The organism is Oceanobacillus sp. CAU 1775, from assembly GCF_054482815.1.
Genome location: NZ_JBTLRO010000002.1, coordinates 1 through 57,671, shown reverse-complemented (window position 1 = coordinate 57,671; position 57,671 = coordinate 1). Strand labels below are relative to the sequence as shown.

Here is a 57,671-nt window from a genome sequence, read left to right as displayed (position 1 = left end):
ACCGAAAAATATTATCAATGATAACACTTATCCAACCAATATTTTATATTATCCTTGCTTGTTTTATTGTATTTATTTATATCAGTCTGCTCTGGCCAATGTTCCAATTAATAAATACTTTTTAAAGGAGAATCATGATGTTAAAAAATGAAAAAGGATTTACTTTAGTAGAAATGCTAGTCGTAATGCTGATTATTACTGTCTTGTTACTAATAATAATTCCTAACATATCCGATCAATCAAAAGCTGTGAATGATAAGGGCTGCAATGCATTAATTGCAATGGTTCAAGCACAAGCAGATGCATTCTATTTTGAAGAAGGAGCTCCACCTACAAGTATTGAGCAGCTTGAAAATAAAGGATTTATAACAAATGAGCAGACAAAATGCAATGACAAAACACAATTAAGTATTAGCAAGGGTATTGTACAAAAAAATGAAAACAACAATTAAACAAAACGGATTTACATTGATAGAAATGATAATGGTCCTAGGGATAATCTCTATGCTCATCCTTCTTGCTGCTCCAATTCAGACTTCTGTATTAAAAACACAAATAGAAAATAAATTCATTGATACATTTAAAGATGATGTACTTTTTATTCAAAATCAAGCAAGTGGGTATGAGCGAGGCACATTGTATATTCATTTTTATTCTGATCACTACATTGTAACTACTGGTGTACGTGATGCTGGTCACTATGCAAAGCGATATTATCCAGAAGGTTGGACGAATATTAACGCTTCTCAAGCGAGAATACAATTTAAAGAGAGTGGAACCATAATACGTCCGCGAACTGTTGTTATGTATTCAGAAAATGAACGAATTCATTTCACATTTCCATTAGGCAAAGGAAGATTCCATGTTGGGAGAGAAAAACGGGTTCACACTAATTGAAGTATTTATTGCTTCTAGTTTATTTTTGAGTACGGTACTAATTTTTATACCAATTATTAATAATATGCAGCATGAAAAGCAAATTCTTCATGATCGCAAAACAATTAGCCTCTATCTTCAAGAGGAATTACAATATTTTATATGGGAATCAGGATACAATTTACCAGAATCAAAAACAGCTTCAATTAATGGTAAATCCGCACAATTTTTATTTATACAGGAAAACGAATTCATTAAAGGATGTGTCAATTGGCAGAATGCAAAACAAAAAGCTGAAGAATTTTGCATCTATGCACTTGCTGTTCAATAAAAATGGTTTTACATTCATAACAACACTGTTTATGATTTCCATTCTTGCACTCACCCTTCCCTTTTTAAGTTATTCTTTACAAGCAGTTGGGAAAAGTTCTAATTATGACGAATTAGCTATTCATGAATTTTACAGGTTCTTACGTAATGAATTGATAGAATCTACATCAATAAATATTGCAGGTAACAATTTATACTTAACCCAAGAACTAGATGATGAAGGTGAAGTGAATGTTGCCGTAATTAGTCAATACGATAGTTTGATTAGAAGACAAGTAAATAATGTCGGTCATGAGGTACTATTATTTGATATTTCAAGCGTTACATTTAATGAGCATCCATATGGTTTAAATATTGTAATTGTGAGTAAGGATGGAAAAGCTTATGAGAAAACTTTTGCTTTCTACAATTAATGAGAAAGGATTTATACTCGTCCATGTATTGTTTGTTGTATCTTTACTCTTTATAATTATTTCGTCTAGCATTTCTGCCTATCGAAATGAAATTTATATAAACAATCGGCAAATCGAGCAAATTAAAGTGGAATCCCTTTTTCAAATTGCTCAAGAAAGCTATAAAAGGGATTTCCTTGTCAACAATGAATTTAAAGAAACCTACTATACATTTCCACAAGGCCGTGTTGAGATTACAATTTTGAATATCGAAACAGAGTATGCCAAATTAGCTTTCGAGATTTGGCTTGATGACAATCCGAGAGATTTTTTTTCATTAAGACATCTTTTCGTTTATAATTAACATATTTTAAGTAAAGTACTTCAAATATTGATAAATGTGTGACGATTAATGAATTCAAATATGAATACTTTTCAACAACGAAAGAATATTAACCTTTAATAATAGAATAACCAATATAATTAAGGTAATAACTATATGAAGGTTAAGGTGATTTAAATGGAGAACACGTTAAAAATTACCAATGTCATGAGTGACCCTACTCGCTTCGATATTTATCAACATTTAATTGAAAAGCGTGAATATGTTAATGTAAATCAAATCGCTAAACTTTTTGATATTCATCCGAACGTTGCTAGACTCCATCTTTCAAAACTTGAAGATATTAAGCTTGTAGCATCTGAATTAGTTAAAACTGGAAAAGGTGGAAGACCAGGAAGACAATATCGATTATCTGATAAAGTAGTTGAATTAAACTTCCCTGCTCGCGATTATAAAATACTTTCTTCCATCGCACTTGAATCTCTGATGGAATTAGGAGAGCCAGGCAAGCAAGCGTTGTACCAAACAGGCAAGAAATATGGTATAGAAGCAATAAATAATTACACCGAGAACCTTACTTCGAACACGCTTATGGAAGATAAAATTATTATGCTTGAAGATGCAGGCCGTATGTTAGGCATGTATCCAACATTCACTTACAATGAGGAAACAAATTCTATTTCCTTTTCTGTAAATAATTGTCCATTTAAAGAAGTTGCACATAAGAATCATGAAATGATATGTGACATGCATCATTCCTTCCTTAAAGGTATGTTTGAAGCTTTATTTACAGATATTGAACTGATAGAACAAAAAAATATGTTTCTTGATGACTGCAGTAATTGTGCTTATATCGCAAAACTTACAAATGTTTAATGTCAATCGTTTACAATAATGGTTTCGTCGTTTATAATAACTATGAAAGGTCAATAGAAGGAGGGGGAAAACATGGATCGCATGTTTCGTGTGCTTGCTTTTTGGACGGGTATTTTTGCAGTTATGTTCTACGTTGGCGATATGATGGTACCTGCAATACTTTCTCTAATCCAAACAGCATTTTTCCTTACACTTAGTTACTTGAGATTGTCTGAACGTATGTATATGTATTTATTCGGAGCCTACTTAGCTGTCTTTATGGTTGGATATACTTGGTATTCTGAATTTATACTTGTACCAGGATTCGGCTAAAACTCACAAAAAGCCATGCATTCAAATGCATGGCTTTTTATTATTCTAAATACGAATAAATGGATTATTAATTTTTTCAAAACCAATTGTTGTCCTTGGACCATGTCCTGGGTAAACGGTATAATCATCGTCGAGTGTATATAGTTTTTCTTTAATAGAATGCTCTAGTATGGAATAATCTCCACCTCGTAGATCTGTTCGGCCAATTCCTTGCCTAAATAGAACATCTCCACCAAAAATTTCCTTCGATTGATGAAAAACAAAACTTACACTTCCTGGAGAGTGTCCAGGTGTATGGATAACATCAAATGTAAAATCCCCTATTGTTAGCTCACCTATCTCAAAAGTCTTCTCTGCTGGATTAGTGACTATTTCGTTTCCAACTAATTTATGAGATCCATTTAAAGATGGGTCACCAAGCCACTCTTGCTCTTGTTCATGAATATAAGTATCTAATTGATATGTTGCTCGTAATGCTTCTAACCCGCCTATATGATCAAAATGCGCATGGGTTAAAAGAATTGCTTGAGGTTTCAAAGCATTATTCTCTAGGTAATTAATGATTTGCTCTGGATCTCCACCAGGATCAAGAACAAGCGTTTGTTCACCAATGGATAATATATAACAATTCGTACCAATAAAGCCAACTGATTTTTGTTCAACCTTCAAACTTTATTCCTCCCTTGTCTTCACTAAATTATTCTTGTTGAAAGTTTATGTTATATCTCGACAAATTCTTGTTTATACTATAAAATAGCTATAGAGTACTTACATAATAATATAAACAATCCTTTAGTTCCAGTTTATCATTCTAAAGGAAGGCTGTCATAAGGAGGGAAATCTTTCATGATGTATCATATTGTACTAGCAGTTCTTTTTCTATTAGTAGCAATCTTAGCTGTTATATCTGTAATTCGTCAGCTTAAATTTAAGAACCTATTCGCACTAGGATTCTCTGCTATCACGGCATTAGCTTTTGGTTTCTTTGCAATCGCAACACTAATTAGTGAACTATCTAGCTTATAATTAAAAAATTTAAAAGAAAAGGCAGTGGGATAATTTATCCTACTGCCTTTTTAAAATGCATTTAATTTTCTTCGTGTTCAAAGTTTATAAATCTAAACAAATCTCCATAGATTAAATCATCTGAGTAATTCAGTTCCATTTCAGCTTTTTCTTGAATTGGATCACAAGGAGAGTGCATCATATTCATACCTTCAGCATCTATCTCAGATGTTTCTTCACTTTCAATAAGTTCTCCAGTTTGAGCATCATAACAAAAGCCTAATGTAGAAATATAGTCGTCACTGACATAATCTCCATTTCTTAGTACGATATAACCTTTTCTTTCTTTTGCGAATACATCGTTACCAAAATAGATATCATTTTCAGCTTCAATACCTAAAAGACTTAGTATCGTTGGTTTCAAATCGATTTGACCCGTAACCATCGATTTGACCTCTCCCTTTCCATGACCTGGAATATGGATAAATAATGGTACCTTTTGCAGCTCAACTTGATCGAAAGGTGTTATTTCTTCTTTATCTAAATACATGCTCATTGCTCGGTTATGGTTAGCACTTATACCAATATGGTCACCCATAATGATAATAATCGAGTCTTCATAGATACCAGATTCTTTCAAGTGGTTAAAGAACTCTTCCATTGCTTCATCTGCATAACGAACAGCTGGGAAATAGTTATTCAATGTGCTTGAATTAGAATTATATGGTTGAATTGACTTATCAGCTTCATCTAATTCAAATGGGAAGTGATTAGTCAGCGTGATAAACTTAGCATAATACGGTGTATCCATTGCTTGTAAATATTTAATAGATTGCTCAAAATATGGTTTATCTTTCAAACCCCAACCAACTGAATTTTCTGGTGTGATTTCATAAGCGTCTTCGCTATAGAAGTGATCAATACCTAAACTATTATACATTCCATCTCTATTCCAGAAACTCTTATTATTTGCATGAAGAACAGAGCTATTATACCCTTCTTCTTTTAATATTTCAGGCAATGCATGGTATTTGTTTCCACCGTGTGTAAAGAATACAGCACCTCGAGATAATGGATATAATGAATTTTCTACAAGAAATTCTGAGTCAGAGGTATTTCCTTGACCCGTTTGCTCATAAAAGTTATCAAAATAATACGTATCTTCATCTTCAACCAACTTATTTAAGAATGGAGTGATCTCTTGTCCGTCTACTTCATTTCCGATTACAAAATCTTGAATGGATTCTGCATTAATAAAAATAACATTCTTACCTTCAGCAACTCCAAATAGATCTGATTTTTCATCTGTTAACTTTACGTTTTCTTCAATATAATCATTGATTTCTGGAATTTCATTACCATCAGCGAAAACCCGCTGTGATTCAGCTTTCGAGTGAACAACTAAATCATAAATATGATAATTAAAAATCCCTATATTCTTCACAAGATATTCTCGGTCGAATGCTCTCGTAAATAACTGTGGTCTCTCCATCTCAGCAAGAAAGAAGTTACCTGCAAGCAGTAATAACGACATTGCAAGTGCAAATACTTTTCCACGTTTTAAATAATTAACAGAAACTGTTTCTGCCTGCTTCTTACTTAAATACCAAATGATAGCAGCATCAACAAATAATAAAATGTCATAAGGTTTAATGAGAGTCAAAATACTAGAACCTAGATCTGCCATATTACTTCCCATAAATAACTGTGGGATTGTAATAAAGTCTGTGAATTGTCGATAAAAAACTAGGTTTGCAAAAATAATTACACTCATAAAGAGAGCGACATACCTAATGTACTTCATTTGTCTGGATTGTTTATTAAACCAAACGGATAGTGCAAATACTAGAAAAACAGATACAAATGGGTTAATAAATAATATTAACTCTTGCATAGTGTTTTCTAATTCAATATTAAACATGAAACGATAAACAATATAAGTTTTGAATCCAAATAATATACTTGCTAAAATATATAAAGGAATTTTCGTTTGTTTGATGTTCATTTTAAATCCTCCTACAACCTAAAAAACTGCTAAAATCTATTTCTAATTTTCCCCTTATTAAAGCATTGTAAACGTAAATTTACATTCTTCTTACACTATAAGACGTATAAGGACGGATAAAAGTTTCATTTCTACAAGAATATAATAGTTTTATAGTAAGTTTATATAGTACTAAATTTCAGATTAAATATCTAGTTTAAATATTTTCCTTTTTCTTCAGCATTCTTTTTTCTTTTGCTAAAATTAGTTTGCCCACCATATATACTTGGTTCGTTATAAATTCCATCCTATATAATTCATCTAATTCACTTTCCATTAAGACTAGATCCCCTATACGATCACCAGAATATATAAAAGTTCCATATCTTTTCAATAGCATGCGAATGTCATATACACTCTTCAATAAAATCACCACTCTTCATTATATCAAATATTGTATGATAAAGATATCTTGAATGGACTTAGATAATGAAAAATGGACACAACTACAATAAGCAATAGTTATGTCCATACCGATCAAGTTATTTAATTTCCTATTAAATCCTCATACAGTTCTTCAAACTTCTTGTCTGAAGTGTTCATTTGATAAGCTTTTGTAATTGCTTCTTTTGCAGAATCTAACTCGCCTTTCGACCGGTATAGCAATGCTAAATTATAATATGCTTCAGGCATTGGTTCTCCTACAGTTACACTTTTTTCTAAATCCGCTATCGCTTTATCTAATTCATTTAATTCTATATACGCATACGAGCGTTGAAATAAAAGGATGCCGTCCTCTTCTCCGTCAAGCGACAGTGCTTCGGTTGCAAGAGGGATTACTTCCAGATAATTTTCTTCTAAAATTAATTCTTGAATCTGTAATAAATAATAAGATTGGTTATTGGAATTTGCATAGACCCCAAAATAAGTAAACCCGATAAATAATACAATTGTTATAACTCCAGCTATAAACTGCTTAGTAATTTGTTTTGTTTTAGGTAAATTTACAATTGCAGAGGCAAAGAAACCAGCAATCAAACCACCTATATGAGCTGCCATATCAATTTCTTCAATCGTAAAACCAATAACTAGATTTATAGCAATGATAAATAAAATACTTGAACCCATCGTTTGTAGAAATAATCGTTTATGAATAATTCCAAAATATAACAGTGCGCCAAATAACCCAAATATCGCTCCAGATGCACCAGCACTAATACTAGTACTAAAAGCAAAGCTTGCTATTGATCCGCCAATGCCTGCAACAAAATAAATAAATAGAAAGCGGCTACTTCCATATATTTTTTCTACAACTATACCTAAATAAAAGATTGCAAGCATGTTCATCATGAGATGTAGAATTCCAATATGCAAAAACATTGAACTAATTAAACGCCACCATTCGCCGTCAGCGATAATTGCAACGTTATATTTGGCACCAAATTGAATTAACGTCTCAATAGAAGTACTTCCACCATTCATTTCCAATAAAAAGAAAATCAATACATTTATTACGATAAATATATAAGAAAATATTGGCTTGCCATAACTAAAAATATCTTTAATTTGTTCATTTTTGCTAGAAAGTTTCGTTTTAAAATCTACTTTCGCTTTATCTACAATGCCTTCCTTATATTCGGTTGACACGTCTAGGTTATAATCTATTGGTGAAGCTAATAAATCATTTTGGAATCGTTCGGTTTCCTCAGGGTAACTATTTTCATCTAAATAGTATACATGCATCATCATCGGATTCTTACCCTGTGACTTAATTGGCTGTTTTAACATTTCCCAAGTGTCTACCGGGGGGTGGCTCGTGAAGTATAGGTTATATACTTCGATTCGCTTACCAAACATTCGTTTAGCATTTAAAACCCTTTGGAATAAAAAAGATATATCTCGTTTTAAATGATTTTTCCAATCAAAACCCTTATGTATTAAACGTACGACTTTCGATGTACGATCCTCATATTTTTCTAACCATATTTCATCTGTTTTTCCATTTGCATAAATTAAATTATAGTGGTGCTTGTTTATTAACTCGTCTGCAAAAGTATATAATAAATATTGTTCATTTATATTCATATATCCACCACCCTCCCTTCTATTATATTAAAAGTTATAGAAAAATCCCATTAATCGAGTTTATAAAGTAAGATAATATAAAACAAAGCTCTTATCCAGAGATAAGAGCTTCATTCATTATTATTTAGTTTCACGGTGTAAAGTGTGTTTTTTAAGACGTGGACTATATTTTTTCATTTCAATACGCTCAGGATTTTCACGTTTATTCTTTGTAGTAATATAGTTACGGTCTCCTGTTTCTGTACAAGCCAATGTAATATTAACGCGCATGGTTTTCCCTCCAAACTATAAAAACTATCTTACAAATTAAATTAACATTTGTTTCTCAGACTTTATTTATAATACCAGAATTTTTAACAACTGGCAACAATACAAAGATAATTTTTAAAAGTTTTCACAAGACAGATTCTATGATATAAATAGAATGATACTTATTAAGGGAGGGAAAGAAATGCTTATTGCAGTAATTGCTATTTTAATAATTGGAATCGTCCTTTTTATTCTTTCTTATTTTATGAATGACAGAATTGAAGATTTGGAAAACCAATTAGAGCAATTCTCTATTACAACAGTGCAGGATACATATCAAATGAAGAAAAAGATTAAGATTCTTGAAGAAGAATTGGTTCCAGAACAAACTTCTCATTCTTCTATTTCAAAATCTATAAATGATTAAAATTCAAATATAATTTAAATAAAGGAGTATTTTATGAAACATTTTGTGCGGTCTTTTGCTGTTGGCTTGATTGCAGCTGGCTTAATCATGCTACTCGTCTTTTATATATTTGAGGATACGAATAGTGATGAATTAGCTTATTCAACAGATGAAATGATCTCTCTTATTGAAGATGAAGGTTTTCGAGTAATAACAGATAAAGAATACATAAGCTATACTGTTACAAGTGCACAACAAAGTAATGGTGAATCAAGCGAACAAGCTGATGAAAATGATTCTGAAGAAGAGAATAGCAATGATTCAAGTGAAGAAGCGGCAGATGAAACAGAAGAAACTGTTGAAGAAGAAGAAACAGAAGTAGAAGTAGAAGAAAACACTTCCTCAGTAGTTATTAACATCCCTTCTGGCATGCCGTCATTAGATATAAGCAGACTTTTAGAAAGTGAAAACTTAATTAGTGACGCAGAAGAATTTAATGATTATCTACAGCAAAATGATTATGCCTTACGTATTCAACTAGGTGAACATGAGCTATCAACGGATATGAGCTTTTATCAGATTGCAGAAGCATTAACAAACTAAAAAATTCCAGCATCCCTTTTAAATAAGGCTGCTGGAATTTTTTATGTTACATATTAGTTCATTTTGTAATTTTTACCTTTTACTAAATATAAAATACTTTCGCCGATATTTGTAATATGGTCTGCAAATCGTTCAATATAACGAGCACAGAAAGCAACCTGCATAATATATTGTATTCTGTCAGGATTGTTTGCAGTTTCACCTAACAACTCACTCACAATTGTTTTATAAAGCTTATCTACTTTGTCATCAGTTGATGCCAAGTTAGCTGCAATTGTGATATCTTGATAGTTAAAAGCTTGCATAGAGGATGACAACATTTCTTGTGTAACTTGGTTCATTTCTTTAAGACCTTCAGGGATAGTAGACATATTATCTCCTAACGAGATAGCAGACTTTGCTATGTTCTTCGCATTATCTCCCATTCTTTCAATGTCAGTAACAATTCTTAAAGTAATAATTACTTGTCTTAAATCTGTAGCTACAGGTTGTTGCTTGGCAATTAATAATACTGTTTTCTCATTTATATCTGCCTCTAATTGGTCAATAGCTTTGTCTTCCTGTAGTACTTCTTCTGCTAATGCAGTATTTTGAGTGAATAATGCCTCAATAGATTTATTTAGTGCCTTACCTGCTAAATTAGCCATTTTGATTGTTAGTTCTTTCAATTCCTCTAACTCAGCTTGGAACTGTTCACGAGTAGTCATTATAAATCTCCTCCATTTAATTAAAAATAAATTACTAGATACTGAATAAAAATACATAGCTAAATCAAGTATACCTTATCAATGTTAAAGCTTTGTAAACACCATGTATCAATAATATAAATTTCATGAAAGAATATTATTAAAAATCAGAGACAGCTTAAAATTATTCAGTTGTCTCTGATTCTTCCTCTTCATTATCATCTTCATTATTCATGTCAAAATACGCATCTAAAATTCTTTCGCTAATTCTGTTGGCCACATTTCCATCCTCTGTAGCATTTTCACCAAGCATAGGTACAACGACTGCAAACGCAACTTCTGGATCATCGAAAGGTGCATAACCAACCATCGAACGATTAATCGTGTTGTGTTTCACACCATCCAAGGAAATAGGGGGGTTCTCCGCTGTACCAGTTTTCCCAGCTGGTTTGTAATCTTTGCTCCCAAAGTAGCTATAGGCAGTACCGCGTTGTACTTGAAACGCCTGTCTGAATCCTTCTTGGACTCGTTCAATATATGAATCGCTCATTTCTATCCGATTTAAATACTCTGTATTTTTACTCTCATAAAGAGGTCCAACTTCAGTCATTGATGCAATCGGATCTCTAATTTCTTTTACTAAGCGAGGTTTTACACGGTATCCATCATTTGCAATTGTTGAAACGTATTGTGCAAGTTGCATTGCTGTATATCTGTCAAACTGTCCAATAGAGTAATGCATAAAGTTACCTGGACTAAATGGCGACGGGCCAATATATCCAACAGATTCAAATGGATAATCAATCCCTGTATTACCACCTAGACCAAATTGTCTAAAATAATTTCTCATTGTCTGCCATGCGTCTGTGCTAAATCTAGCAGCTTCACCATCAGGAAACGGATATTGGGTTTCTCCCCCCATACGTAAGGCAATATAATACATATACACGTTGGAAGATTCTTTTAAAGCTTTTATGTCATTAGCGGAGCCAATCGTTGAAGAAAATGACCGCATCGTTGGCGAACCTTTAATAGTTATTGGACTATCAAAGAATGTTTGACCAGGCGAAATGACCCCTGAATCTAATCCCGCTAAAACAGTTGCTCCTTTTATTACAGATCCTGGAACATGCGTATCTAGCAAAGTCTTTTGCGGATTGTGTGAAAAAGTACGGTCTTCTGAATTATACGTTTGTCCTGAAACAGCAAGAAGTTCCCCTGTTTTTGGGTTCATGACAACTGCCAATGCATCTTTCATTAAAGGATTATTATAGCGATCAATATTTATGGCATGCTCCAATTCTTCTTGAAGGATTTTATCAACTTCTTTTTGGAATTCCATATCAATTGTTAGAATCAGATCTTTACCTTTTTCCCCTTTTACAATAACTTCAGAATCAATCACAGCACCTGATTTTGTTGTAGTATATTCAATCTGTTCTTTTCTACCTCTTAGATACTCTTCATACTGTTTTTCTAAACCACTAATTCCAACACGGTCAGTCCTGCTGTAACCCCTTGTCAAATAGTAATCCAAATCTTCAGCTTGTATCCCTGCAGAATGACTCGTAATGTTACCAAGTAAGGATCTGAATGTTGATCCATAGGTATATTCCCTATCCCAGTCTGTTGTTGCATTTATCCCTTGCAAATCAGCAAGGTTTTCAGATACTAATGCATATTCTTCAGGTGTTACATTTTCATTTTTAACAATTTGGGGAGTTAGCGAATATGCTTTATCTAATTCTTTTTTAATTCGAATAACTTCTAAATCTTGTTTTGTAAAATTACTATCATCTACTTCATCGTCTGTAATTTTATTGAGTACTTCACGATAAATTTGTGCATTTGATAAATCTTTTTTCTCTTCATCTGTTAAGCGATCTGCGAATGTTGGTTCCTTATCTTTTTCTGCAACACCAACGTTTTTTTGAAGGTCCTTTAAGTAAAGATATTCCCTTTTATCAAAGTCAGTAACTTTATCTAATTCTTCTTCACTGTCCATTGCTATGAACTGTGCTAGCTTTTCAGCAACATCTAATCTATCTTGTGCTTGAACACCCTTAGGAGGTGTATAGGTTATTGAATAAAGTGCATTATTATCGACAACTACATTAAGATTTCTATCATATATTTTTCCCCTTGGAACTGGGATCTTTGTTCTATCTTGAACGGTACGATCAATCTCTTCTTGAAATGCTTCACCATTTAATATTTGAACAACACCAAGTTGTAAAATTAGCGTTGAAAAAAGTAAGAATACAACAAAAAATATAATATTTGTTCGAAAGGGTAGCTGCGCATTTTTTTTACTTTTATTTTTCTTTTTATCAACCATCTTAGGCACCCCTGTTTGCTTCATAATATACTTATCTATTTTAGCATATTTCATGTGTATTTGTTTTAAATAATAACAAAAATAAAAATCACGTAGATCATCTACGTGATTTTTATTTTTAAACTATTATTTTGCAGCGTTGTAATTTTTATTAACTTCTTCCCAATCTACAACATCCCAAAATGCTGAGATATAATCAGGACGTTTGTTTTGGAATTTTAAGTAATACGCATGCTCCCATACGTCAAGTCCAACTAGTGGATGCTTACCTTCCATTAGTGGTGAATCTTGGTTCGGAGTACTAGTTACTTCTAGTTCACCGTTATTGCTAACTAGCCATGCCCAACCTGATCCGAAGCGACCAGTAGCTGCTGCTGCAAATTCTTCTTTAAATTTGTCAAATGAACCAAATTTAGCATTGATTTTATCAGCTAACTCTCCTGTAGGCTCTCCTCCACCATTTGGAGATAGAATCTTCCAGAAGAAACTGTGGTTAGCGTGCCCCCCACCATTATTGCGTACTGCAGTACGAATATTTTCAGGAACCGCATCTAAATCACTAATTAAATCTTCAATTGATTTTTCTTGTAGGTCTGCATGCCCTTCAAGTGCTGCATTTAAATTTGTAACATACGTGTTGTGATGTCTCGTATGGTGGATATTCATTGTTTCTTTGTCGAAAGACTTTTCTAATGCATCGTAAGCGTAAGGTAACTCTGGTAATTCAAATTTTGCCATAATTAATCTTCCTCCCATAATCTTTTTTCATTCACTATTAGATTATCAAAGCTTCATGTTCCATGCAAATTTAAAGCTTACAGAATTATTAAGTAAAAAGAATAGCAAAATAAAAAAACAAGTACTAGACTTGTTTTAGAAGTGGCTCGGGACGGAATCGAACCGCCGACACACGGATTTTCAGTCCGTTGCTCTACCGACTGAGCTACCGAGCCGTATGTATTAAAAAAATGGAGGAGGTAGAGGGATTCGAACCCCCGCGCGGTTTGACCCGCCTGTTGGTTTTCAAGACCAATCCCTTCAGCCGGACTTGGGTATACCTCCGTATGAATATATGAAAATGGTGGACCCTGCAGGACTCGAACCTGCGACCGATCGGTTATGAGCCGATAGCTCTAACCAACTGAGCTAAGGGTCCTAAGTATATATGGGGCGACCGGTGGGGATCGAACCCACGTATGCCGGAGCCACAATCCGGTGCGTTAACCGCTTCGCCACGACCGCCATAAAGTATATTATTAGGATTTTATAACTTTGATAAGCATAGATACCAGAAGCTTTTGAAATTACAATAAAATTAATTCTCATCATACAAAAGCTTCTATATCTTATGCATTTCTTAATAGCGGCAGAGGGGATCGAACCCCCGACCTTTCGGGTATGAACCGAACGCTCTCGCCAGCTGAGCTACGCCGCCATGGCTCCACAGGTAGGATTCGAACCTACGACCGATCGGTTAACAGCCGATTGCTCTACCACTGAGCTACTGTGGAATAACACAAAATTTATAACAACAAGATATAATTTACCATGTAGTAACAATTATGTCAACATTATTTTGCAGATTGGCAAAAGTTTTTACCAAACGCAGTTTTTATTACTTTATAAACTATAAAATCAGTTGATGAAAATATATTATACTACATATTTTTGTAAAATGCATATAAAAGAGGAGGACTCCCTCCTCTTCCATACTTTATGATTCAGAAAGTATTTCTTCTGCAATATTTACTGCATGGTCACCAATTCTTTCTAAGTTACTTAATATATCGACAAATACAATACCTGAGGTGGCACTACAAAGACCTTCGTTCACACGTATGATGTGTTTTTTACGGAAGTTTCTTTCCATCTGATCGATTTGTTCTTCTTTTTTAACAACTTCTAATGCGGCCTCTTTATCACGATTTTCAAGAGATTCAATCGATTGCTTCACCGTTAATAATGTGAGATTAAACATATTATTAAGATCTTCCATTGCTTGTTCTGTCAAGTGGACTTTATTCGTAATTCTATATTCAACAAGTTCTAGAATATTTTCGAAATGATCTCCGATTCTTTCAATGTCTCGGACGCTGTCCATCAGGAATGAATGTTTATCTCTCTCTAGTTTCGTCATGGAATCTGCTGATATATCAACAAGATATTCCATTACCTCTCTATCCAAATTGTTAATTGCACCTTCAATTTGACGAGCTATTTCAGCATGTTTTGGATTGGAAGTACTAACAAACTTGAGCGTCTCATCTAATCCTTGGTAAGCAAAACCACCCATATGAACTACTTCTGCCTTCGCTTGTTCTAGAGCAAGTGTCGAAGATTGTCTAATTAAAATTGGATCTAAGTGTTTTGGCTTATATTCAATAACAGTATCTTCTCCAGGGATTAACTTAGTAACTAACCATGCTAATCCTCCGATAATTGGAAACTGAATAATTGTGTTTAACACATTAAATGAACCGTGAGCAAATGCAATAGTCATTTGTTCATTTAGGTTCAATTGAACTTGAAGCCATGTAATATAGGATGTAAATAATCCTAAAAAGAGTAGAAAAATAACTGTACCAACTAGATTGAAAATTACATGTGTCAACGCTGCTCTTTTAGCAGCTATAGATGCTCCTAATGAAGCAAGAATAGTTGTAATAGTTGTACCTATATTATCACCAAACAATACTGGTAATGCAGCTTTGAGTTCTATAGCACCTTCTGCATATAATCCCTGCAAAATACCAATAGTAGCTGTCGAACTTTGGACGATTAACGTAAAGACTGTTCCAATAACTACCCCGAGTATTGGTGTTTCACTCATGTTTACAGTTAATTCATGAAAAGCTTCTAATGACCGTAATGGCTTCATCCCGCTACTCATCAAATCTAATCCAAAAAATAATGCACCAAACCCAAAAAGTGCTTGTCCAATGGCAGTTATCCTTTGATTATTAAAAAAGAAAATCATAAAACTACCAAGAGCTAGGATAGGTAATGCATATTCACCAAGATCAATACCTATAATAAATGCTGTTACTGTAGTTCCAATATTAGCGCCCATTATGACCCCAATAGCCTGTCTCAAAGTCATAAAACCAGCACTCACTAGTCCAACAGTTAATACTGTAGTCCCTGAACTACTCTGAATAAGTATGGTAACAATAATTCCAGTAAGTACTCCTAGAAATGGATTACTTGTATATTTATCTAGAATTTCTCTTAACCTATCCCCAGCGGAACGTTGTAAGCCATCTCCCATAAATTTAATTCCTAATAGAAATATTCCTAATCCACCTAGGAATTCAAATATGAGTGTCTGCAAATCTAAGTCCAATTAGATTCATCCTTTCGATCAAAAAATACATACCCTACCTATTATTAATTTAATATAAAGGTTTTGTAAAGCCTTATATTAGAAATTTACATTAAATTAATATTCCTTTTGTTATTTTGTCGAAATTAGTAGCATTTATGCTAGGTTTTATAAACAGAATAGTTACTTAGGCCTAAATTGAGTGCGTTAAATAATTTTATCCAATTAAAAAAAGCTCGAGGAAATCTTCCTCAAAGCTTTTGTTTATTTTGCCTATCTTATTTCTTCAACGAGTATTTTTGTGCCATCTACTTGAACGACTTTTACTTTTGTATCCTTTGCAATCCATTTACCATCTGAAATTGCACTGTAATCTTTTCCATTAATTCTTACAGTACCAATTGGACGTAAATCATTAAGTGTGAGACCTTCTTGTTCTAGAAGAGCAGTATACCCTGTATTCATAGAATTATAGCCTGCTTCAGAACTCAATTGATACTTGAGAGCAATTTTTGTCCACATATCTCTTCTTTTAAATACCTTCAAGAAGAAGAATGAACAACCAACCCCAAGGATCACACCGACGATTGCAAATAACGCAGCTGATACACTTGGTGCAGCTATCCCCACTGCTGTTAGCATACTCACAAGCCCTATAGTGGCTAAGGTACCATCATTTATAATTTTACCGTCAATAATTATAAGTACTAAACCTACAAAATAAATAATAAGCATAAGTATTACAGAATCCGTTCCAGCATAAGCTCCAAAATAAACGGAGATAAAACCAATACCTAAAATCCCAAAGATTCCACGCATATTTACAAGTACTTCACCAATTAAAAACAGTGTAGCTAAAAAGGTAATAACAAAACCAATCCATTCATAATCAAATATTGCCATCGTAAATCCCCCTCTCCTAGTTTTACTACGAATTAGATAAGCATAATGTTTCAAATAAGGAGACAAAAAGATGTCTACACCAAAAAAAGTTTTCGGTTTTCTATTTATCTTACTGCTAATGCTAAGTATATTACATGATCTCTCAAAAGATACAATACAACCCGCTAAAACTTCTAACAAAATTACAGAAGAAATGAATATTTTAACGATAAAAGTAAAGCCTGGCGATACCGTTCTTTCCATAACGGAGGAAATAAACCATTTTAAAACGTTAGAAATAGTTAAAGTCATTGAAGATTTTAAATACCTAAATCCAGGAATCGATCACCAATTATTAGAACCTAATCAGTCCTATTACTTTCCATTATACATTGACTAGAGTTAAAACAATATAAAAAGGGCTAAAGTAGCCCCTTTTTTAAAATGGTATCATTATTAATCGAAAAATTAACGAAATTACCCCAACAACAATTGCACTATTTCCAAGCATCTGCACCCCTTTATTTCTTGAAACAAACCCGAGTATTATACCAGAAATCCCGAAGATCATTGGCATCATAAAAAATGAAGCAATAGATAACACTAAACCAATCCACCCATATGTGCTAATTACTTCTTTCTGGTTACTAATTTCTCTAGAAGATGTTGGCGTAAATTCCGCTGCATATTCTTCATCTCTACCAGGACGTCGCTGTTTTCGATCATTATCCGATTTTTTTATTTGAAGTTACCTCCTTATGGATATGATGCCTTTATAGTTTGTGGAATGTTTCCTTATATATGATGTTATTTACTGGTATCAATGGGAAACACCCTGCATAAACTAATGTGTCATGTTTTTTAAGGAGGGCAAAGATGTCATTTATATTAAAGGAGATAATTAAAAATAAATTAAGACAGCTTACAGTTGAAGAGCTGTTATCGTATGCACATCAATACAATTTTAGTATTACTGCTGGAGAAGCTAAAACGATATTAACTTATCTTCAAAATCAACAATTAGATGTTTTTTCTAAGCATGATATAGCTATTTTAAAAAATAAATTAGCAGAAGTTACTAATGAAGATACTGCTAACAAAGCAATGCAGCTTTTTAACCAAATCGTTTCATCTTATGGACTAGAATCATTATTTGATTAAAAAAAGCATACAACCATTTACTGCTATGGTTGTATGCTTTATTTTTATTCCATAATTAATTCTTTTAAGTTCGGCTGGAATTCTCCCTTTTTAATCATTTCAATTTCATGCTTATAAGGAGCTTTTTTATTCTTTTTATCTTCTCCAACAAAAGGTGTTTCTAAGATTTTAGGTACTTCTTTGAAAGTTGGATGATGAATAATATAGTTCAGTGAATCAAAGCCAATATGACCGAAACCAATGTTCTCGTGACGGTCTTTATGTGCTCCCATTGGATTTTTACTATCATTAACATGAACAACTTTAATACGGTCAACGCCGATTATTTTATCAAATTCATTTAACACACCATCAAAATCATTGACGATATCATAGCCAGCGTCATGAATATGACAAGTGTCCATACAAACAGATAATTTTTCATTTAATGTTACACCGTCAATAATTCTCGCTATTTCTTCAAAGTTACGACCAATTTCCGTACCTTTACCAGCCATTGTTTCAAGTGCAATTTGGACATCATTATCTTTAGATAGAACTTCATTTAATCCTTCTATAATTCTTTCGATCCCACTGTCTACACCTGATCCCACATGAGCACCTGGATGCAGAACGATTTGTTTCGCCCCAATTGCTCGCGTGCGGTCAATTTCACTCCGCAAGAAACTAACACCTAATTCAAACGTTGCTGGTTTTTGGGTATTACCAATATTAATAATGTATGGTGCATGCACAATAATATTTTCTATCCCATTTTCTTTCATATGCTCAGTTGCTAATTCAATATTCAGCTCTTCAATTGGCTTTCTTCTTGTATTTTGTGGAGCACCAGTGTAAATCATAAATGTATTCGCACCATAATTTACTGCTTCTTCACTAGATCCTAGTAGCATTTTTTTCCCACTCATTGAAACATGTGATCCAATCTTTAACAACGACAACACCTCTTCAATTATCTTCTACGTTTACTTTTATTTTTAAGTGCTAATTTTCTCTTTATGTTTTCTTGTTCTTGTTTCATTTTTTTCTTATAACCAGGTTTTACCTTTTTCACTTTACGAACTTGTTTCCATGCTTCTTTTTCAATGTTTGTAGTATTATCTTTTCTTAATTGTCTTGTATTCCATGCTTTAGATTCAACAAATTCATTATTTTTAATATCTACGTAAGAAATTGTTAGCCCTTTTTGTTCTAGCTTATCAATCAATTTCAAATCCGTCTCTTCGTACAAGCTAATCGCAGTACCTTCTCTACCTGCTCTTGCTGTTCTACCAACACGGTGAATATAGAATTCTTCCTCTTTAGGGAGGCTCGCATTAATTACATGACTTACCCCAGCAATATCAATCCCACGTGATGCTAAGTCAGTTGCAACGACATATTCATATTTTAGGTTTTGAATTTCTTTTAATACACGCTTTCGTTCCCGCGGTGATAAACCACCATGGATAATACCTGCATTAAGGTTAGCCTCTAATAATTCAGCAACCAATGTATCCGCCTCTTCTTTACCGTTTGTAAATATTAAGGCTAAATAGGGTTGGATACTTGTTGAAATTTCTTTAATAACTTCTGATCTTTTTCTGTGTTTTAAAGCAATAAAACGGTGATCCATCTTTTCTGGTGAGAAATGATCGTCTATTTTAATATAAAAAGGATTTTCTAAATATTTTTTAAAGAAATGTTTTAATCTTTCTGGGATAGTTGCTGAAAATACCAATAGTTGGATATCTCTTTTAGAACGGACAAGCAACTGATCGACATCATTAATAAAACCTAGATCCAGCATTAAATCTGCTTCATCAATAACAAATGATTTAGCAGAGTAAATAGATAAGGCTTCGGACTTGACCATATCCAAGATTCTACCTGGAGTACCAACAATAATGTGTGGGGTTGTTTTTAATTTACTCATCATTCGGTTTTTATCTGTTCCGCCAATTAGTAATTTTGAAGTCCATTCATCTTTTTTCCCAGCATACTCAATTATTTTTTTCACTTCATCGTATAATTGTGTTGCTAATTCTCTTGTAGGAGAAGTTATTACAAATTGAACTTCATTTTTTGATGTGTCTAGTTCATGAAATAAAGGCAAAAGAAATGCATGTGTTTTTCCTGAACCTGTTCTTGACTGACCAATGACGCTTTTTCCTTCAAGTACTTTTGGAATTACTTTTTCCTGTATCTCTGTTGGCTGTTTAAATCCCAACTTTTCTGTAACCAACTGAATTGTGGGATCCAATTTTAGTGATTTAAATTTATTATTTGTCATTACAGTACACCTTCTTTTCTACCAGGTTAAATTTATAAATATTGGAAAGGGTCTGTTACTTCGTCAGATATAATGATTTCAGCATCAAAACTTGCCAACTCTTCTTTTAAGATTCTTTGTAAAGATTCTTTCATAATTTCTTCTATATAGTGACCCGCGTCAATTACTGCTAGTCCTGATGCCTTAGCATTTTGTGCTGGGTGGAAACTTACATCACCAGTTATATACAAATCTGCACCACTATTCAATGCATCTTGAAAGTACTTCTCGCCGCTACCTCCTATGATAGCTATTTTTTTAACTTCTCGGGTTAAATCCCCGATAACTCGAACATTATCGATATTTAATCTCTGCTTTAATTGAGGAATATAGTCCTTTAAAGTTGTGGATGTTGAAATTTCTCCGATTCTACCTAGTCCCCACGACTTTCCGGAATTGGAGAGTTCAATTATATCATAAGCTGGCTCTTCGTATGGATGTGCTTCAATGGCAGCATTAACAACCTGTTGCAATTTTTGTTCTGTGACAATTACTTCAATTTTAACTTCCTTAACCCTTGTTGCTTGACCAACGTCTCCAATGAAAGGGTCAGCGTCGGCTTGTGGTGTAAAAGATGCTTCACCATCAACTGTAAAGGAGCAATGCGTGTAATCCCCTAGATTACCTGCACCAGCCAAACCTAGAACGTCTTTAATCTTCTCTTCATGATCTTCAGGTACAAAAACTGCATATTTATATAATTTTTCTTCTCCGAGTTTTACTAAAGGTTTGGTTTGTTTTAATTCAAGCTTATCTGCAAGCATATCATTTACTCCAGAAGAAACTACATCTAGATTTGTATGTGCAGCGTATACGGTGATATCATGTTGAATTAATTTTTTCAGAATTCTACCTTCAGGTGTATCGGTGTTAATTTGTTTTATAGGTTGGAATAATAATGGATGGTGAGCAATTATTAAGTTAACTTTTTTATCGATTGCTTCATCTACTACTGATTCTAATACATCGAGTGTTATCATTATTTTGTTTGCTTTCTGGTGCTTACTGCCAACTTGCAAACCAACATTGTCCCAACTATAAGCTTTAGACTTAGGCGCTAAGTTTTCAATTGCTTTAAAAACTACTGAATTAGTAGGAATATTATTCATTAGACAATTCCTCCTCGATCCACTTTAGTTCTCTGTTAAATTGTGAAATTTTCTCTAGATTTGGTTCATCCGCTTGCTTCATTTGTTCAATGATTTCAAGCAATTTCACTCTTTCTTGAGACCACTTTTCTTTAAATACTTTTGATTTATTCTTTAGTAAATAGGGTCCTAAGAAAAGTTGTTTCTCCTTATAATCTTTGTCATAAGGTGACTCGTCGTTACGATTAGCTACTAATATTTCATAAATATGCCCTTTTTCTTCAAGAATAAACTCATCTGTAAGTTGAAAGCCATTCGAGTCAAACCACTTTCTAACTCTTCTTGCATCAATATTGGGCTGGGCAATGATTTTATTTATATTTGTTAATTTTTCCTTACCTGTTTCTAATATTGTCGAAATCAGTGCTCCACCCATTCCAGCGATGACGAGTTCTTCTACCTCGTTGTTTTCTCTAATAGCTTCTAGTCCGTTCGCTAGTCTGACATCAATTCTCTTTTCAAGTCCATGTTTTTTAACTGTTTTCTTCGCGCTTTCATATGGACCAACATTCACTTCTCCAGCTATCCCATACGCAGCTTGATCTCTTAAACAAACATAGCATGGAAGATACGCATGATCCGAACCGATATCAATAAATTTCGCTCCAGGAGATAGTTGACTAGCAACGTGAATAAGACGTTCTGAAATCTTTAAACCATCTGCGTTCATTCTAAAAATACTCCTATCTAATAGGCTATCTTAAAGCTAAATGTTAATAATTTTACTCACTTAGAGTTAGGGAAAGTAAATTGAGCTTCGGAAATATACGAAGACTCCTGCGGGATAGAAGGCAACGGTGAGACCCCACAGCGCGCAAGGCGTGCGAGGAGGCTCACCAGCCGCCCGCGAAAAGAGCGTAGTATATTTCCGAAGCGGGTTTAACCTCTTAATAACATTTGGCTTTAACATAGCCATCTAATAAGAAAAGCTTTCTGAAAATGCCAGAAAGCTTTTATATTTCTTTATAGATTTTATTGTTGTTCACTTAACCAGCTAGAAAGGGCTTCTAATTCTTCACCTGCTACTGCTGGAATTGCTGGCATTCCACCATCAGTACCATTTTGGATAATTTCTTTAATTTCGTCTTGAGAAAGTGATGCTCCAACTGTAGATAAGTCTGGCGCACTTCCATTAGAAAGTTCAGAACCATGACACATTGCACAGTTAGTTTGGTAAACAGAATCAACATCTACCTCAGCAGTTGCTCCTTCTTCTCCACCATTTTCTGTTTGCTCCGTATCAGTATTATCACCTTCTGCAATATCTGCACGGTTATTTAATCCTACTACTGAAATAATAATTACGGCTACAATCGCAAGAATAGCAATTATAGCATATGGCATTGCTGCGTTTTTCATTTCATATCCTCCTTATGTAATCCCCTTAATGCTATCTATAAAGACTATATATAGTTTACTCTAAAATCTAAGACTTTAAAAGGGAAAAGTAATTAATCTATATAAATAAATATAAACCCGTAAAAATTATACCCAATATACTAGTAATTAATAAGTATACCAGTTTAAATCTACGCCCAATAATATACCAGACAATAAAATTTAAGACAATAATAATACTTATAATAAATGGGTTCTCAAAAAATAATGTTGTAACTAGTAAACAAATAAGTAAAATTAAAAGCAAACTTATCATCAAACTTAAATGAAAAGATAAAGTTTTATGTTTTTTGTTAGTAATAAACATCCAAATAGAGTAACTTAAAAATAGCGATAAAGCAATGATTTTATAGTACAAATTAAATTCTGTGAAATATAGAATTAGAAACGCCATAGGTACTAATAGCACTAACAATACTAATTGAGTTAATCTACTTAGTTGCAAATTTGAATGCTTTCTTGATATTAATTTCTCTTTAGGTAACTCTTCACCTTGAGTATACAGTGCAAGTAAAAAATCACATTGTTGCTCAGGTAATATCTTATGCTCTCTCCAGTATTCTATCTCATTTACAATAACCGTTATTCGGTTATCATCCATGCCCCCACCCCATTATCTAATGATTTCATGGAGCTATAAAATAGTTATTGCTTGGAATTTGCAAGCAATAACTATATTTATCAATCTAGAAAATCTTTAAGGCGTTTACTCCTGCTAGGATGGCGAAGCTTTCTTAATGCTTTTGCTTCAATCTGACGAATTCTTTCTCTAGTTACACCAAATACCTTACCTACTTCTTCTAAAGTTCTAGTGCGGCCATCATCTAAGCCAAATCGAAGACGAAGGACGTTCTCTTCTCTATCTGTTAATGTATCTAATACATCTTCTAATTGCTCTTTCAGAAGCTCATATGCCGCATGATCGGAAGGCGATACAGCCTCCTGGTCTTCAATAAAGTCACCTAAATGTGAATCATCTTCTTCTCCAATAGGAGTTTCAAGTGATACAGGTTCTTGAGCAATCTTCAAAATATCCCTTACTTTTTCAGGTGTAAGCTCCATCTCTTCACCAATTTCTTCTGGTGTAGGTTCTCTACCTAAATCCTGAAGTAGCGAGCGTTGGACACGGATTAACTTGTTTATCGTTTCAACCATATGCACAGGAATTCGGATTGTTCTTGCTTGGTCAGCGATTGCACGAGTGATTGCTTGTCTAATCCACCAAGTTGCATACGTACTAAATTTAAATCCTTTTCGGTAGTCGAATTTCTCTACCGCTTTAATAAGACCCATATTCCCTTCTTGAATTAAATCCAGGAATAGCATCCCTCTACCTACATAGCGCTTCGCAATACTAACTACAAGTCGAAGGTTCGCTTCTGTTAATCTGCGTTTTGCTTCCTCGTCGCCCTCTTCAATTCTAGACGCAAGTTCAATTTCTTCAGCTGCAGATAAAAGATTTACTCGACCAATCTCTTTTAGATACATTCGTACAGGGTCATTGATTTTAATTCCTAAAGGAACACTTAAATCTTTTGTATCTACTTCTTCTTCCTTGGTGATTTGTTGCATAGTGGGATCATCTTCTGTCTCACCAATTACTTCTACTCCTTGTTCACCCAGGTACTCATAAAACTCATCCATTTCATCCGATTCAATTTCAAAATTAGAGAGTCGGTCAGCCACCTCTTCATAGGCTAATGCACCACGCTTTTTACCAATCTCTACTAACTTTTCTTTCACCATTTCTAAGGTCATTTCACTTTCCTTAGTTTGTGTAGGTTTTTTATCGGTCATGAGTCCCCCTCCTTCCAACAATGTATACTTAAATTTGCTTCTTCAACTTCCTTTGAATCTCTAAAATCTGTTGAGCAATCTGCGCTGCTTTTATTGGATCACTTTGCTGTTCAGCAATTTTTAATTGATCTTTTAGCAACTTAATCTCATCTTTATCACTCGACTGCTCTTTAATTATTCGAATATAATCTCGTAAAGCCTCATCATTAGGTTCGTCCATCTCAGAATGAATCGTTAGCTCTGTTATTAATTGCTTCAGTTTTTCATCCTCAAGTGCTTCGATAAACTTACTAACATCAGGTGAATGACCTGCTTCATAGAAAGCATATAAATGGGTCACTATTACTTTATGGTCATCAAGTTTGAAATTCATACCTAATTCTTCTTGAACCTTACTAGCAACACTCTCATTTTGCAGCATATAATAAATTATTTTTCTTTCTGCGTTATGAAAAGCGGGCAACAGATTATTTCTTTGGTACTTAAAATTATTCTTAGTATATCTGTTCTCTTTACTCTTATCCTGAATATTTCCTGATTTAGCTTGAATTCCTTCAAGTTCTTCTTTTAACGTTTCTATCGGAACCTCAAATTCCTTCGTAAGCTCTTGTAAGTAATATTCCCTTTCTAGAGAACTTTCAACCATTGATAATTCATTTAATACTTGTTGGATATAGTTTAAACGCTCAGCTTCTATACTTAAATTATAATTCTTTCTAATAAAACGCATATAAAATGTAATATAAGTATCACTAGCGCGAATAACTTGATTAATAAATGCTTCTCCACCATGCTCCATAATAAAGCTATCGGGGTCTGTTCCTTCATTTAAATAGGCTATTTTAACATTACAACCAACTTTTCTAAGCAAGTTGGCAGCCTTGTAGCTTGCCTCTTGCCCAGCTGAATCACCATCATAACAAAGGACTACTTGATTCACATACCTTTTAATTATCTTTGCTTGTGTCTCGGTAAGTGCAGTACCCATTGTCGCAACAACGTTTTTAACATCAGCTTGATTAGCGGCAATTACATCCATATAGCCTTCAAATAATATTGCTTCATTTTCTTTTCGAATATGCCTTTTTGCGAGGTCAAAGTTATATAGTAATTTACTTTTTTGAAATAAGTCACTTTCTGAGCTATTTAAATATTTAGGTCCTTGTTCATGAAGTGACCTAGCTCCAAAGGCAACTGTCTTACCTAAGTGATTGCGAATTGGAAAGATAACTCTTCCGCGAAAGCGATCAGAGGCTGTCCCATCTTCATGAATGGTGACTAATCCAGCTTTAACTAATAGCTGTCTGTTAAACCCCTTTTTTTCTAAGAATTCCAGCACGAAGTTTTTAACATTTGGTGCGAATCCTAGTTGAAAGGTTTCAATTGAAGACTCATTAATTTTTCTTTGAGTAAAATAATTATAGCCTTCCTTTCCATCTTTAGTGAATTTAAGCAGATGGTGGTATAGCTTAGTCAACCACTCATATGCCTCTAGAATACTTTGGTTCTCATCTGAATGTGTGAACTTTTTGGATGATCCAGTTTCCGGCAAAGAAATATCCACACGTTTTGCTAGAAATTCTAAAGACTCATAAAAAGAAAAGCTTTCCATTTCCATCATGAAAGTCACTACATTTCCACCTTTTCCACAACCGAAGCAGTGAAAGATTTGTTTCTCTTGTGTGACTGAGAAGGAAGGTGACTTTTCACCGTGAAATGGACATAGACCAAAATAATTTCTTCCTTGTTTTTTTAATTGAACATACTCTCCAACTATATCAACAATATCGTTGGCTTTTCTAATATCCTCAATTACTTCTTCTGGTATTTGATTACTCAAGTTTACCACCATATTCTAATTATTCGAGATGAAATTACAAATCCCTTCATTTTCCGACAAAATTCTTGGAAAATACGAAAAAAACATTTGAACCTTCCATTTATCAATAAAATGACAATGAGAAATTTAATTTTGAATCAAATGAAATAAATGTGATGAATTTTAACTAAACTCATTAGTATATAATTCTATAAAAGCAACAGACTTTCCTGCTTTTCTTGAGGGTAAATCTTTTTAGTAATCTTTTATAAATTCATTGCATATTAATATGTTTACACAAAAAATAATTATAATACACTTTCTTGTTTAATTCTATCTTTTTGCCTTACTATTTTCCTAAAATAAGAAAACATTCTACATTTCACTAGTAGAATGTTCTCTTTTAATCATTTTAGAGATTCGATTTGACATATTTTTTATTTGTTTTTTAACATTTGTAAGATAATATTGGCTGTTTCTTCAACTGCTTTATTTGAGACATCAATAACTTCACAACCGATTCTATCGACTACTTTATTAAAATATTCTAGTTCTTCATTGATCCGATTAAATGTAGCATAAGTTGCTTGGTTACCTAGCCCGAGTGCTTTCAATCTCTCTTTACGAATTTCGTTTAGTTTTTCGGCACTAATTCGCAATCCGATACACTTCTTCGGGTCAACCATGAATAACTCTTCAGGCGGATCAAGTTCTGGTACGATTGGTACGTTAGCCACTTTAATCCGTTTATTAGCAAGGTATTGTGATAAAGGAGTTTTAGACGTTCTTGAAACCCCTACTAAAATAATGTCTGCCCGAGCAATCCCTCTTGGATCGCGTCCATCATCGTATTTAACAGCGAATTCTATTGCTTCCACCCGTTTAAAATAATCTTCATCAAGTTTATGAACTAGTCCTGGTTCTAAGCGAGGTTCTTTTTCAAAAAACTCTTCCATAGCTGTAATAGTAGGACCCATAATATCAATTGCAATGATATTAGCATTTTTAGCTTGTTGATTTAAGTAACTACGTAAGCCAGGGTCTACTAATGTAAACCCAATCATTGCACCGTATTCTTGTGCAATTTGTAAGTATTCATCAATTGTTTCTTTATCTTCTACATATGGAACTCGGTTAATTTTATAGTTACCATTATTAAACTGACTCAAACCAGCTTTCATTACAAGTTCTGCTGTTTCCCCTACAGAATCAGATAAAATATATACTGTTGGCGTACTCATACTATTCCTCCTCGTAACTTTTAGAACCGTTTCTCTTCTATTAATTCAACAAGAGCTTTAGTCATAGTAGTCTTTGTAATTCTCCCAATCACTTCCATACCGTTTTCAGTATCTTTTACTACCGGTATCCCATCAATTTGTTTATTAATTAAATTTTGAGCAACTTCTACAAGTAAATCTTCTTTTCTGCATACAGTTATATTTGGCATCCTCGTCATAATGATATGAACTGGGACATTTGTTAAATCTTGTTGGCCGATACTTGCTCGCAATAAATCCTTTCTAGATAAAACTCCTGTTAGACATGATTTATCATCTACAACAAATAAGGTTCCAACATCCTCTAGAAAAATAGTTGTAATTGCGTCATAAACAGAAGCATCTTCTCTAACTGCAACTGGTACTTGTTGATAATCACGGACTTTCATTTTCTTAATATTATCTGTGAGTAACTCCGAACCAGTCTTGCCTGTATAGAAATAACCCACTCTTGGCCTAGCATCAAGGAAGCCAGCCATTGTTAGTATTGCCAAATCAGGACGTAAGGTTGCTCTAGTCAAACCCAATTGTTCTGCAATCTTTTCTCCAGTAATTGGTCCGTTTGGCTTCACTATTTCTATGATTTGTTCTTGACGATCCGACAATTCCACACCATTCACCACCTAATTAAAGTGACATACTAATTTTTATATATTATACACTATATAGTGGTAAATAGTAATTAGGATATACTATTTAATTAAAACTTTGTTTCCATTCAATCAGAGATAAATCAGCAAATGCTTTAATTAGTTTTGATATCTCAAATATTAGAGCCAATCGATTGTTCTTAATTGCTTCGTTGTCTGCCATCACCATATTGTTCTCAAAGAAAGCATGGATTGGAACTGCTAAATTTTCCAATTGATTAAATGCAGGTTCCGCTTGTAAATTGTTATCATAATTCACAAATGCTGTTTTTGAACCAAGCAATTGTTCATATAATGCTTTTTCTGAATCTGTTTCAAACAAATCTTCTTGAATAGTAGATTCTTCAGCTTTACTTGACAGATTTAACACTCTGACCAAAGCTTCTTCTTTTTCTTTAAAATCACTATCTTTTCTTTTTGCTGATAACAGTTTTGCTTTTTCAATTAAATAACGTACGTTTCCTATTTCGTTTACTGTAACTGCTTTAAATATATCGTTTTCTACATCTTGCTCTTTTAGAATATATGCGACACGCTGTTTAAAGAAGTCATGAATTTTATCCATTGTATCAGAATTCAGGTCGATATTTTTCTCGGAATATACTTCAGTGGCAATTTGTAAAATATCCTCTAAAGAAATATCCCATTCTTTATTTTGCAACATACGGATCACTCCTGTTGCTTGTCTTCTCAGTGCATATGGATCTTGAGACCCACTAGGAATTAGTCCAACTGATAGGATTCCAACAATTGTATCTACCTTATCTGCGATACTTAAAACTGTCCCCGTAACAGTTTGTGGTAATTCACTATTTGCTTGCTTCGGTAAGTATTGCTCTCTAATGGCAGTAGAAACCTCATCGTTCTCTTCATAATTCTTGGCATAAATTTCACCAATTACACCTTGTAATTCAGGAAACTCATCAACCATGTTTGTCATTAAATCAAATTTACTAATGACAGCAGCTCTACTAATTAGTTGGCCTGTTTCATCACCTAATGTAAGTTTTTCTGATATTTGGCCTCCAATTAATCGTACTCTTTCCACTTTTTCAGCTAATGTTCCTAATTTTTCTTGGAATACCACCCGATTAAGTTTTGCTAAGTGATTCTCTAGAGGTTGTTTTTGATCTTCTTCAAAGAAAAATTCTGCATCCGCAAGACGTGCTCTTAAAACTTTTTCATTACCCCTTACAACATTATCAAGTGCGTGTGAATCTCCATTACGTACGCCGATGAAGTGTGGAAGTAATTTATTGTCTTTAGATCTTACAGGGAAATATCGTTGATGTTCCTTCATAGAAATAATTAAGACTTCAGATGGTAATTGTAAGAAATGGTCTTCAAAAGATCCCATGAAAACAGTTGGGTATTCCACAAGATTTCTTACTTCGTCTAATAGATCTTGTTCAACGATAATTTGTAAATCATGTTCTTCTTCTAAGTTTCGAATTCCACTTAGGATTAAAGCTTCACGTTCTTTCGCATTAGCGATTACAAAATTATCTTTTAATAGAGTTTCGTACTCTGTTGCTTTATTAATCTTCATTTCACTTCCAAGATAACGGTGTCCATAAGATATATTGCTTGTTTTCACATTAGCTATTTCAAATGGGATTATTTCTTCTCCATAAATTGCAGTTAACCATCTAATCGGCCTAGCATAACGAAATGCTTCTTCGCCCCAACGCATGCTGCTGGCAAAAGGAATCGACTCAATAATGTCTTTGAAATGTGGTAGCAATTCTTTTGTTGCTTGGCCTTCAATCGTTTTATTGACAAATACATATGTTTTTCCATTTACTTCTTTTTCCAGTAAATCTTCGACTGTTTTCCCTTGTCCCTTAGCAAAGCCAATCGCTGCTTTTGACCAGTTTCCATTTTCATCTTTAGCAATTGAAAGTGCAGGCCCTCTTACTTCCTCTTCAAGTGTTGCTTGCATCTCCGCAAGGTCGGAAATAACAATTGCTAATCGTCGCGGTGTCGAGAACGACTCAATACTTTCAAAAGTTATTCGCGATTCATTCAGCCAATCCATTGTTTTCTCTTTTAAGCTTTGTTCTGCTTGGTCGATAAATCGTGCTGGTAATTCTTCAAGACCAACTTCGATTAAAACATTCTTAGCCATTGTTAGCCTCCTTCTTTAACATCGGAAAGCCTAAACGTTCTCTTTCTTCGATGTATGCCTTTGCAATATTTCTAGCTAAATTTCTCACTCTTGTAATATAGCCTGTCCGTTCCGTAACTGAGATTACTCCTCTTGCATCAAGAAGGTTAAATGTATGTGAACATTTCAATACATAATCATAGGACGGAAAAATTAGTTTAGCTTCCATTGCTCGCTTTGCTTCGTTTTCATACATTGAAAATAACTGGAATAGCATATCTGTATCAGACTTTTCGAAAGTGTATTTCGAGTGTTCATATTCCGGCTGGAAGAAGATATCACCTACAGTAACTCCATTTGTCCATTCAAGATCAAATACATTTTCTTTATCTTGAATATACGAGGCCAATCTCTCTACTCCATAAGTTAACTCAACAGAAACAGGGTTTGCTTCCAAACCACCAATCTGCTGAAAATATGTAAATTGGGTTACTTCCATTCCGTCTAGCCAAACTTCCCAACCTAATCCGGCTGCACCAAGTGTTGGGTTTTCCCAATTATCTTCGACAAAACGTATATCATGTTCTAATGGATTAATTCCTATTTTCTCTAAAGACTGCAAATAAAGTTCCTGAATGTTATCAGGACTAGGCTTCATCACTACTTGGAATTGATGGTGCTGATACAATCGATTTGGGTTATTACCATATCTACCATCAGCTGGTCTTCTAGAAGGCTCTACATACGCCACATTCCACGGCTCTGGACCAAGACTACGTAAGAGAGTCATCGGTGACATTGTCCCTGCACCCTTTTCAGTGTCATAAGCTTGAACTAAGATACAATTCTGCTCTGACCAATGCTTTTGCAAGGTTAAAATCATTTCTTGGATATTCATTATTTTACCTCCACTTTATATTTACATAGAAACAAAAAAACCATCTCTATGCTTGAGATTACCCAAACATAGGGACGGTTAATAATCCGCGGTTCCACCCTACTTACTCTTATATAAGAGTCACTTTAGTGAAAATTGCTCCAGAATGCCTTTCCTTATTTAATCGTTATTCAGCTCCCACCATACTGAATTCTCTTTAAACGAAATTTAAATAAGTACTCTTTTCCTTCTACGCAACTATATATTCATCTTTAAAAATCATACTTCAGAACTTTTATTATGTCAAATAAAAGCCTAATCACCAGTAAGCTTATCAAGTTGTTTGAGAAATCTACGGGATTTTAAATAAAAACCGCCAAAACGCTCATAATAAGCATCAATTAATGTTCGTAGGAATTGTTTATTTTCTTCCTTCACAGATATGTTTCCAACTTGATCAAGACCAACGTTTTGAAACATTTGTAATAACCTCACTTGAGTAGCCGTTAAGAGAATTGCATCAGGATCAATATGTTTACACCTTGAGCAAAGCATACCACCTTCACCAAATGAAAAGTTAAGCAGTTCTGTATGATCTCCACAATTTGAACACTGATGAAGAATCGGAGCAAACCCGCCCTTTGTAAATAACTTCAGCTCGTACATCATTATTGGTATTTCGCTTTCTGTATTTTCATCGATCCATTTTAATGTTAAGTAATATTGTTCATATAACTCTAAATCTGGTGTCTTTTCTTCAATCAATTTTTCTGTAAGCTCTGTTATATAAGCAGTGTATGCTGTTTTTACAATATCTTCTCGAATATTACGAAAAGAATCAATGATCTCACCTTGTTGTAAAGTACCCATGCCTCTATTCATATAGACAAAAAACTCACCTAATATAAATGGTTGAGCAACAGATGCCATTCTGCTTCGAGGTTTTTTTGCCCCTCTAGCCATCGCTGTGAATTTACCAAAACGCTTACTAAAAATAGTAACAATCTTGTTTGTTTCCCCATAGTCAATTGTTTTAATGATGATACCTTCTACTTTCTCCAGCAATTGCTTCAGCCCTTTTTCACTTTTGAAAAACTTCTTCTATATTGTAATGTATATTTGATTCTGTTTTTGAAGTATCTAAATCTGAAGTCTGCCTTACATTTTCCATTTCCTTTAGCAATAAATAGGTTTCAATGTTTCCTGTTTGAGTAAACACTTTCCAAGTAGTATCTAACACAAGAAACCCCGCCTTTCTATTTTTTATTTGAAAATGTAACTATTACTTAGCGTGACCAAAAATAGAATGATTAATAAGTATTAAAATTTACCAGAGTTAATATTCATCTTTTCTAAATCCTAATTCATATAACTGATTTTGTTTGTTTCTCCAATCCTTTTTTACCTTAACCCATAGCTCCAGATACACTTTTGAACCTAATAATGTTTCAATATCTTTCCTAGCTTCTACTCCAATGTTTTTCAACATTTTACCTTGCTTTCCAATAACAATTCCTTTTTGCGAGTCTCTTTCCGTAATAATTGTTGCTTGAATAAGTATCGTTCCATCTTTTCTCTTTTCCATATTTTCCATCATTACGGCAATAGAGTGTGGTACTTCTTCTCTTGTCATATGCAATGCTTTTTCTCGAATGAGCTCTGTAATAATAAATCTTTCCGGATGATCTGTCACTTGGTCAGCAGGATAATATTGAGGACCTATAGGTAAATGACTTTCTAATACCTCAAGTAAATGATTTACATTATTCCCTCCTAGAGCTGAAATGGGAACAATTTCTTCAAACTCACCTTTGTCTTTGTATTCTGCAATCGTTTCTAATAGCTTTTCTGGACTGATAAGGTCTATTTTATTAATAATTAGAAATACAGGACTCTTCACTTTCTTTAATCGTTCAATGATATACTCATCGCCTCGACCAAAACCTTCATCGGCATTTATCATAAATAACACAACATCTACTTCATTCAATGTGTTTTCTGCTACATTCATCATAAAGTCACCAAGTTTGTGCTTTGGCTTATGAATACCAGGAGTGTCAATGAAGACCATTTGATAATTATCCTTCGTAAGAACTCCCTGTATTTTATTTCTTGTCGTTTGAGCTTTATCACTCATAATTGATATTTTTTGACCGATAACATGGTTTAAAAATGTTGATTTCCCTACGTTAGGTCTTCCAATAATTGAAATAAATCCTGACTTAAACTCTGCTTCCATAATTCATCCTCCAAGATGTGTTTCTTAAATCATATCATACTACAAACTTTAGACAGATTCATACATTCGACAAAAGTTATAATAACCTTATATTAATTTACATATTTCCTCATAGGATGCGAAAATAAACATTTTTTGTATTTCAGTTGATTTTGAAAAAAATTAACCTGTTCTATTTCAATATAAAAGGCCTTGTTAAAGCTTATTTTTGATTCTTAATCGATTAAGAAATAGAATTACTATATGAGCTTCGGAAATATACGGAGACTCCTGCGGGAAAAAAGGCATAGGTGAGATCCCGCAGTACGCGAAGCGTGCGAGGAAGCTCACCAGCCGCCCGCGGAAAGCGGAGTATATTTCCGAAGCGGGTTTATTCTCCTAACAATTGGGAAGTTTAACAAAGCAATTAAAAAAGACAGCAACAAAAGTTTAAATAGTAATTTAAATACGAACAATCCCGGACATGAAAGTTCCGATTAATATACATTGTTCAACATTTAGCCTACTAAAAGATCTTTTGTTTCTGTCTCTTAATTATTCTAGAAATTAGCTTTTAAAATATTTTCGGTAAAAAAATGAGCATACCGACAATAACAGATACAATCGCACTGATAAGTACCGCTCCTGCTGCTGCATCTTTAATAAATCCAGCGATTGGATGAAATTCTGGTTTCACATAATCAATAATTTTCTCTATTGCTGTATTAATTATTTCGGTAATGAGTACCAAACCTATCACAATGATGATAGCCACCCACTCAAACGGGGATAATCGGAAAAGAAATCCAAAAACGATTACAGTTAGCATGGCAATTAAATGAAAACGAAAATTCCATTCCGATTTAGCTACAGCTATGATTCCTCTGCTTGCATTTGGCAAACCAATCCATTTCTTCTTATCTTTCAATGCCAAACTCATTTAATATTTCATTTTGTTTAGAAAACATCTCTTTTTCTTCTTCTTCATTCAAATGATTGTAACCAAGCAAATGGAGGAATCCATGAATAGCTAAAAACGCAAACTCTCTCTCAATAGAGTGCCCATATTCTTCTGCCTGCTCTTTTGTTTTATCTACTGAAATAACGATATCTCCTAGCAGAATTGGCATGTCTGGCTCATCAAAATTCACTTCGCCATCCATCGACTCTTGCATTGCAAATGATATGACATCAGTAGGTTCGTTTTTTTGGCGATAATTACGATTTAGTTCTTGAATTTCACGATTATTAACAAAGTTAACAGACATTTCAGCTTCATCTGAAACGCCTTCTTTCTTTCCTGCAAAAACCAATAATCGTTGTAATACATCAATAAAATCTGTAGGGACTGAGTTTGTTTTATCATGAAAATCGATATGCATTTAATTTTCCTCCTTTAGCGGATATTGAATTCTTGAATGAAAAATACCTTTTAGTGTTTCACAGATTGTTCGTTGGATAACCTTTAATTCGATTAAGGTAAGAGGACTTTCATCCAATTGACCATCTGCTACACGATCATTCATAATAGATGCAACTATTTCTTCAATCTTTTCTTCTGTAGGCTCATTCATAGAGCGTACCGCAGCCTCAACTGAATCACAAATACTTATTACAGCTGCTTCTTTCGTTTGTGGTTTAGGACCTGGATAACGGAATTCACTTTCCTTAACCTCAGGATCAACCTTCTTCTCTTTAAAATAGAAAAACTTTAGTAAGGATGTTCCGTGATGAGTTTTGGCAATATCTATAATTTCCTCAGGTAAATTAGATTTCTTAAGCATTTCTACTCCATCATATGGATGGCTAATAATTATTTTAGCACTCTCTTTTGGATCTATATAATCGTGGGGGTTCTTGCTTCCCATTTGATTTTCAATAAAGAAATGTGGTCGCACTGTTTTTCCTATGTCATGATAGTATGCACCCACTCTAGCTAGGAGTCCATTTGCACCAATCGCTTCACATGCCGTCTCACTAATATTAGCAACCATAACAGAATGGTGGTAGGTGCCTGGAGCTTCCACAAGTAACTTTTTCAATAATGGATGATTAGGACTGGAAAGTTGTAATAATTTTATGTCGGAAAGAATTCCTAACCCTGTCTCAAAAAATGGCAACAAACCAATTGTTAAGACAACTGCTATGAAAGCTGATGCAAAAGCAAAAACAGATTGGGTTAACATATCTGTAAAGGTATATTTTTCAAAAGACAAGAATAAAAATAATAATACAACACAAATGTTTACTACCGTTATTCCCATTCCTGCTCTTAATATTCCTAGACGATCCTTCACATGCACCAAGAAAATAATCGCTGCATATTGCGACAGGAAGAAATAGATAGCTGCTTCGATATTTAGAGCTCCTGGAATCAATCCATTAAAGATAACACTACCTAATATGGCATAAATAACCGCCATTACAATGGCAATCCGTTCATTTATTAAGATTTTTAATAGAAGTGATGCCATTGCTATAGGCATGATAATAAACAGTTGATTACTATCTGTTGTATATAAACTAACTACTTTCATTAATCCACCTGCAATTAAACTAATGAGCAAAATAGCTAGTAAAATACGTTTATTTAATTTATGCTTCCTACTATAGTTTTTTATTTCATAAGCAATCATCCCGCTTAATAAAAGTACCATTATAATTAATCCGAAAAGAGGAAACACATTTCTTTGTCCATCGAGTAAACCAACAAGATTCAATTGTTCATAGATTTCGTTTGTGATAATTTGTCCTTCACTAACAATGATTTCTCCTGCTTTAATCATTTCAGGATCTACATTACTCGATGCTTGTTTTCTAGCTTCATTCGTCGCATCAAGATCAAAAAATGAATTCTCAGTTACTATGAAATCTGTAAAATTAGAAAGAACATCTTTAATTTCAGAATTGATGGAAGCATACCTAATCTCTTCTAATACTAATGATCTTGCTGTCTGGACATTTTCAGTGCGAACTCCAGCTTCCATTACTTCCTGTACCGCATTCATAAAAAGGCGCTTTGCTCTTTCTATTTCATCTTTTGACGCATTTAGAAGTACAGCGACATCTTCCACATTCGCCTCTTGAACAATTTCTTCAGAGAGAATCTGCCTTAATCTATCAATTTTTTCTTCATTAGTTAGGATTGGAACTTCCTCGGCATCTTCAGACTCTTCTTCCTCATCCGTCTGCTCCGTATTTACTTCTTCATTTAGTATTAAAATAGCATCAAAAATTTCTTCTGCCTGGCTCAAACTCTCATTATTAACTTGCTCTGAAATTAAATAACGATCTTCAACTTGTTGAACTGCTTCTCTAATTTTCCGTTCTGTCTCTACTTCATTTTCAATTGTGATGGGAGACCTAATCGTTGTGTTCGCATTTGTGAATCTTTCTAAATCATAGGTTTCCGTATAAACGTTGTTCACTGTGATGAAAAAGAAGAAAATAGCTTGTATTAAAATAGTTAATATAATTAAAAATCTAGTCGCTCGACTTTTTATAAAAGATTCTATATTGAAGCTAAATCTCTTTTTCACTTAGAACTTCCCCCTTTTTCGAATATAACAACGAATAAGACCTAATTCTAGGCCTTATTCTGAAGTGTTTTCATTATCATAAGCTTGAATAATACGTTGTACCAGTGGGTGACGAACGACATCCGAACCTTCTAAATATGTAAATGAAAGACCTTCGACATTACGTAAGAGTTGTTCAACGATTCTTAAGCCAGATTTGACGCCTTTTGGTAAATCAATTTGCGTAATATCCCCTGTAATTACCATCTTGCTTCCAAACCCTAATCTTGTTAAGAACATTTTCATCTGCGCTGGTGTTGTGTTTTGGGCTTCATCAAGAATTACAAATGCATTATCTAGTGTTCTCCCTCGCATATATGCTAATGGCGCTATTTCGATTGTTTCTCGCTCAATTAAGCGTGCTGTATGTTCTACACCTAATACATCATGAAGTGCATCATAAAGTGGTCTTAAATATGGATCAACTTTTTCTTTTAGGTCTCCAGGTAAAAATCCAAGACTTTCTCCAGCTTCAACAGCAGGACGAGTTAGTATAATTTTTTTAATATGCCCTTTTTTTAATGCATCAACAGCCATAACTACAGCTAGATATGTTTTACCAGTACCAGCTGGCCCGATACCAAAGACCAAATCTTTTGCCCGAATGCTAGCTACATACTTTTTCTGGCCTAGCGTTTTAACTCGGATTGATTTCCCTTTGGCATTTTTCGTAATCTCATCTTCAAATAAAGCTTCAAATTGATTGATATTGCCACGTTTTGCAAGTTCTATAGCATATACGAAATCCCGTTCAGATAGAGAGATTCCTCTACGAATTAAAGAAAGCGCTGTAAAAAGAATCTCCTCTACATGCTGGATGGATTCAACTGGACCAGAGACCCGAATCTTTTCCCCGCGTGAGACAATATTTATATTTAATTGTGTCTCAAGTTGCTTGATATTCTTATCATTATTACCAAATAAGGATAATGCTTCTGTAGGACTTGCTAATTGTAAATCAATTTCTTTGAGGTTTTCAGTCATACTCAATCTCCTTGCATGATTAATTGTTCCTGTGCAATATTTTCTAATACTGTAATATATAAACTTAGTTTAACTTTACCATGGTCGCTAGTTTCATGCAAAATTTTTTCTGACTGAATTTTTGCACCTTTATCAAGCCCTCTTAATAAATTTTGTTTTGCTTGTTCAATACCAACTTTAATCGCTTCTTCTTTTGATCTTTCAAATTTCTTTATTTGAACTTCTTCAATACTCTCAGAAATAATTGATATCGGGAATTGATATTTAAGGATTTTTAATTCATTCTCTTCTGAATTAATAATCTGTTCTGTGTACCCTTGTTTCTTCCAAGGCCAGATTTTGAATTGCTTATTACCTACTTTTAATTGCAGGCGTTCCGTATAATTCCCAGTAATTTCTTTATGTTCAATTTCAAGTGGTACGACAACATCTGCAGTATACCATGTCGTTGCCCATATCTCCCCTTTTGCAGCAACATTTTCGACGGTGTCTTCATCTTCTGCACTTTGCGGAGTTCTTTCTATACTACCTGATACGAGTAAATCTCCTTTTTCAACAAAATCACTAATCTCTGCTACAGGTTGTCCTCTTTCAACGTAAGTATATTGAATAACACCACTTTTATTGGCAACTAGATGCCGAGGACTTAGTGAAACCTCATCTTCAACAACTACTTTTTCGACTCCCTCTAAATGATAGGTTGTCCCTTTTTGATCTACACCAACCCAAAGAAGCTCTGGAATCTCGTTTAGTAAATCTTGTTGTATTTGATTAGGTGAGGCTAGCGTAATTTTTAGTGCGCCAGGATGAACACCATTCTGTTGAAGACTTTCAATTATTTTTGTCTCTAGCTCTTTTGGAACACCAACAACATTTATTTTCCATATTGTATTTGAGAGTAGAAGGAGGACAAATAGACTGATTATTAGGCCAGAAAATAATGGTTTATTGCGGAATATACGGTTTCTCAAAAATGGGAAGCCGCTCTTATGTTTAAATTTTATTTTCATACTACTTTTCTTTCTTATTTGACGTACAGTACGAAGATCTTTTAAATATATTTTTACTTCAATGCTATTTTTGCCAACCCTTTTGATATCCCAAACGGAGATACCATGATTGACACATTGATTTAAAAATTGTTCAGCATTATCTCCGGTTAGTTGAATCGTCAAGTTTCCTAATATAAATGAACCTTGTTTCTCCTTCATTTTATCCTCCTCAAACTCCATTAATCCTTTATATATTTTATTTCTTCGACTTTACCTTCTAATAAAATTTCTTCAGATACCATTAGTTTTAATACAAAGGAATGACCAGTTATTTGTATAAAGCCTTGAGAGGTTTTTAATTTTAATTCCGTTTCCGAATACACTTCTAAACCTTTATGGTTTTCAATATATAAGTGGACATTTCCAATCATTGTGATACGAGGTAGTTCGAGTAAAATATCTGAAGGTAGTGCTAATGACTGCACAATCATATTTCTTAAATGTAGATGCCATTTTTTCACATGCTGTTCCCCCTCATTATATTGTTATGAGAGGGACAATACTTTAAGACCTTACCAATAAAAAAACCGTCTATATTCTTCACTCTTATGAGTAAAAAATACAGACGGTAAGTTATTGTTTTTTATATCTATCTAATGTTGGACTTCGGTAACCATTTAAAGATCTTGGCTTCCCAAGTACTTCTGCCATAATGATACCGTTAATAAGTCCCTTACTTTGTAAATTACTTCTTAAATTTCTTTTAAGTTTTTCTTGTTCTTCTGATAAAACATCAAGTGGTTGTAGTGTCTCACCTAAATCTAAATTATTTAGTGATAGGTCCTCCGCACTAATATTACTTGAAGCTATCCCGTACTTTCTCTCAAGACTCTCCATTTGAGCTTGTTGTTCTGCAGCAATAGATGCAGAAGTTCCTCTATCAAGTTCCTCTTTCGAAGAAGACCCACGAACCGTTTGACGTCTGACAGGTTTTCTACTTCGATCTGCTGAACTAGATTGCGTTCTTGTTCGCGATCGTTGCTCTGTTGTTGATGGAGTTGGTCTTTTTTGATTTTGTTGCGGTTTCTTCTGTTCTTGTTGCTTTTGTTCTTCATTATTTTTAGATAAAACACCAATTAGCCCAGATACGATTAAAACGACTAAAAATATATTATCTAAAATTAGATCAATTAAACCACCCATTACTTCCCTCCTTTACAGGAATCAAAGAAGTTATTATTAATTGTTGTCATCACTTTCTTCTGTTAATTTACCTATTGTGTCACGCATTTCAGTATCTGCACCAATGTTTTTATAGTTCATATAATCCATAACACCCATATGTCCTGAACGTAATGCTTCTGCTAAAGCAAGTGGTACATCTGCTTCCGCTTCAACAACCTTCGCTCTCATTTCTTGCGTACGAGCAACCATCTCTTGTTCAAGTGCCACAGCCATTGCACGACGTTCTTCAGCTTTAGCTTGTGCAATATTTTTATCTGCTTCTGCTTGGTCAGTTTGTAAAATGGCTCCAATATTTTTACCTATATCAACGTCTGCAATATCTATCGAGAGAATTTCAAAAGCTGTTCCTGCATCTAGACCTTTAGCAAGTACAGTATGAGAGATTGAATCTGGATTCTCTAGTACCTGAGCATGTGTAGTAGCGCTACCAATCGTACTTACTACACCCTCACCAACACGGGCAATGATTGTTTCTTCACCAGCACCCCCGACCAAACGGTCAATGTTGGCACGTACTGTAATTCTAGCTTTTGCTTTCACTTCAATACCATCCATCGCAATACCAGAGATAAATGGCGTTTCAATTACTTCTGGATTAACACTCATTTGAACAGCTTCAAGTACGTCACGACCAGCAAGGTCAATTGCTGCTCCTCTTTCAAACGGTAAATCAATGTTTGCACGGTGTGCTGCGATTAACGCATTCACAACCCTGTCGACATTACCACCAGCTAAATAGTGACTCTCTAGTTGGTTATTTCCTACATTAATACCTGCTTTATGTGCTTTAATCAAAGGATTAATTACACGGCTAGGAATAACTCGACGTAGTCTCATCCCAATTAGCGTAAAGATACTAACTTTAACACCCGCTGCAATTGCACTAATCCACAGTGCTACTGGTACAAAAGTAAATAGTACTGCTAATGCAATCAAAATGACCCCAATTATTATAATCGGTAAAATGTTTAATTCCATCATAAAAAAATTCCTCCTCTTTCTTTATATCTATTATTGTATCTCTCTTACAACCACTCGTACACCCTCAACTTTGACAACTTTAATTTTACTACCTTTACTAATATAACTACCATCAGTAACAATATCTATCTGCTCATCATTAAACATACCTACACCTGCTGGTCTCAATGTAGTGAGTGCTTCACCCTCAAGTCCTATTAACTCTAGGCGGTTTACAGAAGATACATAGCCAAGTTCTGTTGTCGTTTGGTCCTTTAATATAATATGCCTAAACATTCCTTTATCTAAACCTACTCGTTTGTATAAAATTACCGCTAAAACTACGGCAACAATAAATGCTAGAGAAATACTAAATGCCATATGTCCAATATCATAACCTGACATGAATAAGGAGCCTATGATTGCTCCAATTCCAATAAATCCAAGAATCCCACCTGGAACAAAGAACTCTGCAACAATAAGGACAATCCCTACGATTAATAATAATATCGCTTCCATTCCTGCAAGTCCTGCCACAATATGTCCATAGAAGAAAAGTAATAAAGAGATAATCCCCATCGCTCCTGGAACACCAAATCCTGGAGAATACAATTCAACAATTAAACCGATACTCGCAATCGATAATAGAATAGGAATGACAGTTGGACTAGTAATAAACCTTGCTACTTCTTCTGCAAAAGTAGGTTCTGTATCAACTATGGTTGCATTTGCTAGCCCTAGTTCTGCAAGGAGTTCTGTTCGATGATTAACTATTCCTTCTGCATATCCTATTTCTAAGGCTTCATTTGGTCCCAATGTTAAGAACTCACCTTTTGGGGCGCCATACTCTGGAAGATCAATTGTTTCATCAGCCATTGCAGCTGCATATAGAGGATCTCTATCTTGTGACTCTGCAGCACTACGCATTGCTGCTAACCAAGCGGAGCGTGCTTTTCCATCTGCAGCATTTCCATCACCAGTAATGACACCACTTGCTCCCATTGTAGCTAAAGGCTTAAAGTAGATATTATCTGTATTTAAAGCAATATACGAACCGGCAGATAATGCTCGATTCACAATGAATGAAGTAGTAGGAGTTTCAATACTTTGTAGTAGTTCAGCAATGTCACCGGCTGAATCAACCCTACCTCCAGGTGTATCTATTTCAAAGATAATATGATCAGCACTTGCTTCCACTGCTTCCTCAGTTGTACGTCTTAGAAAAGCTTCTAATCCGCGTTCAACTTCTTTCTCTATTGGTATGACATAAACTAATTTACCTGTACCTTCCGCATGTGTAGTCGGATTAAAAAAACTAGGAAAAATCATAATGATAAGTGTGATTGAGAACAATATGTATTGAAAAGTTTTTTTCATAGACAAATATAGTCACCCCCCTTTTTCATTCTCTATATATACGTGAGTGCATAAGAAAAAGTTTCATTTAGTTTTAAAATATTACTGAAATATAACATACTTTTACAATTATGATACTACCATACTAATGATTTCTATGGAAATACAAAGTATAAAAAAATCTCCTTATTTAATATAAGGAGATTTTCTCTCGTAAAGAACATAAACTTTACTAAAATTAATTTAATTTATTTTCTACAACTTCTCTAATTTTTGAGCCATCTGCTTTTCCTTTTGTTAAAGGAACAACCTTGCCCATAACTTTGCCCATATCTTTTAGAGATTTGGCATTTACTTCTTGAATCACTTGCTCCACAATTTCTTCTAATTCTTCATTAGAAAGTTGCTTAGGCATATATTCTTGTAAGATATCAATTTCAGATTGAACTTTCTCAACAAGATCTTCACGGCCAGCTGCATCAAATTCTTGGAGGGACTCTTTTCTTTGTTTTAATTCTCTTGATAGAATGGTTAGTTCTTCATCTTCAGAAAGAGGATCTTTCTTAAGCTTAATCGATTCATTTTGTATCGAAGCTTTAACCATACGAATAACGCCAAGGGTTTCTTTATCTTTATTCTTCATTGCTTGAACCATGTTTTTATTCAACTGTTCAAGTAAAGTCATAAAACTGCACCCTCTTTTAGAATTTACGTTTTCTAGCTGCTTCAGACTTCTTCTTACGTCTTACGCTAGGTTTTTCATAATGTTCACGCTTGCGATATTCTTGAAGTGTACCACTTTTTGATACACTACGCTTGAAGCGACGAAGAGCATCCTCAAGAGACTCGTTTTTACGTACGCGAGTTGTATTTGACATGCTTTTTTCCCTCCCTCCAAAGCACAAAACAAAATTAGAAACATATGAAAATGTTCATATGTATACTAAATTATAATATAAGCTATTCTTTTGGTCAACTTAAAATTTCATTATATTTATAGAAATTAATAAGATTCGTTTCCTTCTACACCTTGAACAATGGAAACACCAGCACTTGCACCAATTCGGTTTGCCCCAGCTTCTAGCATTGCTTCCATTGTTTCTTTATCACGAATGCCTCCTGAAGCTTTAACACCAAGCTCTTCTCCGACTGTTTCACGCATTAATTTCACATCTTCAACTGTTGCTCCACCTGTTGAGAATCCAGTAGATGTTTTAACAAAATCCGCTCCTGCTGCTTTTGCAAGTTTACATGCTCTAACTTTTTCATCATCAGTTAGTAGCGCAGTTTCAATAATAACCTTCGTAATTGCTTTCCCACGTGCAGCATCAACTACAGCTTTAATATCTTCTTGAACAAGCTTATCATTTCCTGCTTTAAGTGCACCTATATTAATTACCATATCAACTTCTGTAGCACCGTCTTCAATTGCTTGCTTTGCTTCAAAAGCTTTTACAGCTGATGAATTAGCTCCAAGTGGGAACCCAATTACAGTACATACTTTTACTGGGGTATCTTTTAAAGCTTCATAAGATTTGGAAACCCAAGTTGGATTTACACATACCGAAGCAAACTCATATTCTTTCGCTTCAGCAAGTAACTTCTCTATAACATCTTCTGTTGTGTCTGCTTTTAATTGCGTATGATCAATGTATTTAGCTAAATCTTGCGACATATTAAATCCCTCACTTAAGATTATTTTACAAGTGCATGTGTAGCATCATCCATTACGCGAACAAATTGCCCTTCGTTATATGGATAACCTGATTTCGTTATTTTTACTCGAATAATTTTTCCAATCATATCTGGTGTTCCTTGAAACTGTACTTTCATATAATTATCCGTATATCCTACTAATAATTCTGGTTGGTCCGCGTTAACGATCGTTTCCTCAGGGATAACTTCTAGAACATCATTTTCATATTGAGAAGCATATTTTTTTGCTAGTTGGTCTGATAAAGAAATAAGTCGATGTACTCTTTCCTCTTTTATTTCATCTTCTACTTGGTTATCCATTCTTGCTGCTGGAGTCCCTGTTCGGCGTGAGAATGGGAAGACATGTAACTCAGCATAGCCGATATCTCTAATAAAATCGTATGTCTCTTGAAACTCTGCTTCTGTTTCTCCTGGAAAACCAACAATCACATCGGAAGTAATCGCTAGGTTAGGTAGAGCTTGTCTAATTCTCTCTACTTTTTCCTTGTAAAAAGCTGTAGAATACTTTCTTCGCATGCGTCCCAATACTGTATCTGACCCTGATTGCAATGGGATGTGGAGGTGACGCACAATCTTCTCAGAATTATCTAATACCTCTATTACTTCATCAGTAATTTGACTAGCTTCAATTGAAGAAATGCGAATTCTCTTTAAGCCATCTACTTTCGTTTCTAAGTCCTGCAGTAACATAGCAAAATTATAATCCTTTAAGTCTTCACCATAACCTGCTGTATGAATTCCCGTTAATACAATTTCCTTATAACCTGCTTCTACTAGCTTTTGTGCTTGGTCAATTACATTTTCTGGGTCACGAGATCGAAGTAACCCTCTTGACCATGGAATAATACAAAAAGTACAGAAATTATTACAACCTTCTTGTATTTTTAAAGATGCTCTTGTTCGATCAGTGAAGACAGGAACATCCATCTCTTCAAATACGCGGTTTTTCATAATGTTACTTACACCGTTTACAGGTAATCTCGTTTCTTCGTGTTCCTCAATATATTTAAAAATATTCTTTCTATCTTGTGTACCAACAACGACGTCTACACCTGGGATTTCCAGTATTTCACCTGGAGACGTTTGCGCATAGCATCCTGTAACACAGACAATGGCATCAGGATTATTACGTACAGCACGACGGATGACCTGTCTACTTTTCTTATCACCTGAGTTTGTTACTGTACAGGTGTTAATCACATAAACATCAGAATTACGATCGAAATCTACCCGTTCGTAACCCTTTTCCATAAACATCCGCCAGATTCCTTCCGTTTCATAATGGTTCACTTTACAACCTAGTGTATGGAATGCAACTGTTGTCATTCTACCCACTCCAATTCTTCAAAATGATAGGAAATACTTGCTAAAGCGTATAATGCTGCGGTTTCAGTTCTTAGTATTCTCGGTCCAAATCTTACAGCTTGGAATTGATTTTCTTTTAGAAGGTTTACTTCATCTTTAGAAAATCCACCTTCTGGACCAATACATATTAATAGCCTTTGCCCTTTTTTCATTTGTTTTAAAACAGTTGCAAATGAATGGTGTTCCTTCGTTCTTGCCTCGTCTTCAAATGCAAATAATTTATAATCAAAGTCACTACTCATATTGATTAAACTTTGCAATGTCATTGGTTCTTGAATGCTAGGTATACTATTTCTGTGACTTTGTTCACTTGCTTCTTTGATGATTTTTTCAAAACGTTGCATTTTTTTTGCGATTTTCTTATTATCCCACTGGACGATTGAGCGTTCTAGTTGTGTTGGTATAAATTCTGTTGCCCCAAGTTCCGTGCCCTTTTGTAGGATTAAATCAAACTTATCACCTTTAGGTAAGCCTTGTGCAATAGTGACATCTATTGGGAGCTCTGCATCATTTTCTAACCACTCTTTAATGTTTACTACCACTTGTTGTGTATCGATTTCAATAATTTCACATCGTGCTGCTTTACCCTCTGAATCATTACAAATAATATGATCTCCTGGTTTAAAGCGCATCACTCGATTCATATGATGAACATCATCACCTGTGATAATCACTTGATTATCATTCCAGCTCTTTTCATCAAGAATAAAATACCTTTGCATGGTTTTCACCTACTTGTCCAAAGTAATCCTTAAGGCTTCCTCGCAATAATTGAAACCCAATCTTCTAATTCTTTGATTTCAATCACTTCAAATCCTTGTTTTACTAATTCATCAAGTACCAATTGTTTTTTGTCCTGAATAATTCCTGATGTTATAAAGATACCATTATTTTTCAAATTTTCCCATGCATCATCAACAAATTTTACAATAATTTCCGCTAAGATATTTGCAACGATTAAATCTGCTTGCTTGTGGATATCGTTTAACAGATTATTTTGTTGAACAATGATTTTATTCGATAGATCATTTTCTGCTATATTCGCTTTACTGCTTTTAACCGCAATTTCATCTAAGTCATATGCGTAGACCGTATCTGCTCCTAATTTGGCAGCTGCAATACTTAAAATTCCAGAACCACAACCTACATCGAGAATTAACTCGTTTCCACTCATATACTTTTCTAAAGCCTGTATACTAAGCATTGTTGTTGGATGTGTTCCTGTTCCAAAAGCCATTCCTGGATCTAGTTCAATTATAATTTCATCTGGAGATGTTGGTTCGTATGTTTCCCAGATTGGTTTAATTGTTACATTTTCTGATACCTTAACTGGTTTATAATATTTCTTCCAAGCTGTAGACCAGTCTTCTTCGTCAACTTCATTTTGTGTAATTTGGTTCTGACCTATATCAATACCAAATGATTTTAATTCGTTAATTTCTGCTTGAATTTTTTCTAATATCTCACTTAAATTTCGAGTGTCTTGGATATAAGATTTCACTCGCACCCCTTCTTCGGGATAATAGTCTGGATTCAACTCATAGATTTCACCAAAAGTTGAGCGATGAGATTTTATTAAATCTGCAGAGTCCTCGGTAACTAAACCACTAAAACCATGCTTATCTAAAATATAAGTGATTGACTCAATCGCTTCATTTGTCGTTTGAATGCTGATTTCTATCCATTTCATTACCATCGACTCATTTCTTTGGGAATTATATTTATGTATAAGAAAGCTGCACATCGGCAGCTTTCAATTGTTTCTAAACGGGTGCTTGCGCCTTTGAATGTTTCGTCTGGCTCCAGCACCCAGCAACTATCAAACTTCACACTTCTCCATTGCGATAAGTCAACATCGATTCACTTCGTTCATCGTGTTTCCTTTATCTCATTGCGAAGCGCTCCAGTTTGTACGTTGCTAAACGGGTGCTTGCACCTTTGGAGGTTACTCACCTTTAAAGGCTTTTTTAAAGCGTTGGAAGATATTTGTGTCTTGTTCTTCCGTTGTTTCATTTCCACCGATTTCATTAAATTCTCGTAGTAAATCTTTTTGTTTTTCATTTAAATTAGTTGGTGTCATAATTCTAACTTTAATATGTTGGTCACCTTGCCCTCTGCCTCTTACGTTAGTAACACCTTTACCACGAAGTCTGAATGTCTTTCCAGTCTGTGTCCCAGCAGGAATTTTTAATTTAACTTTTCCGTGGACAGTTGGTACTTCTACTTCATCACCTAGAGCAGCTTGTGTAAACGTTAATGGTAATTCACAGAATATGTGATCACCTTCACGCTCAAAGTAATCATGCGAACGAATTTCAACGACTACATAAAGATCTCCTGCAGGTCCACCATTAATTCCGTCTTCACCTCTACCAGCAACTCGGATTTGTTGGCCTTCATCAATTCCGGCTGGGATTGTGATACTAATTTTATTATTCTTTTTCACGCGACCATCACCGCGACATGTCGAACATTTTTCTTTAACGGTTTGGCCTTTCCCTCCACAATATGGACATACTCTTCTATTAACCACACGACCGAATGGTGTGTTTTGTTCTTGATTAAGCTGTCCTGCTCCGTGACAATGTGAACAAGTTTCTGGTTTTGTACCAGGCTTTGCCCCTGAACCATGACATGTATCACATTCTTCTTCACGTGGAATATTTACTTCTAGTTCTTTACCAAAAATCGCTTCTTCAAAGTCTAATGTCACTCTATATTGTAAATCCGCACCTTGTCTTGGGGCATTCGGATCTTGACTTCTGCCTCCACCAAAGAACATATCAAAGATGTCGCCAAATCCACCAAAGTCTTGGGCGCCACCACCGAAGCCACCAAACCCCTGACCACTAGCTCCTGCATGACCAAATTGATCATATTGCGCTCGCTTTTGTTCATCACTAAGAACTTCATATGCTTCTTTTGCTTCGATAAATTTATCTTCTGCACCTGGCTCTTTATTAACATCAGGATGATAGGTTCTTGCTAATTTACGATATGCTTTTCTAATTTCATCTTTTGAAGCGCTTTTTTCAACACCGAGCACTTCATAATAATCTCTTTTACTCAAAACTTCATCACTCTCCTGCCGAACTTTTGCATAGGTTTTATCATATCATTACTAACAAACATCTGGCAAATGAACCTATGGAAATCAAGATTGCCCGAAAAAAGTCAAAGCCAAGAGAATCCTGACTTTGACTTTTAATTGTTTATTATTAAACTTTAATCTCTTTATATGTTAATCATTAGCTAGATAAAGATTAGTGGATTACTTCTTGTCTTCTTTATCTTCTTCGTCTTCTACTTCTGAATAATCTGCATCAACTACATCATCTGCTTGGTTAGCATCTGCACCAGCTTCAGCTCCACCTTGTGCTTGCTGTTCTTGTTGCATTTGCTCATATAGCTTAACAGATAATTGTTGTACATGTTCTTCTAAAGCATTTTTCTTAGTAGTAATTTCTTCGATATCTGTACCTTCTAAAGCTTTTTTCAGCTCTTCTTTAGCTGTTTCTGCTTTTCCTTTATCTTCTTCAGAAACTTTATCGCCAAGATCTTTGATCGTTTTATCCGTTGTGAAGATTAATTGATCTGCTTCATTACGTAAATCAACTTCTTCTCTACGCTTCTTATCTGCTTCAGCATTTTCTTCAGCTTCTCTTACCATCTTGTCAACTTCTTCATCCGATAACCCTGAAGATGATTGGATTGTAATTGATTGTTCTTTATTTGTTCCTTTATCTTTCGCACGAACATTCACGATTCCGTTTGCATCAATATCGAAAGTAACTTCGATTTGTGGAATACCACGTGGTGCAGGTGGAATATCCGTTAATTGGAAACGTCCAAGTGTTTTGTTATCAGACGCCATTTCACGTTCACCTTGTAAAACATGGATGTCAACAGCTGTTTGATTATCAGCAGCAGTTGAGAATACTTGTGAATGACTTGTAGGAATAGTTGTATTTCTTTCAATTAATTTCGTAAACACGCTACCCATTGTTTCAATACCAAGAGATAGTGGTGTTACATCAAGTAAAAGAACATCTTTAACGTCCCCTGCAAGAACTCCACCTTGGATTGCTGCTCCTAGAGCAACTACTTCATCCGGGTTAACTCCTTTTGAAGGTTCTTGTCCAAGTTCTCTTTTGATTGCTTCTTGTACAGCTGGAATACGAGTTGATCCACCCACTAGAAGTACTTTATCAATATCACTTGAAGTATATCCTGCGTCAGATAAAGCTTTACGTGTTGGAATCATAGAACGTTCTACTAATTCTGATGTTAACTCTTCAAATTTAGCACGAGTTAATGTCATTTCTAAATGTAGAGGTCCTGCTTCTCCTGCAGTAATAAATGGTAATGAAATTTGCGTTTGAGAAACACCTGATAAATCTTTTTTCGCTTTTTCAGCTGCATCTTTTAGACGCTGTGTGGCCATTTTATCTTGTGATAAATCAATACCATTTTCTTTTCTAAATTCTTGTACCATATAATCAATCACTAATTGGTCAAAATCATCTCCACCAAGTTTGTTATCACCTGCAGTAGAAACAACTTCAAATGTACCATCACCAATATCTAAGATAGATACATCAAATGTTCCTCCACCAAGGTCAAACACAAGAATCGTTTGATCTTCTTTATCTTGGTCGATACCGTATGCTAAAGCTGCAGCAGTCGGTTCGTTAATGATACGTTCTACTTCTAAGCCTGCAATCGTTCCAGCATCTTTAGTTGCTTGACGTTCTGAGTCGTTGAAGTAAGCTGGTACTGTAATAACAGCTTTATTAATTTTCTCTCCTATATAGTCTTCTGCATAAGCTTTAAGGTGTTGTAGGATAATTGCAGAAACTTCTTGAGGTGTGTAATCTTTGCCATCAATTGTTTCTTTGTAATCAGTACCCATATGACGTTTTATAGATTGGATCGTATCTGGGTTAGTAATTGCTTGACGCTTTGCAACTTCCCCTACTTGTCTTTCACCATTTTTAAATGATACGACTGATGGTGTTGTTCTATTTCCTTCTGGGTTAGGGATAACAACTGCTTCCCCACCTTCCATTACAGATACAACCGAATTTGTTGTTCCTAAATCAATACCAATAATTTTACTCATAACTCTAATTTCCTCCTTGACTACTTTCCATTATTTATTAACTTTAACCATAGATGGTCGAATAACTCTATCTTTAAGTAAATAACCTTTTTGTAGTTCTTCTACAATTTGGTTCGATTCAAATGCTTCATCTTCTACTTGCATTACTGCGTGGTGTAAGTTTGGGTCGAATTCTTGACCTTCTGTCTCAATTACTTCTACACCATTATTAGTGACTGCCTCTTGAAGTTGGCGATAAACCATTGATATACCATCAATAAGCCCCGCTGTTTCTTCTGTCTTTTCAACTTGTAATGCTCTTTCAAAGTTATCTAGAACGGGAAGTAGATCATTAACAATATCTTGTGATTTGTATTTACGTTCTGCTTCCTTTTCTTTTTGCGACCGTCTTTTAAAATTATCAAATTCAGCTTGTAATCTTAATAGACGATTATAGATTTCATCTTTCTCTTTAAGAACTGCATCTAGTTCACTATTTTCTGCAGTCTCTTGTTCTGCTTCTGTTTCTTCTACTTTATCGATTATTTCTACTGTTTCTTCTTGGTTCTCAACTTCTTCTTGCTTTTGTTTCTGATCTTTTGTTTCCATTACACGAGACACCTCCAAATATTAACCATGACCATTCTACATTTTTATACTTAAAATAACCATTAAAAACTGTGGTAGGAAGTTCGAGAGCTAATCTTTTCTCCCTACCACTCAATGCCAAATTCATCTTAAAATTTATTCATTATTCTTGTACCACATGTAGAATGTGTTATTCATTTCATTTGATAATCCTTTTAAAAGGGATATTACTTTTTTATATTCCATGCGAGTTGGGCCTAGTAATGCTATTGTTCCCATATATTTATCACCATTATGAACACTCGAAGTAATTAAGCTGAAATCTTTAATAGCTTCGTTTTCATTTTCATTACCAATTGTAACTTCTATACCTTTGGTTGTATTCTTTAATAAATTTGCTAAAGTTTCTTCGTGGTCCATTAAATGAAAGAAGGAACGAACTTTATCAATATCATTAAATTCAGGTTGCATTAAGATGTTTGATTTCCCACTCACATAAAGCTTTACTGGAGAATCCACTGCAAATATATCTTTCATATAATGAATAATATGATTATCCTCAAGATAACGCTGGGTCATCTTTGCAATTTCATTATAGAAAACTCCTTGCAATTTCACGATAGGAATTCCTTGAAGCTTCTCATTCATCATATTTACTAGTTTTTCAAGTTCAGAAGGATTAATACCTTCTGGGATAGTAAATGAACGATGCTCCACGTGACCAGTGTTTGTAACCAATATCGCAACAGCCATCTGTGGTGATATGGTGACAATTTGAATTTGCTTCAGCTTGGTTTCAAACAATTCTGGGCCTAATATTATTGAAGTATAACTAGTTAAATTAGATAATACCTCAGCTGACATCTGCACAATTTGTTCAAACTCATAAAAACCTTTTTCCAGTAAATTACTTACAATCCCTTGATATCTTTGGCTAGTATGCGGCTTAATTAAATGATCAACATAGTACCTATACCCTTTTTCCGAAGGGACACGTCCTGATGAAGAGTGCATTTTTTCTAAAAAGCCTAATTCTTCAAGATCAGCCATATCGTTTCGAATCGTTGCTGCGCTAAAAGGAATAGTCCCTTTTTTTGCAAGCATTCGAGAACCTACTGGATGGGCTGTTTCAATAAAATCATCAATAATCACCTGTAGTAATAATAGTTGCCTTTCAGTTAGCATGATGATCACCTCTGTTAGCACTCATTGCCTCCGAGTGCTAATTCTATATATAAATTATCAAATTCAATAATCTTTGTCAACGAACTACTACTATTTTATCAATAATCATATTCTCTATAAATGTAAAACTTTTTCTTCATCTAGAATAAATTCCTCGAAAACAATATTTCCTAGCAACATTCCCTGTTTTGTTAACTTGATTTTATTATCTTCTCTTATAATCAAATCATTCTTTTCAAGTTTCCTTATTTCTTCTCCATACACTTTATCAATTGTATGGCCGAACTTTTTTTCAAAATAATCAATAGGATATCCTTTAACTTTCCTTAGTCCTAAAATTAATTCTTCTTCCATTTGTTCTTGTAATGAAATGTTGTCTACTTGAAGGATTGGTTTCTCTTTTGCTTCTAACTTTTTTAGATATGTCGGTACAGTTTTAACATTCATGAAGCGCTCACCTGGTAAATAACCTGAAGCACCTGCTCCAAATCCATAAAAATAATTATTATCCCAATATGCAAGGTTATGTTTACTTTCATGATTAGGTTTAGCAAAATTACTTATCTCATATTGCTCTAAACCATATTTTTTCATTCGATCTAAAAGAATATGATACATCTCCACTTCATCTTCTTCTCTTGGGCGATGCAGTTTCCCCTTTCGATATTTGTTATGGAAGACTGTCTGGGGTTCTATCTGCAAGGAGTAAGTAGAATAATGAGGGAGATTAAATGCCAAAACTTCTTCTAAAGATTTGGTGAATTGCTCGATTGTTTGATGTGGTAATGAATAGATAAGATCTAGGCTAATATTACGAAAATCATTTTTCGTTAATAGGTTCACTGTATCGTAAACATCCTTCACACGATGAGCTCTTCCTAATTGTTCAAGCATCTGATCATCCATAACTTGAACACCGAAAGAAATCCGATTTACACCATAATCTTTTAATAGCTTCGCCTTTTCTTCATCAATATCCCCTGGATTTATTTCAATTGTAAACTCTTCTAATTTTGTCATATCAAACTTTCTATGAATATTCTCCATTAGAATGGTTAATTGATCGATATTTAATGCAGTAGGGGTACCACCACCGACGTACAATGTTGACAGTACATTATGGTTATTTGGCAGATAATTATCCATTTCTTTCCCTAGTCCAATAACAAAGTCAGTTGCTCTTGCCTCGTTATAGAAGTACTTTACAAAATTACAATAATGGCACATTTGTTGGCAAAACGGGATATGAATATATGCAGATTGTATATTAGGCATTTCTTCAGCTTCTTTCATCTTCTAAATTTTAGTATAAGATAAAAAGGAAAAGCCTGAGAGCAGCAAATGCTTTCAAGCTTCCAAAAATAATCTTTTAATTATCATCCATCTTCAGTACTGCCATGAATGCCTCTTGAGGAACCTCTACTGAACCGACCATTTTCATACGTTTTTTACCTTCTTTTTGTTTTTCAAGAAGTTTACGCTTACGGCTAATGTCCCCTCCATAAAGCTTCGCAGTTACGTCTTTTCTAACTGCTTTAATTGTCGATCTCGAAACAATCTTATTTCCAATCGCAGCTTGAATAGGAACTTCAAATTGTTGACGTGGAATAAGTTTTTTAAGCTTTTCAACAATTTGTCTACCACGTTCATAAGAGAAATCACGATGGACAATAAATGATAAAGCATCAATTGTTTCACTATTTAAGAGAATATCCATCTTCACTAATTTAGATTCTCTATAACCGATTAACTCATAATCAAAAGATGCATACCCTTTCGTATGTGATTTTAATTGATCAAAGAAGTCATAAACAATTTCAGATAATGGAATTTGATAAATAACGTTCACACGAATATCGTCCAGATATTGCATATTTACAAACTGGCCACGTTTTCTCTGAGCAATTTCCATTACGGGGCCAACATAATCATTTGGTACCATGATAGTCGCTTCTACATATGGCTCGCTAATTGATTCAATCACTTGTGGATCTGGCATATCTGCAGGGTTATCTACGATTATTTTATCACCGTTTGTTTTTTCTACTTCGAAGATAACACTTGCTGCAGTTGTGATTAAGTCAATTCCAAACTCTCTTTCAATACGCTCTTGGATGATTTCCATATGAAGTAATCCTAAAAATCCACAACGGAAACCAAATCCTAGAGCTTGTGAAGTCTCTGCTTCATATTGCAAGGATGAGTCATTTAATTCTAAGCGCTCCAAAGCTTCACGAAGATCATTGTAGTCATTAGAATCGATTGGATATAGTCCACAGAATACCATTGGGTTTAATTTTCGATAACCTGGCAGTGCTTCAGTAGCAGGACGAGCAGAATTTGTTACAGTATCCCCTACTTGTGTATCCCCGACATCTTTCATTGATGCTGTGAAATACCCAACATCTCCCACTGTAAGTCCATCCGTTTCAGTGATTTTCGGTTTAAATACACCTACTTCATTCACTTCAAACTCTTTGCCGTTTGACATCATCTTGATTTTGTCTCCGACGTTCATCGAGCCTTCTTTGATACAAACGTACGCTATTACACCTCGATAAGAATCATATAATGAATCAAAGATTAAAGCTTTTAATGGTTCATCAACCTTACCAGGTGGTGGAGGTATTACCTCTGTAATTCTTTCTAGGATTTCGTCTATCCCTATATTTGATTTTGCCGAAGCAAGGATAACATCGTCACCATCGATACCAAGGACATCCTCTAATTCTTTCTTAACACGTTCCGGATCAGCACTTGGCAAATCAATTTTATTGATAACTGGTATGATTTCTAAATCGTTTTCCATAGCTAAATAAACGTTTGCTAGTGTTTGTGCCTCAATTCCTTGGGCAGCATCGACTACTAGAATTGCCCCTTCACATGCAGCTAAGCTTCTTGAAACTTCATAAGTAAAGTCTACGTGACCAGGAGTATCAATTAAATGAAAAGTATAATCTTCTCCACTTTTACTTTTATATTCAAGTTGTACAGCATTCAGTTTAATTGTGATTCCGCGCTCTCGCTCTAAATCCATACCATCAAGCAATTGTTCTTTCATTTCACGCTTAGAAACTGTTTGTGTATTTTCTAAAATTCGGTCAGCTAACGTCGATTTCCCATGATCGATATGTGCGATGATCGAAAAGTTTCGTACATTTCTATTTTTATTCACCATTCCTGTTGTTCACTCCTACAACTCTATTATCATAATAGAGCAATTAAATTCGGTGATAATTACTAGCATTGATTATAGCAATAGAGCTAGATTTATTCAATAACTATACCATTTTAACACTTATAAATACACTATCTCAACTTTCTAACCGACGCTTGGAGGTTAATTATAACAGGAAATTCAATCAGGGTTAATCGCTTAATAAAATAATTTCGAAACTTGATAAAGGAAGTGCACAATAATTTCATAAATAAAATCCACAACAGATTCAAGTGCGATCGCAGCTTTATAAGCTGTAGTATTTTGAGTAGATGCCATATTCATTTGACTTGCTTGAGGGAGTTCACTTTCTACAGACTCGCTAAAATCAGCTTCCACAGCTACTTCTACGTCTTCTACTGGAGCAACATGCCTCACTTGTTTTTCCATCCCATGCTGCACACCCATAAAGAAACAAAGTGCAAGTGCAAATATCAAAAGAATAATACGCATATTTACCCCCCGCTTCCTTGAACTGCTTCTGCGTCCCAATAATACTCGCTAAATACTTCTGCAATTACATCAATCGTCCGGTACGTTTCTTCCAAAGTATTTCCAACCCCACCAATTTCAAGTAATAAAGCATTTTCCGTTAAGTCTTGATTGTAAATTCCATTGTTACCTGAGCCACCTTGTTGAACGGCGCCCCTGCTAAGACCTGGGTATTTTTCTTTCAGCCGATTATGAAGATTATTAGCTAATTGATAATTTTTCTTAAATGCTGGATTATCCTTACCAATAACAAACATCACTTTCGCATAGTTTTCTCCATTGATATTTTTTGTTGTTAGATCTCTTGAAATACCATCTCTATGGATATCAATCGCGTATTGTAAATCTTTATGTTGAGCAAATGCCTCACTGACTACTTCTCGGGATGCTTCGTATGACTGCCAATACTCCCAATTATTTTGAACGAGAACTTCTCCTATAATATCTGTTTCATCTACAATCGCACCAATTCCCTTCTCTTGAAGAGATTGCTTTAACCTTTCACTAACTAGCGTAATATTTACTTCACTATGATGCGCCAAATCTGGATTTGTTATATCTGGTAGATGTGGTAAAAATGACTCTCTATTATGTGTGTTATAAATAAAAACAACATTTCTCTGCTCATCTACTGAAGGTATTTCTTTTTGTTCATCTTCTCCAGTGTCATTCTCGTACTCTGCTTCTCTTTCCTCTAATACATCCTCAAGAGGAAAAGAAGATTCGACTGGTAAATTCGTAAAGTCTGTGCCCTCACCTGCAATTAATATCTCTGTATCATAAATTGAAAAACCAGGAAGTTCATTGCCAAGTAAACTTCTAAAATCATTTGGTTTCACACTCGTCATTAAGTGAAAAACTCTACTTGGTAAAGAATCAAATGGACTCTCGTCATCAGCAACTGCAGCAAACGCTCTATTTTCCATCGTTAATAAGTGAAAAAATATTGAAGGATGTACGTCACTCGTCCATGAGCTAATAAGATTAGAAGAGAATCGATACTTTGTTTGGTTCATCGCCATAACCGACAAAAGCAGTGTCAAAATGGTGACTATGACTACGACAAAGATTCTTTTTTGGCTTTGTTTATTTTTATTAGATAAAAACATATTTCCATCACTCACTTTCTCTTAATATAATCTATGATAGAGACTGAATGATAGAACTTATATTTTATATAAATCTAGTCACTAGTGTTGCATTAATATAGTTTGAATTTTCAGTTACTAACTTTTTTCTAAAAGAGCCAAAAAACTAAATACCCTATTAAAGGTGGCTCCATCCATTTGGGATTTATTTACAGTTAGACGAGAGTGACAGCGACGTTTTGGTAGTTAAGAAGCACCTTTTCCCTCAATTTTCAGGAGCCAGATATAAGCTGGCCTCCACAACGAGGCTCTTAAAAAACGACTGATCTGTAGGATTGTTCTTTTACTT

61 protein-coding genes, 6 tRNA genes and 1 other annotated feature (1 of these 68 running past the window's edge) are annotated in these 57,671 nt (G+C 34.5%); of the genes, 13 read left to right on the top strand and 54 right to left on the bottom strand.

All coding sequences use genetic code 11. The features are described from left to right. From comGB to ACXYMZ_RS03460, 8 genes are all read left to right on the top strand, one after another. Window positions 1-125, top strand: the end of a protein-coding gene (gene comGB, locus ACXYMZ_RS03495) for a competence type IV pilus assembly protein ComGB (protein WP_458946970.1). The gene continues 934 nt to the left of window position 1, outside the view; only the last 125 of its 1,059 coding nucleotides appear in the window; its start codon lies off the left edge, out of view; its stop codon occupies window positions 123-125. A gap of 12 nt (window positions 126-137) precedes the next feature. After that, entirely contained in the window at window positions 138-452 is a 315-nt protein-coding gene (comGC, locus tag ACXYMZ_RS03490; protein WP_458946969.1) for a competence type IV pilus major pilin ComGC, read from the top strand. Beyond that, window positions 436-897, top strand: coding sequence for a competence type IV pilus minor pilin ComGD (comGD, locus tag ACXYMZ_RS03485; RefSeq protein WP_458946968.1), 462 nt, complete (start codon window positions 436-438; stop codon window positions 895-897). Before comGC ends, comGD begins: the two co-directional genes overlap by 17 nt. Further along, window positions 866-1,207 (top strand): hypothetical protein, encoded by a 342-nt coding sequence (locus ACXYMZ_RS03480; RefSeq protein WP_458946967.1) that lies wholly within the window; start codon window positions 866-868, stop codon window positions 1,205-1,207. Before comGD ends, ACXYMZ_RS03480 begins: the two co-directional genes overlap by 32 nt. After that, a complete protein-coding gene (gene comGF / locus ACXYMZ_RS03475) occupies window positions 1,188-1,619 on the top strand; it encodes a competence type IV pilus minor pilin ComGF (protein WP_458946966.1) in 432 nt (143 codons plus the stop codon). Before ACXYMZ_RS03480 ends, comGF begins: the two co-directional genes overlap by 20 nt. After that, complete coding sequence (locus ACXYMZ_RS03470) at window positions 1,591-1,962, top strand: hypothetical protein (protein ID WP_458946965.1); 372 nt, start codon at window positions 1,591-1,593, stop codon at window positions 1,960-1,962. The genes comGF and ACXYMZ_RS03470 overlap by 29 nt, the downstream gene beginning before the upstream one ends. 156 nt (window positions 1,963-2,118) lie before the next feature. Beyond that, window positions 2,119-2,817, top strand: a complete 699-nt coding sequence (locus ACXYMZ_RS03465) for a helix-turn-helix transcriptional regulator (RefSeq protein WP_458946964.1) — start codon at window positions 2,119-2,121, stop codon at window positions 2,815-2,817. Window positions 2,818-2,889: 72 nt separating this feature from the next. After that, entirely contained in the window at window positions 2,890-3,129 is a 240-nt protein-coding gene (locus ACXYMZ_RS03460; protein ID WP_458946963.1) for a DUF2626 domain-containing protein, read from the top strand. A gap of 45 nt (window positions 3,130-3,174) precedes the next feature. On the opposite strand, the gene ACXYMZ_RS03455 is transcribed toward ACXYMZ_RS03460, so the two are convergent. Further along, entirely contained in the window at window positions 3,175-3,798 is a 624-nt protein-coding gene (locus ACXYMZ_RS03455; protein ID WP_458946962.1) for an MBL fold metallo-hydrolase, read from the bottom strand. 180 nt (window positions 3,799-3,978) lie between these two features. On the opposite strand from ACXYMZ_RS03455, the gene ACXYMZ_RS03450 reads away from it, so the two are divergent. After that, window positions 3,979-4,155: a DUF2759 family protein gene (locus ACXYMZ_RS03450; RefSeq protein WP_458947483.1), complete on the top strand. Its 177-nt coding sequence runs from the start codon at window positions 3,979-3,981 to the stop codon at window positions 4,153-4,155. Between the two features lie 61 nt (window positions 4,156-4,216). Here the strand turns inward: ACXYMZ_RS03450 and ACXYMZ_RS03445 are convergent, their stop codons facing one another. The 4 genes from ACXYMZ_RS03445 to rpmG form a co-directional block, all read right to left on the bottom strand. Continuing rightward, a complete protein-coding gene (locus ACXYMZ_RS03445; protein WP_458946961.1) occupies window positions 4,217-6,139 on the bottom strand; it encodes an LTA synthase family protein in 1,923 nt (640 codons plus the stop codon). Between the two features lie 196 nt (window positions 6,140-6,335). Next, window positions 6,336-6,542 carry a YqgQ family protein gene (locus tag ACXYMZ_RS03440; RefSeq protein WP_458946960.1) on the bottom strand — a complete coding sequence of 69 codons (207 nt, stop codon included), beginning with the start codon at window positions 6,540-6,542 and terminating at the stop codon, window positions 6,336-6,338. A gap of 122 nt (window positions 6,543-6,664) precedes the next feature. Further along, the gene (locus tag ACXYMZ_RS03435; RefSeq protein WP_458946959.1) at window positions 6,665-8,203 is read right to left on the bottom strand and encodes a rhomboid family intramembrane serine protease; all 1,539 of its coding nucleotides are present in this window, start codon (window positions 8,201-8,203) and stop codon (window positions 6,665-6,667) included. Window positions 8,204-8,323: 120 nt separating this feature from the next. Next, the gene (gene rpmG / locus ACXYMZ_RS03430) at window positions 8,324-8,473 is read right to left on the bottom strand and encodes a 50S ribosomal protein L33 (protein WP_458946958.1); all 150 of its coding nucleotides are present in this window, start codon (window positions 8,471-8,473) and stop codon (window positions 8,324-8,326) included. Between the two features lie 181 nt (window positions 8,474-8,654). On the opposite strand from rpmG, the gene ACXYMZ_RS03425 reads away from it, so the two are divergent. Together ACXYMZ_RS03425 and ACXYMZ_RS03420 are read left to right on the top strand one after the other, a co-directional pair. Further along, a complete protein-coding gene (locus ACXYMZ_RS03425; protein ID WP_458946957.1) occupies window positions 8,655-8,879 on the top strand; it encodes a hypothetical protein in 225 nt (74 codons plus the stop codon). A gap of 33 nt (window positions 8,880-8,912) precedes the next feature. Beyond that, window positions 8,913-9,461, top strand: a complete 549-nt coding sequence (locus ACXYMZ_RS03420; RefSeq protein ID WP_458946956.1) for a hypothetical protein — start codon at window positions 8,913-8,915, stop codon at window positions 9,459-9,461. Between the two features lie 53 nt (window positions 9,462-9,514). Here ACXYMZ_RS03420 and phoU read toward each other — a convergent pair whose 3' ends face one another. From phoU to ACXYMZ_RS03365, 11 genes are all read right to left on the bottom strand, one after another. After that, a complete protein-coding gene (phoU, locus tag ACXYMZ_RS03415; protein ID WP_458946955.1) occupies window positions 9,515-10,168 on the bottom strand; it encodes a phosphate signaling complex protein PhoU in 654 nt (217 codons plus the stop codon). A gap of 163 nt (window positions 10,169-10,331) precedes the next feature. After that, window positions 10,332-12,485, bottom strand: a complete 2,154-nt coding sequence (locus tag ACXYMZ_RS03410; protein ID WP_458946954.1) for a peptidoglycan D,D-transpeptidase FtsI family protein — start codon at window positions 12,483-12,485, stop codon at window positions 10,332-10,334. A gap of 126 nt (window positions 12,486-12,611) precedes the next feature. Next, window positions 12,612-13,223 carry a superoxide dismutase gene (locus tag ACXYMZ_RS03405; RefSeq protein WP_458946953.1) on the bottom strand — a complete coding sequence of 204 codons (612 nt, stop codon included), beginning with the start codon at window positions 13,221-13,223 and terminating at the stop codon, window positions 12,612-12,614. A gap of 142 nt (window positions 13,224-13,365) precedes the next feature. Continuing rightward, window positions 13,366-13,438 (bottom strand) — tRNA-Phe (locus ACXYMZ_RS03400). A gap of 16 nt (window positions 13,439-13,454) precedes the next feature. Further along, a tRNA-Ser gene (locus tag ACXYMZ_RS03395) sits at window positions 13,455-13,547 on the bottom strand. A gap of 17 nt (window positions 13,548-13,564) precedes the next feature. After that, window positions 13,565-13,641: transfer RNA gene (locus ACXYMZ_RS03390), tRNA-Ile, on the bottom strand. Window positions 13,642-13,651: 10 nt separating this feature from the next. After that, window positions 13,652-13,727 (bottom strand) — tRNA-His (locus ACXYMZ_RS03385). A 119-nt stretch (window positions 13,728-13,846) separates the two neighbouring features. Next, window positions 13,847-13,920 (bottom strand) — tRNA-Met (locus ACXYMZ_RS03380). 1 nt (window position 13,921) lies between these two features. Continuing rightward, window positions 13,922-13,996 (bottom strand) — tRNA-Asn (locus ACXYMZ_RS03375). Window positions 13,997-14,199: 203 nt separating this feature from the next. After that, window positions 14,200-15,828: a Na/Pi cotransporter family protein gene (locus ACXYMZ_RS03370; RefSeq protein ID WP_458946952.1), complete on the bottom strand. Its 1,629-nt coding sequence runs from the start codon at window positions 15,826-15,828 to the stop codon at window positions 14,200-14,202. A gap of 252 nt (window positions 15,829-16,080) precedes the next feature. After that, window positions 16,081-16,710, bottom strand: coding sequence for an NfeD family protein (locus ACXYMZ_RS03365; RefSeq protein WP_458946951.1), 630 nt, complete (start codon window positions 16,708-16,710; stop codon window positions 16,081-16,083). Window positions 16,711-16,780: 70 nt separating this feature from the next. Between ACXYMZ_RS03365 and ACXYMZ_RS03360 the strand changes: the two genes are divergently transcribed. Together ACXYMZ_RS03360 and ACXYMZ_RS03355 are read left to right on the top strand one after the other, a co-directional pair. Beyond that, complete coding sequence (locus ACXYMZ_RS03360) at window positions 16,781-17,089, top strand: hypothetical protein (RefSeq protein WP_458946950.1); 309 nt, start codon at window positions 16,781-16,783, stop codon at window positions 17,087-17,089. A 476-nt stretch (window positions 17,090-17,565) separates the two neighbouring features. Further along, window positions 17,566-17,850, top strand: a complete 285-nt coding sequence (locus ACXYMZ_RS03355; RefSeq protein WP_458946949.1) for a DUF2624 family protein — start codon at window positions 17,566-17,568, stop codon at window positions 17,848-17,850. A gap of 44 nt (window positions 17,851-17,894) precedes the next feature. Here ACXYMZ_RS03355 and ACXYMZ_RS03350 read toward each other — a convergent pair whose 3' ends face one another. From ACXYMZ_RS03350 to spoIIP, 38 genes are all read right to left on the bottom strand, one after another. Next, on the bottom strand, window positions 17,895-18,785 hold the full coding sequence (locus tag ACXYMZ_RS03350) for a deoxyribonuclease IV (RefSeq protein ID WP_458946948.1): 891 nt from the start codon (window positions 18,783-18,785) through the stop codon (window positions 17,895-17,897). 17 nt (window positions 18,786-18,802) lie between these two features. Next, on the bottom strand, window positions 18,803-20,122 hold the full coding sequence (locus tag ACXYMZ_RS03345; protein WP_458946947.1) for a DEAD/DEAH box helicase: 1,320 nt from the start codon (window positions 20,120-20,122) through the stop codon (window positions 18,803-18,805). 32 nt (window positions 20,123-20,154) lie between these two features. Beyond that, on the bottom strand, window positions 20,155-21,270 hold the full coding sequence (locus ACXYMZ_RS03340; RefSeq protein WP_458946946.1) for a Nif3-like dinuclear metal center hexameric protein: 1,116 nt from the start codon (window positions 21,268-21,270) through the stop codon (window positions 20,155-20,157). Continuing rightward, entirely contained in the window at window positions 21,263-21,979 is a 717-nt protein-coding gene (locus ACXYMZ_RS03335) for a tRNA (adenine(22)-N(1))-methyltransferase (RefSeq protein WP_458946945.1), read from the bottom strand. Before ACXYMZ_RS03335 ends, ACXYMZ_RS03340 begins: the two co-directional genes overlap by 8 nt. A gap of 302 nt (window positions 21,980-22,281) precedes the next feature. Next, on the bottom strand, window positions 22,282-22,668 hold the full coding sequence (locus ACXYMZ_RS03330) for a c-type cytochrome (RefSeq protein ID WP_458946944.1): 387 nt from the start codon (window positions 22,666-22,668) through the stop codon (window positions 22,282-22,284). A gap of 97 nt (window positions 22,669-22,765) precedes the next feature. Beyond that, on the bottom strand, window positions 22,766-23,308 hold the full coding sequence (locus tag ACXYMZ_RS03325) for a hypothetical protein (RefSeq protein ID WP_458946943.1): 543 nt from the start codon (window positions 23,306-23,308) through the stop codon (window positions 22,766-22,768). Between the two features lie 80 nt (window positions 23,309-23,388). Then, a complete protein-coding gene (gene rpoD / locus ACXYMZ_RS03320) occupies window positions 23,389-24,504 on the bottom strand; it encodes an RNA polymerase sigma factor RpoD (protein WP_458946942.1) in 1,116 nt (371 codons plus the stop codon). 28 nt (window positions 24,505-24,532) lie between these two features. Beyond that, on the bottom strand, window positions 24,533-26,353 hold the full coding sequence (gene dnaG / locus ACXYMZ_RS03315; RefSeq protein WP_458946941.1) for a DNA primase: 1,821 nt from the start codon (window positions 26,351-26,353) through the stop codon (window positions 24,533-24,535). A 407-nt stretch (window positions 26,354-26,760) separates the two neighbouring features. After that, window positions 26,761-27,564 (bottom strand): pyruvate, water dikinase regulatory protein, encoded by an 804-nt coding sequence (locus tag ACXYMZ_RS03310; protein WP_458946940.1) that lies wholly within the window; start codon window positions 27,562-27,564, stop codon window positions 26,761-26,763. 20 nt (window positions 27,565-27,584) lie between these two features. Next, window positions 27,585-28,214 carry a helix-turn-helix transcriptional regulator gene (locus tag ACXYMZ_RS03305; RefSeq protein WP_458946939.1) on the bottom strand — a complete coding sequence of 210 codons (630 nt, stop codon included), beginning with the start codon at window positions 28,212-28,214 and terminating at the stop codon, window positions 27,585-27,587. Window positions 28,215-28,299: 85 nt separating this feature from the next. Next, on the bottom strand, window positions 28,300-30,381 hold the full coding sequence (glyS, locus tag ACXYMZ_RS03300; protein WP_458946938.1) for a glycine--tRNA ligase subunit beta: 2,082 nt from the start codon (window positions 30,379-30,381) through the stop codon (window positions 28,300-28,302). Continuing rightward, on the bottom strand, window positions 30,374-31,258 hold the full coding sequence (gene glyQ / locus ACXYMZ_RS03295) for a glycine--tRNA ligase subunit alpha (RefSeq protein ID WP_458946937.1): 885 nt from the start codon (window positions 31,256-31,258) through the stop codon (window positions 30,374-30,376). The genes glyS and glyQ overlap by 8 nt, the downstream gene beginning before the upstream one ends. Before the next feature lie 67 nt (window positions 31,259-31,325). After that, window positions 31,326-31,499 (bottom strand) — a binding site (T-box leader). 53 nt (window positions 31,500-31,552) lie between these two features. Then, entirely contained in the window at window positions 31,553-32,302 is a 750-nt protein-coding gene (gene recO / locus ACXYMZ_RS03290; RefSeq protein ID WP_458946936.1) for a DNA repair protein RecO, read from the bottom strand. Between the two features lie 16 nt (window positions 32,303-32,318). Continuing rightward, complete coding sequence (locus ACXYMZ_RS03285; protein WP_458946935.1) at window positions 32,319-32,477, bottom strand: YqzL family protein; 159 nt, start codon at window positions 32,475-32,477, stop codon at window positions 32,319-32,321. Between the two features lie 96 nt (window positions 32,478-32,573). Then, window positions 32,574-33,476, bottom strand: coding sequence for a GTPase Era (gene era, locus ACXYMZ_RS03280; protein WP_458946934.1), 903 nt, complete (start codon window positions 33,474-33,476; stop codon window positions 32,574-32,576). A gap of 553 nt (window positions 33,477-34,029) precedes the next feature. Further along, window positions 34,030-34,395: a diacylglycerol kinase family protein gene (locus tag ACXYMZ_RS03275; protein ID WP_458946933.1), complete on the bottom strand. Its 366-nt coding sequence runs from the start codon at window positions 34,393-34,395 to the stop codon at window positions 34,030-34,032. Further along, complete coding sequence (gene ybeY / locus ACXYMZ_RS03270) at window positions 34,373-34,837, bottom strand: rRNA maturation RNase YbeY (protein ID WP_458946932.1); 465 nt, start codon at window positions 34,835-34,837, stop codon at window positions 34,373-34,375. The genes ACXYMZ_RS03275 and ybeY overlap by 23 nt, the downstream gene beginning before the upstream one ends. Then, window positions 34,838-36,994, bottom strand: a complete 2,157-nt coding sequence (locus ACXYMZ_RS03265; protein WP_458946931.1) for an HD family phosphohydrolase — start codon at window positions 36,992-36,994, stop codon at window positions 34,838-34,840. Between the two features lie 54 nt (window positions 36,995-37,048). Then, entirely contained in the window at window positions 37,049-38,017 is a 969-nt protein-coding gene (locus ACXYMZ_RS03260) for a PhoH family protein (RefSeq protein WP_458946930.1), read from the bottom strand. Window positions 38,018-38,019: 2 nt separating this feature from the next. Then, window positions 38,020-39,228, bottom strand: coding sequence for a sporulation protein YqfD (gene yqfD, locus ACXYMZ_RS03255; protein WP_458946929.1), 1,209 nt, complete (start codon window positions 39,226-39,228; stop codon window positions 38,020-38,022). A gap of 20 nt (window positions 39,229-39,248) precedes the next feature. Then, complete coding sequence (gene yqfC / locus ACXYMZ_RS03250) at window positions 39,249-39,530, bottom strand: sporulation protein YqfC (RefSeq protein ID WP_458946928.1); 282 nt, start codon at window positions 39,528-39,530, stop codon at window positions 39,249-39,251. A gap of 112 nt (window positions 39,531-39,642) precedes the next feature. Beyond that, the gene (locus ACXYMZ_RS03245) at window positions 39,643-40,212 is read right to left on the bottom strand and encodes a hypothetical protein (RefSeq protein WP_458946927.1); all 570 of its coding nucleotides are present in this window, start codon (window positions 40,210-40,212) and stop codon (window positions 39,643-39,645) included. Between the two features lie 36 nt (window positions 40,213-40,248). Continuing rightward, window positions 40,249-41,235 (bottom strand): flotillin-like protein FloA, encoded by a 987-nt coding sequence (gene floA / locus ACXYMZ_RS03240; RefSeq protein ID WP_458946926.1) that lies wholly within the window; start codon window positions 41,233-41,235, stop codon window positions 40,249-40,251. Window positions 41,236-41,265: 30 nt separating this feature from the next. Beyond that, window positions 41,266-42,591, bottom strand: coding sequence for an NfeD family protein (locus ACXYMZ_RS03235; protein WP_458947482.1), 1,326 nt, complete (start codon window positions 42,589-42,591; stop codon window positions 41,266-41,268). A gap of 217 nt (window positions 42,592-42,808) precedes the next feature. Then, the gene (locus ACXYMZ_RS03230; protein ID WP_458946925.1) at window positions 42,809-43,255 is read right to left on the bottom strand and encodes a GatB/YqeY domain-containing protein; all 447 of its coding nucleotides are present in this window, start codon (window positions 43,253-43,255) and stop codon (window positions 42,809-42,811) included. Window positions 43,256-43,271: 16 nt separating this feature from the next. Further along, window positions 43,272-43,448 carry a 30S ribosomal protein S21 gene (gene rpsU / locus ACXYMZ_RS03225; RefSeq protein ID WP_019377991.1) on the bottom strand — a complete coding sequence of 59 codons (177 nt, stop codon included), beginning with the start codon at window positions 43,446-43,448 and terminating at the stop codon, window positions 43,272-43,274. 125 nt (window positions 43,449-43,573) lie between these two features. Further along, window positions 43,574-44,245, bottom strand: a complete 672-nt coding sequence (gene deoC, locus ACXYMZ_RS03220; RefSeq protein ID WP_458946924.1) for a deoxyribose-phosphate aldolase — start codon at window positions 44,243-44,245, stop codon at window positions 43,574-43,576. A gap of 20 nt (window positions 44,246-44,265) precedes the next feature. Next, window positions 44,266-45,612 (bottom strand): tRNA (N(6)-L-threonylcarbamoyladenosine(37)-C(2))-methylthiotransferase MtaB, encoded by a 1,347-nt coding sequence (gene mtaB / locus ACXYMZ_RS03215; protein ID WP_458946923.1) that lies wholly within the window; start codon window positions 45,610-45,612, stop codon window positions 44,266-44,268. Beyond that, on the bottom strand, window positions 45,609-46,373 hold the full coding sequence (locus ACXYMZ_RS03210) for a 16S rRNA (uracil(1498)-N(3))-methyltransferase (protein WP_458946922.1): 765 nt from the start codon (window positions 46,371-46,373) through the stop codon (window positions 45,609-45,611). The genes mtaB and ACXYMZ_RS03210 overlap by 4 nt, the downstream gene beginning before the upstream one ends. Window positions 46,374-46,402: 29 nt before the next feature. After that, a complete protein-coding gene (prmA, locus tag ACXYMZ_RS03205; RefSeq protein ID WP_458946921.1) occupies window positions 46,403-47,341 on the bottom strand; it encodes a 50S ribosomal protein L11 methyltransferase in 939 nt (312 codons plus the stop codon). A gap of 255 nt (window positions 47,342-47,596) precedes the next feature. Beyond that, window positions 47,597-48,721, bottom strand: a complete 1,125-nt coding sequence (gene dnaJ, locus ACXYMZ_RS03200; RefSeq protein WP_458946920.1) for a molecular chaperone DnaJ — start codon at window positions 48,719-48,721, stop codon at window positions 47,597-47,599. Window positions 48,722-48,922: 201 nt separating this feature from the next. Further along, window positions 48,923-50,773, bottom strand: a complete 1,851-nt coding sequence (gene dnaK / locus ACXYMZ_RS03195; protein ID WP_458946919.1) for a molecular chaperone DnaK — start codon at window positions 50,771-50,773, stop codon at window positions 48,923-48,925. Between the two features lie 30 nt (window positions 50,774-50,803). Next, window positions 50,804-51,361, bottom strand: coding sequence for a nucleotide exchange factor GrpE (gene grpE, locus ACXYMZ_RS03190; protein WP_458946918.1), 558 nt, complete (start codon window positions 51,359-51,361; stop codon window positions 50,804-50,806). Between the two features lie 135 nt (window positions 51,362-51,496). Next, window positions 51,497-52,525 (bottom strand): heat-inducible transcriptional repressor HrcA, encoded by a 1,029-nt coding sequence (gene hrcA / locus ACXYMZ_RS03185; RefSeq protein WP_458947481.1) that lies wholly within the window; start codon window positions 52,523-52,525, stop codon window positions 51,497-51,499. A gap of 114 nt (window positions 52,526-52,639) precedes the next feature. Further along, entirely contained in the window at window positions 52,640-53,800 is a 1,161-nt protein-coding gene (gene hemW, locus ACXYMZ_RS03180) for a radical SAM family heme chaperone HemW (protein ID WP_458947480.1), read from the bottom strand. A gap of 94 nt (window positions 53,801-53,894) precedes the next feature. Beyond that, window positions 53,895-55,703: a translation elongation factor 4 gene (lepA, locus tag ACXYMZ_RS03175; protein ID WP_458946917.1), complete on the bottom strand. Its 1,809-nt coding sequence runs from the start codon at window positions 55,701-55,703 to the stop codon at window positions 53,895-53,897. Between the two features lie 198 nt (window positions 55,704-55,901). Then, entirely contained in the window at window positions 55,902-56,195 is a 294-nt protein-coding gene (locus ACXYMZ_RS03170; RefSeq protein WP_458946916.1) for a hypothetical protein, read from the bottom strand. A 2-nt stretch (window positions 56,196-56,197) separates the two neighbouring features. Then, entirely contained in the window at window positions 56,198-57,250 is a 1,053-nt protein-coding gene (spoIIP, locus tag ACXYMZ_RS03165; protein WP_458946915.1) for a stage II sporulation protein P, read from the bottom strand. Between the last annotated feature and the right edge of the window lie 421 nt (window positions 57,251-57,671).

Excerpts from the sequence above, each read along its gene's own strand:
- hrcA (WP_458947481.1), bottom strand. The coding sequence starts at position 52,525 with ATGCTAACTGAAAGGCAACTATTATTACTACAGGTGATTATTGATGAT.
- ACXYMZ_RS03245 (WP_458946927.1), bottom strand. The coding sequence starts at position 40,212 with ATGGGTGGTTTAATTGATCTAATTTTAGATAATATATTTTTAGTCGTT.
- dnaK (WP_458946919.1), bottom strand. The coding sequence starts at position 50,773 with ATGAGTAAAATTATTGGTATTGATTTAGGAACAACAAATTCGGTTGTA.
- ACXYMZ_RS03355 (WP_458946949.1), top strand. The coding sequence starts at position 17,566 with ATGTCATTTATATTAAAGGAGATAATTAAAAATAAATTAAGACAGCTT.
- ACXYMZ_RS03335 (WP_458946945.1), bottom strand. The coding sequence starts at position 21,979 with ATGAACGCAGATGGTTTAAAGATTTCAGAACGTCTTATTCACGTTGCT.
- ACXYMZ_RS03420 (WP_458946956.1), top strand. The coding sequence starts at position 8,913 with ATGAAACATTTTGTGCGGTCTTTTGCTGTTGGCTTGATTGCAGCTGGC.
- comGF (WP_458946966.1), top strand. The coding sequence starts at position 1,188 with ATGCACTTGCTGTTCAATAAAAATGGTTTTACATTCATAACAACACTG.
- ACXYMZ_RS03330 (WP_458946944.1), bottom strand. The coding sequence starts at position 22,668 with ATGAAAAACGCAGCAATGCCATATGCTATAATTGCTATTCTTGCGATT.
- ACXYMZ_RS03405 (WP_458946953.1), bottom strand. The coding sequence starts at position 13,223 with ATGGCAAAATTTGAATTACCAGAGTTACCTTACGCTTACGATGCATTA.
- comGC (WP_458946969.1), top strand. The coding sequence starts at position 138 with ATGTTAAAAAATGAAAAAGGATTTACTTTAGTAGAAATGCTAGTCGTA.
- glyQ (WP_458946937.1), bottom strand. The coding sequence starts at position 31,258 with ATGAATATCCAAGAAATGATTTTAACCTTGCAAAAGCATTGGTCAGAG.
- ACXYMZ_RS03435 (WP_458946959.1), bottom strand. The coding sequence starts at position 8,203 with ATGAATATAAATGAACAATATTTATTATATACTTTTGCAGACGAGTTA.
- ACXYMZ_RS03310 (WP_458946940.1), bottom strand. The coding sequence starts at position 27,564 with ATGAGTACGCCAACAGTATATATTTTATCTGATTCTGTAGGGGAAACA.
- ACXYMZ_RS03210 (WP_458946922.1), bottom strand. The coding sequence starts at position 46,373 with ATGCAAAGGTATTTTATTCTTGATGAAAAGAGCTGGAATGATAATCAA.
- ACXYMZ_RS03425 (WP_458946957.1), top strand. The coding sequence starts at position 8,655 with ATGCTTATTGCAGTAATTGCTATTTTAATAATTGGAATCGTCCTTTTT.
- era (WP_458946934.1), bottom strand. The coding sequence starts at position 33,476 with ATGGAAGCAGAGTTTAAGTCAGGATTTATTTCAATTATTGGAAGACCT.
- lepA (WP_458946917.1), bottom strand. The coding sequence starts at position 55,703 with ATGGTGAATAAAAATAGAAATGTACGAAACTTTTCGATCATCGCACAT.
- phoU (WP_458946955.1), bottom strand. The coding sequence starts at position 10,168 with ATGACTACTCGTGAACAGTTCCAAGCTGAGTTAGAGGAATTGAAAGAA.
- grpE (WP_458946918.1), bottom strand. The coding sequence starts at position 51,361 with ATGGAAACAAAAGATCAGAAACAAAAGCAAGAAGAAGTTGAGAACCAA.
- mtaB (WP_458946923.1), bottom strand. The coding sequence starts at position 45,612 with ATGACAACAGTTGCATTCCATACACTAGGTTGTAAAGTGAACCATTAT.
- ACXYMZ_RS03465 (WP_458946964.1), top strand. The coding sequence starts at position 2,119 with ATGGAGAACACGTTAAAAATTACCAATGTCATGAGTGACCCTACTCGC.
- floA (WP_458946926.1), bottom strand. The coding sequence starts at position 41,235 with ATGATGGAATTAAACATTTTACCGATTATAATAATTGGGGTCATTTTG.
- ACXYMZ_RS03235 (WP_458947482.1), bottom strand. The coding sequence starts at position 42,591 with ATGAAAAAAACTTTTCAATACATATTGTTCTCAATCACACTTATCATT.
- ACXYMZ_RS03470 (WP_458946965.1), top strand. The coding sequence starts at position 1,591 with ATGAGAAAACTTTTGCTTTCTACAATTAATGAGAAAGGATTTATACTC.
- ACXYMZ_RS03445 (WP_458946961.1), bottom strand. The coding sequence starts at position 6,139 with ATGAACATCAAACAAACGAAAATTCCTTTATATATTTTAGCAAGTATA.
- rpoD (WP_458946942.1), bottom strand. The coding sequence starts at position 24,504 with ATGACCGATAAAAAACCTACACAAACTAAGGAAAGTGAAATGACCTTA.
- ybeY (WP_458946932.1), bottom strand. The coding sequence starts at position 34,837 with ATGCATATCGATTTTCATGATAAAACAAACTCAGTCCCTACAGATTTT.
- ACXYMZ_RS03275 (WP_458946933.1), bottom strand. The coding sequence starts at position 34,395 with ATGAGTTTGGCATTGAAAGATAAGAAGAAATGGATTGGTTTGCCAAAT.
- ACXYMZ_RS03325 (WP_458946943.1), bottom strand. The coding sequence starts at position 23,308 with ATGGATGATAACCGAATAACGGTTATTGTAAATGAGATAGAATACTGG.
- deoC (WP_458946924.1), bottom strand. The coding sequence starts at position 44,245 with ATGTCGCAAGATTTAGCTAAATACATTGATCATACGCAATTAAAAGCA.
- yqfD (WP_458946929.1), bottom strand. The coding sequence starts at position 39,228 with ATGAAGGAGAAACAAGGTTCATTTATATTAGGAAACTTGACGATTCAA.
- ACXYMZ_RS03340 (WP_458946946.1), bottom strand. The coding sequence starts at position 21,270 with ATGAATAATATTCCTACTAATTCAGTAGTTTTTAAAGCAATTGAAAAC.
- ACXYMZ_RS03410 (WP_458946954.1), bottom strand. The coding sequence starts at position 12,485 with ATGGTTGATAAAAAGAAAAATAAAAGTAAAAAAAATGCGCAGCTACCC.
- rpmG (WP_458946958.1), bottom strand. The coding sequence starts at position 8,473 with ATGCGCGTTAATATTACATTGGCTTGTACAGAAACAGGAGACCGTAAC.
- glyS (WP_458946938.1), bottom strand. The coding sequence starts at position 30,381 with ATGGCTAAGAATGTTTTAATCGAAGTTGGTCTTGAAGAATTACCAGCA.
- ACXYMZ_RS03345 (WP_458946947.1), bottom strand. The coding sequence starts at position 20,122 with ATGACAAATAATAAATTTAAATCACTAAAATTGGATCCCACAATTCAG.
- ACXYMZ_RS03460 (WP_458946963.1), top strand. The coding sequence starts at position 2,890 with ATGGATCGCATGTTTCGTGTGCTTGCTTTTTGGACGGGTATTTTTGCA.
- ACXYMZ_RS03170 (WP_458946916.1), bottom strand. The coding sequence starts at position 56,195 with ATGCGTATTATTCTTTTGATATTTGCACTTGCACTTTGTTTCTTTATG.
- prmA (WP_458946921.1), bottom strand. The coding sequence starts at position 47,341 with ATGAAATGGATAGAAATCAGCATTCAAACGACAAATGAAGCGATTGAG.
- ACXYMZ_RS03260 (WP_458946930.1), bottom strand. The coding sequence starts at position 38,017 with ATGACTGAAAACCTCAAAGAAATTGATTTACAATTAGCAAGTCCTACA.
- ACXYMZ_RS03360 (WP_458946950.1), top strand. The coding sequence starts at position 16,781 with ATGTCTACACCAAAAAAAGTTTTCGGTTTTCTATTTATCTTACTGCTA.
- hemW (WP_458947480.1), bottom strand. The coding sequence starts at position 53,800 with ATGCCTAATATACAATCTGCATATATTCATATCCCGTTTTGCCAACAA.
- spoIIP (WP_458946915.1), bottom strand. The coding sequence starts at position 57,250 with ATGAACCAAACAAAGTATCGATTCTCTTCTAATCTTATTAGCTCATGG.
- ACXYMZ_RS03230 (WP_458946925.1), bottom strand. The coding sequence starts at position 43,255 with ATGACTTTACTTGAACAGTTGAATAAAAACATGGTTCAAGCAATGAAG.
- comGD (WP_458946968.1), top strand. The coding sequence starts at position 436 with ATGAAAACAACAATTAAACAAAACGGATTTACATTGATAGAAATGATA.
- ACXYMZ_RS03365 (WP_458946951.1), bottom strand. The coding sequence starts at position 16,710 with ATGGCAATATTTGATTATGAATGGATTGGTTTTGTTATTACCTTTTTA.
- ACXYMZ_RS03450 (WP_458947483.1), top strand. The coding sequence starts at position 3,979 with ATGTATCATATTGTACTAGCAGTTCTTTTTCTATTAGTAGCAATCTTA.
- rpsU (WP_019377991.1), bottom strand. The coding sequence starts at position 43,448 with ATGTCAAATACAACTCGCGTACGTAAAAACGAGTCTCTTGAGGATGCT.